This is a genomic window from Blautia marasmi, assembly GCF_900258535.1.
In the GTDB taxonomy this organism is placed as follows: Bacteria; Bacillota; Clostridia; order Lachnospirales; family Lachnospiraceae; genus Blautia; species Blautia hominis.
Map to the genome: position 1 here is coordinate 865,001 of NZ_OIWX01000001.1, position 57,671 is coordinate 922,671.

Consider the following 57,671-nt stretch of genomic DNA (forward strand, 5'->3'; position numbering starts at 1 on the left):
CTCTTCCGGAATACAGATTCTTGGAGTGATCCCCGCCTCCTTTAAAGCCCCATAATACCCCGCTATACTTTCCTCCAGTGCTAGATTCAGATTCACAGACTCTCTTTCTTCATATTGATTGGCCGAAACCACCAAAGAATACCGGAATAATTCTTCTGTAAGCTGTTTCAACGTATCAATCCGCTCCTGGACCACCGCCAGGTATCCCCGTACCTTTTCGGATACCTCCTCCTGCTCAAGCAGTTCCATATACCCACAGATTGCCGTAAGCGGCGTGCGCAGGTCATGGGATATATTGGTAACAGCCTCCTTTAGTTCTTTGTCCCCCTGCAAATACCGTATATGTTCTTTTCGCAGCCTCCGCATCTGCCTGTCAATTTCAGCAGCGAGAAGGCGCATCTTACCATCGGAAATGGTAAGATCAATTCCTACATTTGTATCTCTGCCCAGTCTGGCGTCAATTTCTTGGCATATTTCATCTGCCGCCCTGCGCATTCCCTGGATCTTCATTATTAAAATACCGTTTACCACAAAAAGGACAGCGCATAAAACACCAAGCAGATATACCATAACCTTCTCCTTATTTTAAATCTTTCCTGCTGAAACAAAAAACTCCGATCATATTCGCAGCCGCCGCTATAACGATAGAATAAATCCCAATTGTTCCCGGATGTGTCACAGCCCCCGCTGAAATCTGTATCCCCTGACCTGTAGGAAGAAAATCAAATAAAAACTGATAAATGCTTCTTTGTGATGGACTGGGATACATAGGATTGGGTATTCGCTGTATAGTCTGCGTAACTGTATCACCGACGGTCTCCGACATAGAAACCGCATCGGTAAATTCCGGTTCTCCTAGTTTCATAGTGATATACATAGACAAAAACAGAAGCGCAAATATACCCACCATACTGATGATCGCCACCAATGCCTTATTCTGATTCAGCATAGACAGCATGGTAAAAATGGCTGCGAACGCAGCAATCATGAGCACACCATTGACCATATATATAACTGTCTCCTGCCATTCCATTTCAAAAAATCCAAAGAGAGGGATTCCCGCAATACATGCGGTAAACATATAAGCAAAATTCATAAACACACCTGCTGCTGCACAGGTAATAAAGTTTGACAGATAGATATCTCTTCTGTTACACCCTACCATCAGTTTATTGCGGATGGTTCCATCGCTGTATTCCGTCCCCACAAAGAGACTGCAGAATGCTGCGATCAGCATGCCCATTATAATATGAGAGGCAAAAAATACGGAGTCAAATGTGACACTCATATCATATACTTTCACATTCCGATATTGTCCCACGCTGTCGATCACACCATACAGACCCATTACAAGGATTCCAATCCAAAAATATTTATCCTTTCGCAGGCGCAGAAAGTTTGCACGAAGTAGTTTACTCATGGCTGCCACCTCCGATCAGATTGATGTAATAGCTCTCCAGGCTTTCGTCCCTCTCTGTGATCTTATTCACTGTACATCCCTGTGTTGATAAGGCCTGCACAAGGTCCGTCACACTCCACTCACCAAAGACATCGGCTTCGTGCTCTGAAGCAACGGCATATTCTATATTTCTTTCGTCCAGTACACGGCTGAGGGCCTGTACGTCAGATACCACCATGTGCATCCCCTTCCTGCACGCAGCATCCAGTTCCTTTGCTGTGATTTCCTTTACGATTCTTCCGCTGTCAATAAATCCGTAATGTGTGGCAAGCCGGGAAAGCTCATCCAGAATATGGCTGGAGATCAGCACAGTAATCCTGTATTCCCGGTTCAGCTTCAGAATCAATTCCCTTATTTCGATGATCCCCTGAGGGTCCAGACCATTGATCGGCTCATCCAGCACCAGAAAATCCGGATTGCCCGCAAGCGCTATGGCAATCCCCAGACGCTGACGCATGCCCAGAGAAAAATTCTTTACTTTCTTCTTTCCGGTATCGGAAAGGCCTACCAACTCCAGTAATCCTTTGATTCCATCATAGGATGGCCGTCCAAGGACCACATACTGCTCGCGCAGATTATCCTCCGCTGTCAAATCCTGATAAATAGACGGTGTCTCCACCACTGCTCCCATTCGCCGGCGCACCTTGAGAATGTTGGGGGAAGTATATTTTTCCCCATAGATCGTGTATTCCCCGGAAGTGGGCTTCTGCAGTCCGCAGATCAAACGGATGAGAGTGGTCTTCCCTGCCTGTGTCAAGTAAGAACCAAAAAAAATTCTAAAACACTTAATTAAAAAATCACAATTATATAGCAGTCCGATGTGCCACATAACTCTAACTTTTTAATGGTACACCGCATCAAAATAATGATGCGGCTGTATATTATCTCACCCCTTGTACCATGGGAACACGTAGAACCAGTTTAACCATACCCTGCCTGACACTTTGCAGCACCCTTTCTCACTACTCATGCCTCCGGCGCTACCCGGACCGTGATTCTATATTACGGAGGTATCATTATCATTTTGGCTTTTAAATTATTGGTTAAATAATCCATGAATAAGTGCCGCTCATACCTTTACTTCTTCTATTACGATTCCTAGCATTCACCCATAGGGCAGGTACATTATGGCGTAGCTAATTACTTTTCTTCATGCTCTATCGCATGCCCAAAATGTTTTGTATTCCTAAAGGAAGATTTCAGCAATATGTCATTTATGGCATCTTAAAATCAAAAATCTTCCACCGTGCCGATATTCTATTGTCAAAGTACAATTCCCTGAACTTTTAATTTCAAGTCATCACATCCAATATCTAAAAAGAAAAACTATCAATGTGATATGTACTCATTCTACAGGAATACTCCATTTTTAACCATTGACTGCTAGTCCATAAATAATATAGATTAGCAGATTATCAATAAACATCTTTTCTGATGATTCTGATAATCTGCTAATCTATATTTCACATTCATATGTATAACTGTATTTTCGACCACTCACGATGCCATGTACCAGCGAGATATACCCTCTATTTCCGAAATACTGCTTGTTGAGTTCAACAATGCATATACTCTCTTTGTTATATTTGCTTTATCAACAATACATTTAAAATCTGCTGGAATCAGTGCCTGTTCTCCATCACTCATTGCTTCTTGCGGAAAATCATGTACCTCCACCATAAACCCATCACATCCAGCCATTATCCCACTTAAACACATAGGTTCAATTAATTCTCTTTTTCCTGTACCATGTGATGGATCAACAATTACCGGTAAACAGGATATGTTCTTTATAGCGGCAACAATACTTAAATCCAACGTATTCCTCGTGAAACTTTCACTGGTTTTTACCCCTCTTTCACACAGTATTACCTTATTGTTGCCTTCACTTAAAATATATTCTGCACTTCCCAACCACTCATACAACGAAGTACCTAACCCATTTTTTAAAATTATGGGAAAATCAATTTTTCCTAACTCTTTTAATAGCGGATAACACTGGGAATTTCTAGCTCCCACTTGAATTATATCAACATATTCCATAACACTTTCTATATCTCTCACATCAATCACTTCTGTAACTACTGGTAAGCCTGTAAGTTCGCCTGCCTCGTGTAAGTATTTCAGCCCTTCCTTGCCTAATCCTTGAAATGAGTAGGGAGAAGTCCGCGGTTTAAAAGTCCCACCCCTAATTATATTGCCACCACTCATTTTAACGGCCTTTGCAATACGTATTATTTGTTCTCGTGATTCAACACTACAGGGATCACCTATTTTCAAAAAGTCTTTTCCTATCGTAAGATCCTTAATTCTATATGGAACAAATGTCGCATCTTTATTATTAACTAACTCAAACTTCCCACACCGATAAGGTGTACTGTACCTTGAAAATTCAATATTTCAGCCAATAAAAAGGGCATAAATAACGCTCTTTTGATATAATGGAATTGTCCAGAAACCACTTTACAAAGGAGGATTTATGCCATGTCCATTATATCACAGAAGAACGAGAATGAGGTAGCTATTTTAGATTGCGTTCAGAGATTTTTCTCTTCTTACAAGGTAGGCAGCCTTTTAAAGCAATGCAACGGCACCAAGGAAAAAGGCGTCCCCGCTATTTCGCTCCTCAGATATAAACTCAGTAACGTTTTTACAGGAAGAAGCATGTATATGCAGCAGAGAACCGGATCTTTCAAAGAAGGATTTTCAAAGAACACTTTTTATCGTTTCCTGAATTCTTCAAAAACTAATTGGCTCCGCTTTACTTCTTCTCTGGCATCAGAGATCATCAACGGTGACATCAAAAATCTTACTGATGAAAAGCGTGTCAATGTATTCATAGTCGATGACACTCTCTTTAATCGCACCAGCTGCAAGAAGACTGAACTGGGTTCCAGAGTCTTTGATCACGTTGGAATGAAATTTCGCAAAGGATTCCGTCTGTTAACGCTTGGATGGAGTGATGGCAATACATTTATGCCTGTTAACAGTTGTCTTATCGCATCCTCCAAAGAATCAAATATCATTGGCCCAACGAAAGATTTCGACAAGAGATCTATTGCCGGTAAGCGTAGAAAACTGGCACAGACGAAAGCACCGGAGGTTATGCTTCACCTTCTTGATACAGCCGTTTCAAACGGTATTTCTGCCGATTATGTGCTGTTTGACTGCTGGTTTGCTAATCCGGCCCAGATTACGGCTATCAAGTCCAAAGGGATGGATGTGATTGCAATGATCAAGAAAAGCAGCCGCATTCAATATCAATATGAAGGACAGAAACTGAACATCAAACAGATTTATGCAAAAAACAAGAAGCGTCGCGGCAGATCCAAATATCTTCTTTCTGTCGATGTCATGGTTGGAAAAGAAAATCCAATTCCGGCAAAAATCGTATGTGTCAGGAACAAGGCGAATCGTAAGGATTGGCTTGCTTTTATCTGTACAAATCCAACTCTGTCAGAAGAAGAAATTATCCGTATCTATGGAAAACGCTGGCAGGTGGAGGTGTTTTTCAAAACCTGCAAATCTACACTTAATCTCATTGGCGAATGCCACAGTCTCTCTTACGATGCACTGACGGCACATGTAGCCATTGTGTTTGCCAGATATATGCTTTTGGCATTAGAGCAGCGAAAAAGTGGAGACCAACGAACCTTAGGAGAATTATTCTTCTTTCTGGTAGATGAGATGGCAGACATCACTTTCACACGGTCACTTTGTATCCTGATGGATGCTTTGATGGCAAGTCTTTAGGAGATACTGAAACTGAGCGAAGAACAGCTTGCTGCGTTTACTGCTGATTTTACATCCAGACTGCCGCAATATCTGCAAAATGCACTTGATTCGTGGGCAGCTAAAGCATAAATCGCTATTTTGTTAGCTGAAATATTGAATTTTCAAGGTACGAAGCCCATTTTGGGTATGGGAAGTCTTAGTTAATTATTCTACCATAGACCTGTTTTTTTGTGCTGTCTGCACAACTTGGGGCAGTTCAATTCGGGAGAGGTTATCACTTTATGCTTTATTCTTATTTGACCTGTAAAGCCTGGTCTATGAGTTTTTCAAGTGTCTTTGCTTGATTTTTTTCAGTGATTGCACCAACGATTGGCTCGCCTACAATGTTGCCGTTCTTGTCGACAACATATGTTGTTGGATAAGAGAAAATGCCTGATGTGAACTTGCCTGCATCGCTGTTTGAATCAAACCAAATGTTCTTGTATGTTACACCTTTCTTTGAAAGGATGTCCTTTGCTTCTGAAATTGCTGTCTCGTCACCGTCAATTGTGAATGTGTTGATGCCGACAACCTGACCGCCTTTTTCAGCAAGTTTCTTGTTGAGTGCTTCTAATTCCGGAAGTTCGCCGACACATGGCTTGCAAGTGCTGAACCAGTAGTTAACAACTGTTACATTGTTGCTTTTGAAAAAGTCACTGCTCTTTATATCGTTGCCATCAAGGTCCTTGCCGTCGAATGACGGAAAACTTGTTGCGCCACCGCCGTTTGAAATAACGCCGTTGCTGTCAGCCGGAACGCTGTCACCGTTTGAAGGTGCATTTGCACATTCAGGATATTTTTGCTCCAAGATTGTGAGTTTGCCCTCAATTTCCTTGATTTGTTCTGCACCGGCAACGAGTTTTTTGTATTCCTCATCTGTGAATTGGTCCTTTGCACCCTCAATTGTCTTGAGAAGGAAGTCACCGTAGTTTGTGCCGTCCTCAATCATTGGAGTGTCTTTGTTTGAAGCCATAAATACTTTTTCCCAAAGAGCTGTGTCTGTTGACAAGATTTCGTTTTCTTTTTCCATAAGCTGATTGTGGAGCTTTGAAGCCTCGTCAGCGCTGTTCGGTTCTGTTGCCATCAAGGTTGAAATACTTGAATCTATTGATTGTTTTTCGTCTTTGTTGTTTTTTGATGTTGAGCAAGCAATAAGGCTGATTGCCAATACAGAAACTAATAATACTACTGTTAAGATTTTTGAGAGTTTTGAAAATTTCATAATTATTCCTCCGTTATAATTCCTCTTTTGTTTCGTTTTTGTTTGTTTTGTTTTCAATTTTTGCGTTTTCGTCTACTGTTTTTCTAAACAAGCCAAAGCCGTATTGAAAGCTGATCGCTTCGGTAGGACAGGCACTTATGCACTTTCCACATCGGATACATTCGGTGCTGTTAGGTGTTTTTGTAACATCAACATCCATTTTGCACACCTTTGCACATTTACCGCACGAAACGCATTTGTGCTCGTCTACCTTCATCCCAAACAGCGAAACCTTGTTGAACAGTGCATAGAATGCACCGAGTGGGCAAATCCATTTGCAGAACGGTCTGTAAAACAGCACGCTCAAAACGACTACCGAAATCAGCACAACAAGTTTCCACGAAAACAGTTTTCCCAATGCCGAACGGATACCTTCGTTGACTGCCGAAAGTGGCAACGCACCCTCAAGCACACCTTGCGGACATATATATTTGCAGAAATATGGGTCGCCCATCCCCAAATCATTTACTATGAGCACCGGTAATAAAACAACTGCCAACAGCAGTACTGCATATTTGATATATGTCAGTGGCTTGAGTTTTTTTGTTGAAAACTTTTTGGTCGGGACTTTGTGCAACAAATCCTGTAACCAACCAAACGGACACAAAAATCCGCAGATAAAGCGTCCGAGCAGAACTCCCAACAAAATGAGAAATCCTGTTATATAATAGGAAAACTTATATTTTGACGAGCCGACTACCGCCTGAAATGAGCCGATTGGGCAAGCACCCGATGCGGCAGGACAGGAATAGCAGTTCAGACCCGGCACACAAACGGCCTTGCCTTTGCCTTGATAAATTTCGCCTTTAAAAAAGTTTGGCAGATGAATATTTGTCAGCAGAGTTGCTCCTGCCTGAATCCATCCTCGGAATTTGGCTACTTGGTTTGATGCCGTATATTTTTTCTTATTATGGTTTTTATTCTTTGTTTTCTTTTTATCCAATTCCTACACACTCCAAACAAAGCCTGATTGCCTTGCTCAAAACGGTTTCAGTTTCGCCACGCATTGCGCCGAAGCCGAGCATAATAGCTCCCGAAATAAGCAGTACTGCCTGTGATAAAGCCTTTTTTGCTCTGGTCAATTCAATCACTCCTTTCATTTTCTGGCGTCATTGTAGCACATCGGATATAAAATTTTCGTTAAGAACAGAAATTTAACACAGATTTTATGTTTTTGTGCTATAATCAAAATATACTTTAAAGCAAGGAGAGTTTTTATGCACATTTTAGTTGTTGAAGACGAAAGAATATTGTGCGAAACAATCGCTCGTAGCTTGAAGCGTCTTGCTTATAGCGTTGACTGTTGCTATGACGGAATAACCGCAATGCAAATGCTTGCTGACGATAACTTTGACCTCGTTGTGCTTGATTTGAATTTACCGGGTGCTGACGGCATGACTGTTTTGAGAACACTCAGAAAAACCGACCGTGACACAAAGGTGCTGATTTTGTCTGCCCGTAGTGAAGTGTCTGATAAGGTTGACGGTTTGGATGCAGGTGCAAACGATTATTTGGCAAAGCCGTTCCATTTGGAAGAACTTGCTGCAAGGATTCGCAGTCTTACCCTCCGACAGTTCACTCAAAATGATGTTGTGCTGACCTGCGGTGATGTTTCGTTTGACACAAAATCTCGCAAGGCTATTGTCGGAGGTGAACCTTTGCCGTTGACCCGCAAGGAAACAGGCATACTTGAATATCTTATGGTAAACAGAGGTCGCCCCATAAGTCAGGAAGAATTTATTGAACATGTGTGGGACAATAGCGTTGACAATTTCAGCAATTCGATAAGGGTACATATTTCTGCTTTGAGAAAGAAACTTCGCACTTCTCTTGGATATGACCCGATTCGCAATCGTATCGGTGAGGGCTATGTAATGGGGGAAGAAGAATGAAAAAAATATCTCTTCAATGGCGTATCACTTTGATGACTGCTATACTTATAGGTATAACCTGCGTGTCTATGAATTCCCTTATCGGTTATTCGGGCAGACATTATATGGATTCTATCGGCAGTGGCATTTCTGCTAACAGCGATTCGTATAAAGGTGAGCAGGAATTTTTTGACCCTGAAAGTGCCGACCTTGACCAAGAAGTAACTATTATAGTTAACGGTGCGCAGGAGTCGTTTTCCACTACAAATTGGTGCATAACAGCGGTTGTAACATTGCTTGGCGGTGTTTTGGCATGCTTTGTCAGTGGCAGAGCATTGAAGCCTTTGCACACCTTTGCTTCAAGGGTTGAAAATGTTCAGCCGAATAACTTGCCCGATATGAAGATAACCGATGATGTGCCTGCCGAGTTCAAGCAATTCAGCATTTCTTTTAATCAGATGCTTGACCGACTTGACGAGGGGTTCACGGCACAACGGCAGTTCACCGGCAATGCCGCACACGAATTGCGCACCCCTCTTGCATTGCTTCAGGCACAACTTGAACTTTTTTCTGTTGAGCATCCTGATTTGGATGCCGAAAGTGCCGACTTCCTCAAATTATTGCAGGAACAAACAGAGCGAATGTCGCAGGTTACAAAGACCTTGCTTGAAATGAGCGAGCTTCGAACTGTGCCGTGTAATGACTGCATTGAGCTTGCACCGATGATTGAGGAAATTCTTGCCGACCTTTCTCCTGTGGCAGAGAAAAAAGGGGTCACTCTTGAATGTGACGGCACCGGCACTATGGTGGGCAGTGACACCTTGATTTATCGTTTGATCTTTAATTTGACTGAAAACGCAATCAGGTATAACCGCCCTGACGGAACTGTGCGTGTTTCTGTTTCTCAGGCGGGTGACGATCTTGTTGTCAGGGTTGCCGACACAGGTTGCGGAATACCAGAAAAGTATAAAGAAAGTATTTTTCAGCCGTTCTTCCGTGTGGATAAATCCCGTAGCAGAGAAAATGGCGGTGTGGGTCTTGGACTTTCTTTGGTTTGGGAAATTGCTGATATTCACGGTGGCAAAGTGCAGGCAGAAGAAAGTACAGAAAAGGGAACTGTTATGACAGTTACTTTTCCGTTGAACAGAGAATACAAGGATGATTAGTCCAAAATAGAACGAAATATATACAACAAAGTGGCTTGAATTCAGTATTTGAGCCACTTTGTTATTTATTTTTCACAAATTGGAAAATAATCTTTGATTATATGCTGATTTTGTGATAATACATGAAAAGTGTTTTTCACAGTAATACAACTGCCTACAGGTGGTGTACACTATGGGAAAAGTTAATTATTTACTCAAACTTCCCACACCGATAAGGTGTACTGTACCTTGAAAATTCAATATTTCAGCCAATAAAAAGGGCATAAATAACGCTCTTTTGATATAATGGAATTGTCCAGAAACCACTTTACAAAGGAGGATTTATGCCATGTCCATTATATCACAGAAGAACGAGAATGAGGTAGCTATTTTAGATTGCGTTCAGAGATTTTTCTCTTCTTACAAGGTAGGCAGCCTTTTAAAGCAATGCAACGGCACCAAGGAAAAAGGCGTCCCCGCTATTTCGCTCCTCAGATATAAACTCAGTAACGTTTTTACAGGAAGAAGCATGTATATGCAGCAGAGAACCGGATCTTTCAAAGAAGGATTTTCAAAGAACACTTTTTATCGTTTCCTGAATTCTTCAAAAACTAATTGGCTCCGCTTTACTTCTTCTCTGGCATCAGAGATCATCAACGGTGACATCAAAAATCTTACTGATGAAAAGCGTGTCAATGTATTCATAGTCGTTGACACTCTCTTTAATCGCACCAGCTGCAAGAAGACTGAACTGGGTTCCAGAGTCTTTGATCACGTTGGAATGAAATTTCGCAAAGGATTCCGTCTGTTAACGCTTGGATGGAGTGATGGCAATACATTTATGCCTGTTAACAGTTGTCTTATCGCATCCTCCAAAGAATCAAATATCATTGGCCCAACGAAAGATTTCGACAAGAGATCTATTGCCGGTAAGCGTAGAAAACTGGCACAGACGAAAGCACCGGAGGTTATGCTTCACCTTCTTGATACAGCCGTTTCAAACGGTATTTCTGCCGATTATGTGCTGTTTGACTGCTGGTTTGCTAATCCGGCCCAGATTACGGCTATCAAGTCCAAAGGGATGGATGTGATTGCAATGATCAAGAAAAGCAGCCGCATTCAATATCAATATGAAGGACAGAAACTGAACATCAAACAGATTTATGCAAAAAACAAGAAGCGTCGCGGCAGATCCAAATATCTTCTTTCTGTCGATGTCATGGTTGGAAAAGAAAATCCAATTCCGGCAAAAATCGTATGTGTCAGGAACAAGGCGAATCGTAAGGATTGGCTTGCTTTTATCTGTACAAATCCAACTCTGTCAGAAGAAGAATTATCCGTATCTATGGAAAACGCTGGCAGGTGGAGGTGTTCTTCAAAACCTGCAAATCTACACTTAATCTCATTGGCGAATGCCACAGTCTCTCTTACGATGCACTGACGGCACATGTAGCCATTGTGTTTGCCAGATATATGCTTTTGGCATTAGAGCAGCGAAAAAGTGGAGACCAACGAACCTTAGGAGAATTATTCTTCTTTCTGGTAGATGGGATGGCAGACATCACTTTCACACGGTCACTTTGTATCCTGATGGATGCTTTGATGGCAAGTCTTCAGGAGATACTGAAACTGAGCGAAGAACAGCTTGCTGCGTTTACTGCTGATTTTACATCCAGACTGCCGCAATATCTGCAAAATGCACTTGATTCGTGGGCAGCTAAAGCATAAATCGCTATTTTGTTAGCTGAAATATTGAATTTTCAAAGTACGAAGCCCATTTTGGGTATGGGAAGTCTTAGTNGGTCACTTTGTATCCTGATGGATGCTTTGATGGCAAGTCTTTAGGAGATACTGAAACTGAGCGAAGAACAGCTTGCTGCGTTTACTGCTGATTTTACATCCAGACTGCCGCAATATCTGCAAAATGCACTTGATTCGTGGGCAGCTAAAGCATAAATCGCTATTTTGTTAGCTGAAATATTGAATTTTCAAGGTACGAAGCCCATTTTGGGTATGGGAAGTCTTAGTAACTAATTTTAAGTCATCCATAGAAATCCTCCTAGTATAATATAAATATAATTGCGGGACTTTCACTTCTGTGATAGTCCCGCACTCCATCATTTGGTATTTGCCTGAACCATCTTTTTCACTCCATCAGGGCAAACAGGCTGATAATGCAGAAACAAGCAGGCCGAGTCAGAAATATTCTTTCTGGCCTCATTATATGCTACTTTAGATACTCCATCATAGATTAATTTTTTGATATCCATATTAATACCTCTTCTTTCTTTAGATTTTTAATAGCAATTACACAACATAATCATTTTAATAATAATAGTTATTATGTAAGCGCTCAATAAAATAATGGCTATCCTTTCACAGGATATTCAGGTATAGTTGAAGTGAAATACTCCAACTTCAGTTTTTCGATTTAATCTTGCATCTCTGCTGTATCATGTCAGACCATGGCATCAGCTCTTCTATACCTTCGGGCTCATTTTTGTAGTCCGGCATATAGAGCAGCACCGTCTCCAGATATGCGTAGATGTTTAGATTGTTGAGTTTTGCAGTTTCTACTAAACTGTAAATAATGGAGCTTGCACGGGCGCCTTTTACCGTATCATGGAACAGAAAATTTTTCCGCCCTACCGCATAGGGGCGGGCGATATTTTCTGCGATGTTGTTTGATATGGAGCACCGCCCATCTAACAGGTAGTTCTCCATATATGGCTTCTGGTTTTTCGCATAGGTCACTGCTTTGGCCAGACGGCTTCCGCCAGCCGGGGTCACGGCTTCAAGCCATGGCCAGTAAGCCTCCCATATGGCAGGCTCCGTCTCAAGACGCTTGGCTTTCCGGGTGTCGGCATCCATATCCGCATACTCCTTTTCCAGTTNTTTGGCCAGACGGCTTCCGCCAGCCGGGGTCACGGCTTCAAGCCATGGCCAGTAAGCCTCCCATATGGCAGGCTCCGTCTCAAGACGCTTGGCTTTCCGGGTGTCGGCATCCATATCCGCATACTCCTTTTCCAGTTACAGATTCAACAGTTAATCAGTATAGTCGTGGGTTCTGTAAAAGAATTGCACAATACTGCCATCATTATGGAGGTGGTTATTATTCGGAAGCTCTTTTAGATGAGTTTCTGTCCGTGGCTGAGAAGAAACTGAGTAATCATGAAATCCAGCACCGCCACTACAATGCGACAAAGAGGACAATCCGTTGTCTCAAGGAGTATGCCAAGGGTGGGGAAATTGATTTTTCCATGCACACTAACAGCAGGAAGTACAGGCCAGATAATGGTCATTTGGATATTATTAAGCATGCACTTGATGAGACGAGTCTGCAGGAAGGGTTTAAATACAAGATTGACTGCTGTATGCGGCACTTTTTTGCTTTCATAGAATCTCTTGGACTGCAGGACAGCGAAATTACCGACGGCACGATTCGAACTTTTATCTGCAAGGTTTCTGATACAAATGCTGGAAGTATGGGTTACATTATCTATACTGTCAATCTTATTGCCCAATATCTCCGCAGAAATGGTCTTGCTGATATTCAGGAAGATTTTCATTGTTTCACACCAAAGACAGCCCCCGTCAGACTTATTGCCCCCTATTCACAGGACGAAATACTTTGCATCTTAAACGCAGTTGCTCCGGACAGCATTTCCGCGAAACGGGACCGAGCTATTCTTCTGCTGACATTTAATACTGGGTTCCGTGGAATTGACATAAGGAACCTTCTGCTTTCAGATATCAACTGGAAGAAGAGGGAGGTACGAATCATCCAGAGCAAGACAAAGTATCCTGTGACCATCCCGCTCAGCGGGACTTGCATGAACGCACTTGCTGACTATATTTTAGAAGAACGTCCTGAAACATCGGAGCGGTTTGTTTTTGTCAGGGCACTTTCCCCCCATACACCGTTTCGTGGAACAAGTGCCCTTGATGGAGCGATTGAAGGGCTCTGCCTAAAAGCAGGCATCGTAAAGAAGCCTTACCGTTCTTTCCATAGTTTAAGAAGGGCTTTGGCAACGGAACTGTCTTTGGCAGAAGTTCCGCTGACCTCTGTTTCACAAATGCTTGGCCATCAGAGTATTGATTCCGATGTGCCTTATTTAAGCTTTAACCGTACACAGACCTCCTTGTGCGCCATGGGATTCGACATGATACCAATTACAACTGGCATTTATGCCGGCCTTGTTGATATGGGAAATATATCAACTCATAAAAGTATCCCATGGAAGTTATATGGGCTTATAGCGGCAGGATTTGTGGATATCCCCATAAAAGGGGGTGTTTACGCATGACACAGGAAGATATATTTAAGGATTATCACGATTTTCTTGAACTGAAGAAAGCACTTGGTTTCGATCCAACGCCCTACACATTTTATTTAAAGCCGTTCCTTGAGTATTGTATAGAAATGTATCCTGATGAGAACCGCATTACAAAAGAGATGGTTGATGGCTGGCTGCTGGTACGGCGGTTTCAGACAAATGCAACCCAATCACATGCCATAAGTAACTTGAGGACGTTTTCACGATACATAAATTCGCTTGGCAGACAGGCATATATTCCTTCCGAAGAGTACAGCGTTCCAGTCAGGCACTACCAGCCATATATTTTTTCAGATGATGAACTGTGTGTATTATTTCATTCCATTGACTGCCTGGCTCCCTGCTTTGAGGCTCCAGACAGGGAATTTATAGTACCGGTACTTTTCCGGATGATGTACTGCTGCGGAATGCGCCCATCCGAGCCGCTTCATCTTCTTACGGAAGATATTAATCTGAGAGATGGGGATATTTATATCAGACAATCAAAAATGTCAAAGGACCGCCATATCATTATGTCGGAAGATATGCTTGTACTATGCAGGAAATATGATTCCATGATGGGAGCACGCCAATGGTTTTTCCAGAAGTGGGATGGCGGCCCTTTCCCGACTTATTGGATGACAAATCAGTTCCGTATTTGCTGGCGTAATAGTGGCCTGGAAAAACACGGGAATCCACGCCCATATGATCTGCGCCATTGTTTTGCGGCCCGGACATTAATGCGGTGGGTGGACGAGGGAAGTGACATCATGGCGCTTCTCCCCTATCTGAGCACATACATGGGACACAAGAAATTTAAGCATACACAGTATTATATCCATCTTCTTCCTGAGAGGCTCCGCATCAGTGCCGGGATCAACTGGGGAAAATTAGATGCGGTTTTTGAAGGGGAGGATATTGATGAAAATTAAGGATCCAAAACTTTTCGGAAAAATAAAGGACTTTTTGACCGCATACTTACCTATAATTAGGGCAAGAAGTCTCAATACAGTAACTGCTTATAAGATTTCCCTGAATCTGTATCTTGCATTTCTTCAGGAGGCACAGCAGAAACGGCTTGCAGATATCATGACGGAAGACTTTAACCATGAAAATATCCTAATCTTTCTTGAGTGGCTGAAGACAGACAGGAAGAATACCGTGTCAAGCAGGAATCAACGGCTTGTCCAGATCCGCCAGTTCTGCAGATACCTTATGGGTTCAGATATGGTTTTGTTTTCGGAATATACCAAAATCCAGGAGATCGCCAGGGAGGCGGACCCTAAAAAAGATGAGCTGGAATATCTGACCATAGAACAGACGAAACTGGTGTTGTCACAGCCAGACACACGCAAGAAAACAGGGATGCGAGATAAGTTCTTCCTCTCCCTGCTCTATGACAGTGGCTGTCGGGATCAGGAAATCCTGGATCTTACAGTCGGCGATTTTATAGAAATGAGGGGAACCGCCGAGCTGCATATTATTGGTAAAGGGCAGAAGTACCGGGCAACACCGATTTCAAAGAATGTACAAAAGCTGTTCCATGAGTACTGTATGATATATCACCCAGTGCCAAAGAAAAATGCCTTCCTGTTTTATACTGTCCGCCATGGTGTGGTTTCACAAATGTCCGCAGATAATGTTGCACGTTTTATGAACAAGTATGAGGAACTTGCAAAAGTATTTGACGCAGATATTCCTCATTTACACCCGCATCTATTTCGTCATACGCGTGCCGTCCATCTCTATACAGAAGGGATGCCTCTCCCTTTAGTTTCTGAATGGCTGGGGCACTCACAGATGGAGACCACAACAATCTATGCACGGGCCACGACAGAAATGAAACGAAAGGCATTAGAGAAAATCTCGACTGAAGAGAATACTGTTTTTAACAGGGATGAAGGATTCAAGTATGCTGGTAATGATGAGATTATCAGAAAGCTCTATGGTCTGTCATAAAAACACCGATAAAAGAAGTCAGAAACATTGGGCGAGCAATGCTTCTGAGGAAAATGTCGGAATATTTATTTTGTCGGAATAATCGCAGATAATCCGATATCGGATTATGTGCGATGGTTTTGGCGGTTATAATAAGCTGAAGGATGTCATCCGCTGCGGCTGCCTTGCCCACATGAGACGGTACTGGCATGAGGCACTTCCGGGGAAATCAAAGAGCTCCCCGGCTAGGACTCCGGCAGAGATCGGTTTTGATTACTGCAACCAGTTATTTGAACTGGAAAAGGAGTATGCGGATATGGATGCCGACACCCGGAAAGCCAAGCGTCTTGAGACGGAGCCTGCCATATGGGAGGCTTACTGGCCATGGCTTGAAGCCGTGACCCCGGCTGGCGGAAGCCGTCTGGCCAAAGCAGTGACCTATGCGAAAAACCAGAAGCCATATATGGAGAACTACCTGTTAGATGGGCGGTGCTCCATATCAAACAACATCGCAGAAAATATCGCCCGCCCCTATGCGGTAGGGCGGAAAAATTTTCTGTTCCATGATACGGTAAAAGGCGCCCGTGCAAGCTCCATTATTTACAGTTTAGTAGAAACTGCAAAACTCAACAATCTAAACATCTACGCATATCTGGAGACGGTGCTGCTCTATATGCCGGACTACAAAAATGAGCCCGAAGGTATAGAAGAGCTGATGCCATGGTCTGACATGATACAGCAGAGATGCAAGATTAAATCGAAAAACTGAAGTTGGAGTATTTCACTTCAACTATACCTGAATATCCTGTGAAAGGATAGCCATTATTTTATTGAGCGCTTACTATTAATCTANATGCCATGGTCTGACATGATACAGCAGAGATGCAAGATTAAATCGAAAAACTGAAGTTGGAGTATTTCACTTCAACTATACCTGAATATCCTGTGAAAGGATAGCCATTATTTTATTGAGCGCTTACTATTAATCTATATGTTATGACAACATATCTTTCAGACATGTACTCCGGTAGTCACTCGGCGATATTTTATATCTTTCTTTAAATACTCGGTTAAATGTTCTCTGACTTTCAAATCCACTATCCAGACAAATGTTTGTAATAGAATCACTCGTATTTTCCAAACGCTGGCATGCATAGTTCAGCCTTGCATCGTTAAGATATTGATTAAAGTTTCTATGGAAAGTTTTGGAAAAGAGTCTGGATAAAACATATTTGCTCACCCCCAGATCTTTTGCCATCTCTTCCAGCGAAAACTTCTTCTTAAAATTTGCTGATATATAGGAAACTGTCTGGTAAATAAGATCGTTGCTCCCCACATTACTCTTTTCTACCAAATTTAATTTTCCTATGCAGCGTGCCAACACAATTTGAAGATATGCCTGTGCAACAGTAATATCCGACTGTTCTGTCTCTAAAATCGCATTTATAACCCTATATACCTCCGATTCAACATTTTCCGCTTTGATGATCGGGTATTCAGGAGCCATGGATTGCATGATATCTGCAAATTTGGCAATCGTAAATGGCGATGCAATCAGATAAGTCGCTTTATTTACACCGGGTGTCAGTACCTGATAGTGATGAATAACATCTGGAAATACAAAGCCTATATCTCCTTTATCCATATGATATAGTTCCTGTCCGACACCAAGCTCTAATGCTCCACTTGTTACACAAACAATCTCCAGTGCATTATGAAGATGTGGTTCAATATGTTTTGACTTCCTATTTATTGCTATGATCTCCTCTTTTGTGTCAACATATTTTAACTGCATGAAATACTCCCCTTTGCAACATTTGTCTATATCTTCTTTCGATTTGGCAAGCAATCCTTTTACACCTATCTTATAATCAACTTGTAAATAAGGAAAGGAGGAATTGCAAATGAGCAACCTAAAAAAATATCTGAATGGCCTTTTAGTATTCTACACTGAATATTTTGAGCATCCTTACCATGTATAAATACTAAAAGGACTATTTTGTGAAAACTGAATATTTTCTTAAGGCCATTTCACAAAAATGAAGTGGTCCTTTTTTTATAAACTTTCAATAAATCTTTTGAATGCAGCTTTCCCTTCATCTGTTCTCTTGTAAACGCCTGCATCCTCCAGAACTTTCGCAAACACAATTCCAATTTCTTTCTGTATGATAGAATGAATATTACTATCTGTAATCTTATATTTTGGTATCCATCCCTCTGCCCATTCAGCATGGGTAGCCATTGTTTCATTCTGTCTCAGGTCTTCATGATTCAGAATTGCCTGTTCTAGTTCTGCCATCTCTTTCTTCAATCTGGCAGGTAATACAGCCAGTCCCATAACTTCAATCAGTCCAATATTTTCCTTTTTGATATGGTGATACTCAGCATGCGGATGGAAAAGTCCGAGAGGACAATCAACAGTTGTGATATTATTACGCAAAACCAAATCCAGTTCATACAAATCTCCACGCATCTTTGCAATCGGCGTAATTGTATTGTGTGGAATACCATCCGTCTCACTGAAAATATTAACTTCTGGATCCGAATATCCACGCCACTTCGTTAGGATATGATTTGCAGCCGCTACAATACTATCCATTGCTCTCCCCTGCAAACGGATCACTGACATCGGCCACTTTACAATTCCTGCATGTATATCTGGATATCTATCTAAATCAAATTCCTGTTCATAAGGAGCTTTTGCCATAGCAAAGACATAACTGCCACCTTGAAAATGATCATGACTCAAAATAGATCCTCCTACGATTGGCAGATCTGCATTGGAACCTGCCATATAATGCGGAAACTGCTTAACAAAATCAAGGAGTTTATTAAAAGTTATCTCATTAATCGCCATCGGAATATGATTCTTATTAAATATAATGCAATGTTCATTATAATACACATATGGTGAATACTGCAAATAATACTGTTCTCCACACAGAGTAATTGGTATAATCCTGTGGTTTTGTCTTGCTGGATGTGAGAGGTGACCTGCATACCCTTCGTTTTCCCTGCAGAGCAGGCACGCCGGATATCCAGATTTTTTTGCAGTTCCAGCTTTTGCAATATCCCTTGGATCTTTTTCTGGTTTTGACAAGTTAATTGTAATATCCATCTTGCCAAATTCTGTATCGGTCTCCCACTTTTCATCCTTTATAATCCGAGCTGTGCGGATATAGTTTGTAGCCTGGCTGAAATGATAATAAAATTCAGTTTCTCCTGTCAATTCTAATTTATGTCTGATGCATCTGTTACTTCATCTGCAGCAATTCCTTTTTCTGCTTTCAGTTTTTTATTTGCATCTTCTACATTCATTCTTGAAAGTACAAACATAATCAATACATCAAAGATTAACGGAAGCCAAAGATACATGAACTGCATCATATCAAGTGCAGACTGTGGCTGAGTTGCATTTGTTCCGACATATCCACTGAACTCAAGCATCCATCCAACAACAGCGGTTCCAATACCTCCACCGATTTTTACACCAAGAGAAGTACAAGAGTACATCGTTCCGTCAATTCTCTTTCCCTGCGTAAGATAAGTGTATTCAGAGCAGGATGCGATAACTGCATTCATATCTCCCTGCCATGGTCCCTGACCTAAGGCTGCAAGAGCTGTAAATGCCATCATCAGCGGAACACTGCCCATATATCCGGCAACAACAACAAGTGCTCTACCGATGACTGCTAAGACGTAACCTCTTAAGTTCAGTTTATACATACCTTTCCACTTACCAACTAATGTCGGTGTGAAAATCAGGGCAATGATCAGTGGAATATTTACTGCCCATGCAAATTGTCCAAACAAATTCTTATTTTTCAGTACCCATGTCATGTAATAAATGCCAGCTCCAATCATGGCAGCATATAACTGCTGTAAAATATATGTTCCACAAATCATCATGTAATATTTGTTTTTAACAAGAAGCTTGAATGCCTGTACCATTCCGTACTTTTCATTATCATCCTTTACTTCTCCTTCGTTAAGTTCTTCCTCCGGAAGTTCCTTAACAGAAAGTGCTGAAATCGTATTTACGACAAGACCAATGATTGCATAGATAATAGCAACCGTTCTCCATGCTGCAGCATCTCCACCACATTTATCTACAAATCCAACTGTAATTGCCTGAATCAGAAGACTTGTTGAAAACGCAAAAATAAAACGGTAAGATCCCATCTGCACACGCTCTTTGCTGTTCTTTGTAATCAGTGACGTAAGTGCTGAATAAGCAATATTGTTTGCTGTATAAAACACACCATTTAACAGTGTGTAAGAGATAAAAAACCATGCATATTTAGCCGTTGTTCCCAAGCTGACTGGTACTGCAAAACAGCAGATCAGCGTAATGGCACAACCAATATATCCATATAGCATCCAGGGTTTCGCTTTTCCCATTTTACTGTGTGTTTTGTCAATCATTGATCCAAAAAATATATCCGTAAAACCATCAAATAGTTTTGATACGGCAATCAGGGTACCTACGACACCTGCAGCAAGTCCTACTGAGTCCGTCAAATAAACCATCATAAAAGATGTCAGGAACGCATAGACTACATTACCTGCAATATCGCCTGATCCATATCCAATTTTGTTATACCATTTCAAATACTTTTTTTCTTCCATCGAATTTCTTTGCTCCTCATCTTCATCGCACTTAGAATTTCAAGATGTCTAACAGAGTATGATGTCTAATTCTAGTTTTTTCTCTGTTTTGTCTGATTGCTCTGTATATCCGGACTTTACATAACAATCAGACTCTCTTTCCTTGTTTACGGGTTACATGAAACTTTATTATCCCTTTATATACGGTATCAGTGTAAACTGGAACCGGAATAATACATCATCAAATCGGTACTGCTCCAATACAACTGGACCACAACTGTTAGAACCAATGCCATTTAGTGCATAGTCAACACAAAATACTACACTATCTGATTCTGTCAGTTCATAATTATGCGTTTTCTCCTCAAGTTCTTCCTGCGTATAATAAGAAGCATTGAATGAGAAGGCATTTTCCGCAGAGACCACAATTCCATATCGGCTGTTGTTAAGCTCTACATATTCACAATCATAATGGCTTCCATTTTCCTGTGGGCGAATATAATCCTCATGCAAATCATCTACATTTGCCTGATACAAACCGTGGCTCGCAGCCTGATGTTTGTCACAATAACTTTCCTGTGGTCCCATTCCAAAGTATCTTACAGCTGAAAGTTTTTTATCCAGGAACATCCTCACACCAAATCTCGGAAGATCCGGGAATTCATCGTCTTTTGTTACTGCAATATCTGCATCAATCTTTCCAGCAGCTTCTATTTTCCATGTGATCGTCACATCAAGAATCTTCTGTACTGTCTCTGCCACAACGGAAGCATGGCTTGTAATCTTCACACCATGTTTTCCCTGCACAACCTCTGTCGTATAGGCTCTTGTGTAAGCCTTATCATAGTGGGCTTTCTTCCATTCAGACTTGATGTACATATCGTTATCTGTTGGAGCTCTCCAAATATTTAATTCCATCGGATGGTTCAAGTATTCCCGCCCTGCGAATTTCATCTCTGTAAAGAGTGCAGTACGTTTGTCTATGGTATAAGCAAATTCACGCCCCTTGATATGAATCTGTGTATCATTTTCATTTACCTGTAATTCAGAGTCCACTACTGTTTTTGGTATCCATTTCTCTGCAAGTTTACATTTTGTATCCTCTTTACTTACCTCAATTTCATCAAATCCAAGAATATGGTCTTCATCCAACAGTGGCAATTCCTTTTTCAGATGGTAAATAAATTTTAAATAACATTTTCCACTCTCTGGCACATTGATTTTAAGGTTTATTTTTCCTTCACTGTGTGGTGCTGCTGAAACTTCTGGAAGTTTACCTTTGCTGATTACAAGCCCGTCCTGCGTCAGTTCATAACTGATCTTCACATAATCTTTCAAGTCATCAAAATCCATGTAGTTATGAAGCACCAGTTCTCCGCTTTCTTTGTTATAGGAAATAACTCTTGCCGGGCGATAAACATTCTTGTATTCCAAAAGTCCTGTATGTACCGTTCTGTCCGGATATACTAATCCATCCATACAGAAGTTGCCATCATGAATTTCTTCGCCATGGTCGCCCCCATAAGCATATATAGTCTTTCCATTCTCAGCAGTTCCATGAGCAATCGCATGGTCACACCATTCCCAGACAAAGCCGCCGCACATTTTATCATTATCCTGAATCATCTGGAAGTAATCTTCAAAATCTCCAGGTCCGTTTCCCATGCTGTGACAGTACTCTACCAAAAGGAAGGGTTTGCTTCCATCTTTATCCAGATATTCCTGAATTTCGGAAAGCGCTGGGTACATCCGGCTGTACACATCCAGATTGCTGTAATCATATGTTTCATCATAATTACGGTATCTTGCACTCTCATATTGTGTGATACGGTCTGGATCAAAATTCTTTGTCCATTCCAGTGCTTTTTCAAAGTTGCAGCCATAAGCACTCTCATTTCCCATTGACCACATAACAATACAGAAACGGTTTTTGTCACGTTCCACCATGAGTTTTACGCGATCAACGATTGCCTCTTCCCATACCGGATCATCTGCAATCTTCTCATTCCATCGTTTGAACCGATTGTAATCGGTGTCTTCTTTTCTGTAGATCATAAATGGACCATGAGCTTCAATATCTGCTTCATCTATCACCATGAATCCATACTTGTCACACATTTCATAGAAAAATGGTGCGTTCGGATAGTGGCTGGAACGGATCGCATTAAAATTATGCTGCTTCATTAACGTAAGATCGGTTGTAATCTGTTCCGGATTGATTGTAAATCCAGTAACCGGATCAGAATCATGTCGATTGACACCACGGAATTTAATCTTCTGTCCATTTAAATAAATAACCTGGTCTTTAATCTCTATCTTTCTTAATGCAATGTGATCTACAATTACTTCATTCTCTGTTTCAAGAATCAGTTTATATAGATATGGATTTTCTGTATTCCAAAGTTCCGGACTTGCGATTTCTAATACAGCTGTTCCTTCTTCAGCAATACTTCCTAGTGCTACAACTGCTCCGTTTCTATCTTCAATCGAAATTTTTACATTTAACGGAGAGTAGAATTTCATTTCAATTTCTACTTTCGCAAGCATATCCTCAATTCTTGTTTTAATATGATAATCACTGATTGCCTGTTTTGGGCGTTTCAAAATGTACACATCCCGGAAAATACCACTCATACGGAATTTGTCCTGATCTTCCAAATAGGAACCATCACACCACTTCATGACCAGAACCGCTATGCTGTTCTCTCCGTCCCGAAGGAGGTCGGTGATATCAAACTCACTGGTCATATGAGAAACCTGGCTATACCCTACATAAGAGCCATTGATCCATACATAAAAGCAACTGTCTACTCCTTCAAAATTCAAGAAAGCTTTTGGTGCATTTTCATCTTTGTGATAAACAAAGGTATGTGCATATGTTCCACATGGAATATCCTGTGGTACATACGGTGGATCAAATGGGAACGGATACCTGATGTTTGTATACTGATGTGTGTCATATCCTGCCATCTGCCATACACTCGGAACCTGAATCTCATCAAAATTTTCTGTATCATAATCTTTCTCAAAGAAGGGTTCCTGAACATCATAGATACTGTTAAAATACTGGAACTTCCAAGTTCCGTTCAATAACTGCATTCGGTCTGACTCTTCCCTGTGCTCCACCAGGTTATCCATTCTTCTGGATGCCGGAATATAATAGGCTCTGGCTGGCATTGTGTTTTCGTGCAGTACGCTTAGATTTTCATAATAACGTGGTACGATCATAAATAACTCTCCTCCAATACATATACTTTTTTGTTCTTTGTTTCCCTAAAGCAAACCTTATACTTTACTTTTTTGTTTACGTTCCTTAGTTATGCTATTTATAGCTTATCCTAATCCGCAAAATATGTCTATAAATTGGATTAGACAAAATATGCACTAAATGATACAATGATAAAAAGTGCGAAAAGAGGTGCTGTCCTATGTATTTGAACACCGGTTATTTGAACCACTCACATATGGATTTCAAAGACAAAAGTCGTCCGCTGATTGTAGGTAGCTGTGGTACTTACCGTCTTTCCAGACATCCCAAACTTCCTACCTACCGTCCAAGGGGTCGTCTGGATTATCAGATTATATATATCACTGCTGGTTGTGGGCATTTTCATTTTGATAATGTAAATAACGAAACGATTGTTCCAGCCGGCAACATTGTACTGTACAGACCGAAAGAACTTCAGAAATATGAATATTACGGAGAAGATAAGACAGAAGTATACTGGATTCACTTCACAGGAAGCAATGTGAAAAATATCTTACGTCAATATGGGTTTCCGGATAAAGAACGTGTCTTTCAAGTGGGTACATCTAATGAATATGAACAAATTTTCAAACGTATCATTATCGAGCTCCAACGCTGTCAAGATAATTATGAGGAAATGCTTGTCCTTTTGCTACGTCATCTTCTGATTAGTTTCCACCGGGAACTGACAAGAGAGCACATATTAAAAAATGAATATCTTGATCATGAGATGGATAATGCTGTTACCTTTTTCAGTGAAAACTACAATCAAAATATCAATATTGATGATTATGCTGCCTCACGAGGCATGAGTGTCAGCTGGTTTATCCGAAATTTCAAAAAATATACCGGTTCTACACCAATGCAATTCATTGTGGGAATCCGTATCAACAATGCTCAGATGTTACTTGAAACAACAACTTATTCCATCAATGAGATTTCTAAGATTGTCGGATATGATAACCAGCTTTATTTCAGCCGGCTTTTTCACAAGCTGAAAGGATATTCGCCAAGAGAGTACCGAAAAATAAGAAATAGGTTATGAAATCTATAATGTCATAAATCCAGTTTCCCCTCCAAAAGAGGATGCCACGGAATCATCAAATCAACGGTTCCATGGCATCCTCTTCTCTCTTTTTGCAACCCCTTCCAAAATTGGCGTTTCTGTCAAATATTTTGAATATTCATCTGCCGCAATAAGTTTTGTAGTAAAATTATCAAAATCCGGTGTAATGACAATCAATCCATTTTATCAGATTTCACATCCTCATAAGAAAGTTCCAAAACTCGTTTATGAGAAACTCGTTTTCCAGACTGATATTCTAACAAGTAAACGTATAATGCTTGCCATACTTGCCTTGGCAAGAAACAACAGGCTCTCCCCAGTTGACTGAATAGTCACAATGTAAAATATAAAGTGCTCTTTGCCCCCCGCAGAAGCAAACCATTCCTTACCATGACGATTTGATTTGTGTTGCTTTCCGCTGGAATTAAAGCGTCAGCCTTCTAGATGTCAAAATTTCGAGGCTCAATCACACTCTCTATTTTCTCGCTGTCTACGCTTAGCAACTGCCATTACTGGCAGTCACCCAAGACTCGCTACTGGCGGTTGGTTAGACCTTACCAGGCAGACATTTCACCTGCTAGACTACTCGCCCTTACCTGGGCGCACAATCCCGATTTATCATCCCACTTTATTTCTTCTATCCGACTGTCCATTTCTTGTTTCTCTGCCATTCTTCCTGTTCATCAACGATATCGTAGCTCATATCAAGCATATCTAAAACTTTCGAATCACTGACAGTCCCATCCATTGAAACTGCCAGCCAATGTTTCTGATTCATGTACTTTGCCGGAGCAAAGTGATACATTTCGATATAATTGCTTATCATATCTGACTCTGCCTGAACTTCCATGATTGACATTACAGATTTGTCTGATTGATAAAAAATAGCATAAGGAATGTTGTTTCTTTGGTTTTTAAAGATTATGATCTGCTTTCCATTTTGTGTGATTCTCTCCGGGTTGGCTGGATATTGCTTTTTGATGTATTCGAATATTTCTTGTTGATTCATGAGAGGATCCCTTCTTTTTCACTAGTTCTTTTTTTTATTTTGTCGCAATTTACCCACGATTACAAGAGTAACTTTTCTTTTTTATATTTCCGTCAATTTATCAGTCCATATCCCATTATAGAGCTGTAATCTACTGCATAGTTTCTCTGCCGTACCTGATCACTGGAATTTCCCTCAATCGTGTAAACTCTTCCACCTTCGTATTTTTCTACAATTCCTACGTGGTCCGATGTTCCATCGTGATCCCAATCGAAGAAAATAATCATTCCGGCTGATGGGGTTGTTCCACCGCTCTGCCATTTGTTCTTTCCCTGAAACCAGGTAACACCATCACTGCACAAGGAGAATTTTGGAACATTCCCACTCTCTATCAGACCACTCTGGTCTGCACACCAGCTTACAAAACAGGCACACCATTCTACCCTGCTGTCGAATCCATACCAGCTCCAGAACTTCTGGCCACCGCTGTTTCCGATCTGCCCCATTGCCACCGAGACAATCTGCTGATTTCCAAACAAACCAGCAAACAGGCTGCCACCGGAATAATACCGCATCACATGGGGAACGTATTCGGGATCTCCATAGCTGCTCCATCCATGCGAAGCTGCCTGCTCCTGTGAAAATTGTAAAGCATTGGCTTCTGTGTATCCGCCTCTTTGCAACGCCCATCCTATGTACCCGTTTCCATAGTTATATCCCTGCCATGCAAGTTTTAACTTGTCCATATCCTGTGGGCTGCTACTTCCTGCCTGACTGATACAGTCTGCAAAGGTCTGTACTCCCACCTCTATCGAATAATTCGGATCGGTAATAGAACCGGGGCTGTGTGAAAACCTTATATTATACGGACTTTCCGAACACTGCATCGGGTCTGTTCCTCTTCCCCCGGATTCCTGCATCATAATCGCCTGTATCGCAGACACATATTCTGGAATGCCATATTGGGATGCGTACTGCTGTATCACCGAAGTATAAGCCAGCACCTCATCACTTAGAGATTCGGAGCTTTCCGAACTACTGCTGAAGGCTGCTCCTGCAATGATTCCTGCAATCAGAATAAATACCAGAAGAAATGCACCGCCTCCGGCAGCAATCCATTTTCCCATTTTTTCAAGAGCTACTCCCCCTTTTTGAATCGTTGCTGTAATTCCCTGTACGGATAACTTTGAGCCTTTTCCTTTTACCTGAAGGACTGCTTTTCCACTTTCTGCCGATGCCTGTACTGATTTTCTTGCCATCTGTACTGCTCTTGCTTTCTGCATCGCCTGAAGGCTCTTTTCCACCTGCTGTGTCTGTATGGATGCCTGTGTCTTTATTTTTTCTTGAGACAGACCGGATACTTTTACCACTCTCGGTGCTGCTTTTACCTGCCGTTTACCGTTTTCCTTGGCAAGTGCTGCATGCTCCGGTTTCAGCTTGATCAATTTCTTTCCGCTTTCTGCCCCCTGCTCCATTGCTTCTTCAGCGGCTTTTGCTTCTTCCTGTCTGCTTTTTCTTTCCTTTATCTTCCTGTAGGTCACTCCGGCAAGTTTTTTCCCACCTCGATATGTGGTTTTCCCTATGGTTTTTCCTGCCACACTCGCCGCCCTGTACTGTACGGATTCTATTTTTTCAGTACCATACTGTGTCGGGGAGTCTGACTGCCCACTGCTTTTTTCATGTAGGTCCCTTGGCTTTTCTTTTGCTTCCAGTACAGCCGAGCGAACCAGTTCTTTCGGAAGTCGGGCAGCCGGATTTCGAATCTTCGGATTCTTATCCCTTACCCGTTCCTTGATATCTCTCATCCGGTCACCCTCTTTCCGTATCTCTTATCTCATCGGGAAACATCCCGATGTTTCTTTTTTTCCTGCTGTTTCTGTAACTGCTCCACCTGTCTGATTGCTTCATTTACCAGTGGATGCTCGTTGTAATATGGCACAAGCTCCAAATCACCCCTGTCTTTTGATGACAACGGCAATGGATATTCCATATCTGAATAAATAGAGTCCGGATCATGGATAGAAAACTCAATAGCCGGACACATATTGGCAGATGTTCTACAATACTTCTGGTACTTTTTATATGCCTCTTCCAGCGTTTTGCATTTTGTATATTCTCCAAAGTCATGGAACTCCCCACACTCTGCAGCATAAAAAGTGATCGTTACTTCTTCTTTTTTCTTCATTATGATTCTCCCGGTTTTGTTGTCATGAGTTTATAAAGGTCTGTATTCTTTGGAAACGTATTCTCAAACGGAACGATATTCCCGGAACATCGGATCAGACCACTGCCGACTGCTACGTTGGTAATATACGACAATTGATTCTCAGAAATATTCAAAAGAGCTGCTTATAAAAGTAACCATGGACATATCATTGAATTAGTAATCACCGATACAGAATGTTATTTACACGATATACAGCGTGGAATCTTTTATTCGTTTATAAAAGATTCCTCAAAACCTTATTTAAGAGATGGAATGCTTCCGCCATATACTATATATTAAAATAACCAATGCACTATTAATTCAAATAAAGTGCATTGGCTATTTATTATCTCTTATGTCTCTAAGAATCTCAAAAATATCCTTATCGGACTTTTCCACGTCCTCTACAAATATTTTGTTAATGAACTCCTGATATTGGTCATCGCGGATTATATTCTGATGTTGCTTTATCAGTTCTATAAACAAATTACAAAAACCATGCTTTAAAACAATAAAGGTAATTTCATAAAATTCATCAGCATTAATACTGTCCTGGCTTATTATCATTTGATATGCCTCGTTGTCTATTCTACTTAATTCTATCAATTCATTTAACCAGAGCAATGCTTCCTTCATCAAGTAATTCGATAACAGCATAATTCTTGTTGTCGAGCAAACTTACTCCCGACTCCTCCTTTCAAATGCCTAAACTCGCAAACTGGTATAAAATAATTATATAGCTTTACACCCTTGCTGACAATCCCCAAAATATAGCTATTGCATAACGTGTTTTTGATGTTAGCATAAATACAGATAACTAGGGCATACCTATTAGTCGCTCATTTTCAAATGGCAAAAGCGGCCGAAAACGTAGAACCGATAACAGTGAGAAATAAACTCACAAGTTGTCGGTTCTACGTTCTCAGGTGCTTAGGCAGTAATATTTAGTCCACATATATAGTTTTATTCACTAATTTGGAAGTAATTAACCTGCATTTCTCATACGCAACCTATTAATTTCGTCCTGAAATTTAAAAACGACTTCAATATTATGGTCCTTATCTACCAACACTTTTTCAATGAAGGCATCAGCCAACTCCGGAGACAACGCCTCCTCATTTTTGAATTCATCGACCAATCGGGCAAAGTCTGAATAGAATATGGTATTTGCCTCATCATATCTTTGCATCCCTTCTTCCACGTTTTTAATTCTCGCCTCCAGAGGAGCAATCTGTTGCGATAATTCCTGCTTTTTCGTTAAATACTCTTCTCTGCTAACGTCTCCTGCTTTGAATTCCCCGTATAGATTCATTTTCTTCAACCTTATTTCTTCAACTCTCTCTTGCAAGCGTTCCACGGCTGTTTGAGAATCTGCTATATTACAATTCAAAAACTTTGTAATTCTGTTTTTACTTTCGATAAATAATCTCATATTGAATTTTATAGCCTCCAACACAGCCTTTTCTAACTCCGCCGTTTTAATAGGCGTGAAAACACAATCCGACAATGGATTTTCACGCTTTTCCAAGCAAATATATAGATCACATATTTCACTTTGCCTCCTCCTGCTCAACGCTCTGCCACAATATGCACAACAAACATTTTTATATAATGCCGATATTCTATGCGGCCGCCTATTTTTATCGCTTCTTTTTGAGGCTCTTTCATCAAGCCAATCATTTACCCGGTCAAACTGTTCTTTCTTGAATATGCCCTGCTGTCTATCTGGAACCAAAATTTGATTCGCCTTATTCACTGCCCGCGTTCCTTTTGTCCCCAACACACAAGCCTCTTCCTTATGACGTACTGAATATCCCAAATAAGCTTTATTCCTTGCAATCTTTTTCAGTGTTGTTTTATTCCAGATAGAACTGGTCTTACATAATTTGGCATTGTATTTTTTAGCCAAATAAACGCTCGGCGGATCAATTCCTTTTTCAGCCAGGAACTTAATTATAAACTTATAAGTTTTTTTCTGGTCTAATAGATCCATTATTATTTGTAGTACATATGCCGCCTCCCAATCCACCTCATATTCACGGTCAGCTGTATACCGATATCCATAAAGAGGTACTGGGCCGTTATGCTTTCCTTGAAGAGCCTCCTCCATCTTAATTCTCTTCTGGGTGGTAGACGCCTGAATTGGAACTAACCCATTAATCAAATTCTTGAATTTGGCTTCAAAATCTATACCGTATTGATAATCTTTGCTGTCATAATCATCATTAATCGCAATATAGCGTACTTCCAAAAAAGGAAATATCTTTTCTAAATAATTGACGGTATCTATGGTGTCCCTGCCAAGTCTGGAGAAATCCTTCGTTGCTATTACGATCATATTTCCATATAAAGAACGGACTCTGCTCATCATATTCTGAAAATTAGGCCGGTTAAAATTACTGCCAGTGTAGCCATCATCAATAAATTCTTCTACTTGATAATCATGAAATTCACTGTGTTCATCCTTGAATCGGTTAAGCAATCTTCTTTGGTTTGTAATGCTGCAGCTTTCATCGTCTCCATCTTCCCTGGAAAGACGTTCATAAAAAAACAGAAATTTTTTCTTCATCCTCACACCGCCTTTGCAATCAAATCCATGCTGAATATATCTTCAAATTTGAAGATAACTTCCATGGAGGTTTTGTCTATAATTTTGATTTCCAAAATCAATTCATCAATAATCTCCGCTGTCACGCAGAGATTTCCCTGCTTGTCCATCAATGCAGAAAGCCATTTGTTCTTTAAAGAATATCTCCTGACCATATCATTTGACTCTATAATCAAACTCCCTTTTAGCGCCCTCAGTTCATCAACCTTCTCCATATTCTGCCTTTTAAATTCTATGTACTCTCTTTTATCCAGAATCTGGTCCACATAATCTTCGTATAATTGTTGCTGCCTCACTAAAAGGCTCTGGATTTCCCGGTCAATGTCAGCAATCTGATTCTGGTATTCCCGTTTCAATTTAGTTATAAAAGAGTCCTTTTTATATGCTTTTTTCTCCTTCATTGCTATACTGACCCACTTATCTAAGAGGACCGTAACAGCTTTTAATACTGCTTTTTCATTGATAAATTTGTTCTTGCAATGATTAGGTGCTACATCATGTCCAGGACAATGATATTCAATACCGATCCCCTGCTTTGTATGATACCTGCTTTGTGACATATGCCTTCCGCAAACTCCACATACGAGCTTCCCTGCGAATAATCCATATCTCTTATCAATTTCTCTGGTAAAGCTATTCACCCAGATTTTCTGTGCGTTCTTTTGGGCCCTGTCATAAATTGCCTGCTTTATGATACGGGGTAGAGCATCCTCTTCTATATTCCATTCCTGCCGCGGCACTTTTTTTAATTTTTTTCCTTTATAATAGCTTTGTTCTGTTTTATGGGTAACCAAACAGCCAATATAAACGGGGTTCTGAATGATACTAGAAATGAAATTGCCCAGCCACAGATACTTTTCCGGGTTCTTTTCTACCTTTTCTGCTTTTCCATGTTTTATCAAGTGATAGGCTTTCGGTGAGGGAATATTCTCCCTATTCAATATTTTGGCAATCTTATAGTATGAATATCCTTCCAGCACAAACATGTTAAATATACGGACAACAACAGAGGCAGCTTCCGGGTCAATCACGAGTATTTTACTATTGGCTTTTGAACGCTCAAATCCATATGGCGGCCTCGCTCCCCAGAACTCCCCATTACCTCTGGCCAGTTCATGGGCCTGGGTAAGTTTTTTGGAAGAGATACGGGCGTAATATTCATTTGCCAGATGTTTAATCACATAAACCATTCGTTCTTTGCTGCATTGTGGATCTGCACTGTCATATCCATCATCTATGCTGATGAAACGAACATCTAATTCCGGGAATACTACATCTAACAGCTCCAGCGCTTCCAAATAGTTTCTTCCAAATCTGCTAAAATCCTTAACGATTACAGCATTGATTTTTCCAGACTTAATATCTTTAAGCAGTTCAGAAAAGCCCGGACGATTAAATGTAGTGCCCGAAACACCATTATCGCAGTATTCACCGGTCAGAATACTTCCTGACAGATTCCTGCTTATAAATTCCCTGTTTCTCTGCAGCTGATGACTGATGGAATCATCGTTTTTAATTTTATTGCTTCTAACCGATAAGCGTGCATAAGATCCAAATCTGTATTCTCTAAGTGAGAAAATAACTTGTTCTTCAACCAGATTCCTTCTGCTTTTTCTAGCCACACATGACACCGCCTTCCCCTATTCTTTCCAGGAATGTTTCCATTTTCTGGTTAGGTAATTCTGTGCAAATCTGTCTGATTTTTGCTATGACCTTTCTAAATTCATCTTCAAACCAAAACGTAATTTCCAGATTTCCCTTTTCGGAGACTTGAATACTCTTTATACAACTAACTACCAGCCTCCGGTCAAGTTCCTTCACCTGACCGAATTGCAAAAAATGATCAATCCATGCATTCTTGCCGCAGATATTCCGAAATATATTATCATTTTCCCCCTTTTGCTGCTCAATCAGCTTTTCCAGTTCAGTACAACGGCTTGAATACTGTTTTTTCAGCTGAAGGTATTCCTCTCTTGTCAGCAGCTCGTCCTGATAGTCACCGTATAATGAGGCAGCTAATTTCATATTCCTCTGGTAATCCTTTTTTAACATTTCCATTCGAGAGCTTTCCTTCTGTACCCTGCGGTCCGAAAATGGTATTGTATCAACATATGACAAGATTGATTTTAAATCAGTAAGAACAGAAATATGGTATTGTATCAGCAGAAGAATGTTTTTTTTCAACTTTGATTCTGAAACCCTGTGAGGCGAACATGTCCTGCTATTCTCCCTGTTGGTAGAGCACACATAATATCCATATTCCTTACCACCTGCTTTCGTGGATTTGCGTACAAGTGATTGATGGCAGTCTATACATTCCAGTAGCCCAGAAAAAAGGTATACGGTTTCCTGACCAGGTGCTGTCCGCGTATCACGCTCTAACAAGTGATTGATAATCATAAAATCAATCCAGCTCACAAGGGGAGGCATTGCCCCCTCTACGACAGCCCACTCCTCTTCGCTTTTGTAGATTATTTTCTTTACTTTAAAGTTCGGAGTAGTGGTTTTTCCTTGTATCAGTATTCCCAGGTAAGCGGTATTATTAAGAATTCTTCCTACAGCTACGGCAGTCCAATGGCTACGTTCATATTTTTTAAATGTTGTCCTGTACCGGACACCCTGTGATACTTTATAGTCTGCCGGCGGCAAAATACCAAGGCTGTCAAGCCGTGTTGCGATGGCGTCCTGACTTAAACCACAGAGTTTCCAGCGAAAGATATCCCGCACCACCTCCGATGCGATAGGGTCAAGAATCAACCTGTGATGATCCTTTGGATCTTTTTGATAGCCATAATACGCGTATGCCCCGACAAAAAGTCCCTGCTCACGCATAGCCTTTAATGTGTTTCGGATACTGATACTTGTATTTGCCGGATAGCTTTCATTTAACAGACTTTTAATGGGTAATGTTAGAAAATCCTCTTTGCAGGATTCGGCTTCACTGTCATAGTTATCATCAATCGCAATAAAACGGACGCCCCACTCCGGGAATCTACGCTGTACATACCGCAATACTTCCGTAAAATCTCTGCCCAAACGACTCAGATCTTTTACGATAATACAGTCAATCTCCCCACTTTTAATCAGATTCAGGATTTTCTTGAAACCGGGGCGATTGAAGTTTGTACCAGTATACCCATCATCGACTGCTTCACCGATGATTTGGATTTCCTGTTGTCCGCCACAATAACGCTGTACTATGACTCTTTGATTTTTAATGCTGTCGCTTTCAATCTGATCGCCATCCTCCACGGATAAGCGCAGATAAGCATAAGCACGATAGATATGATTTTTACGCATAAAAACAGCTCCTAACCACTTATTAGTTAGCGCATGAACCCTGGGTCATACATCAAATAAGTAGCAGGAACCTGCTTAAATGTTTAGTTCTATTCCGCTTTTATTTTACCATGATTCATTCCAGTTGTCCACACCTATCTAACCATTTATCACCTTCTTTTTTTCTCTTTTGCGAATCTCAATCAACACTCTGCTTTTTCTATCAAATTTTCAATTATGTCGGATAAGGTTCTGCCCGTGCTTGAATAAGATACCTTTATCTTCATGTCCCCCACGCGGAACAGGTAGGGATTTACTCCCTCGTCCAGTATTTTTCTAATTCTCTTCTCACATGGTAAAGAGGTATCTATTTTTACACTATTCAAATCCACCAGCGTATCAATATCAACCTCATCCAACTTTATCTGTTGGAAAGCATCCAGCTCTTCAATCGTAAGCATTTCTCTATACCTCCCGGGACAATGATTTTCTTTACATCTTCTTAACGATACTTCACAAACGCCAAAAGTGTCATACTCAATACAGACATTATGAAATGGTTGTATCTATCATCTCCCGGTTCCATCACGAAGGGTAAATCCGGCTTTATTCATGTTTTCTTTAATACAAGCAGCAGTCTCCAGTAAAAAACTCGCTTCTCTCCCTGAACAGCCTTTTATGATATTTATAAAGGCCAATATGTACTGTTCCTTCGTGTCACCGATATCTGAAGATTCTATCAATACAGGGTATACGTTCAATGCCTCCAATACATTCAAGTAGGATTCCATACTTAAATTTCTCAAACCGTTTTCAACTTTACTCATATGATTTGCAGACACCCCTGCCCGTTCTGCAAGCTTCTCTATTGTATATCCTCTTTCTTCTCTTAAAGTACGAATGTTTTGAGCAATATTAAAATTGTTAACCATCTTCGTACCATACTCCTTTTTAAGTTTGAATGTATTTTACATGATGATTTCCTGTTTGAGAACGGACTGTAAAGACCAATATCATCCAATTCTAGCGTATAATTTGCCATTTCAGATTTTCCGACATAAATCCAGAAAAAAAGAACTGCCTGTAGATGGCAGCTCTCTTACAAAACATATTCTATTTTCAACTAATGCAGTAAAATTATACTCACGCAACTTTATCATCATCGTCATTATTTGAAAGGGCTATTTTGCTTAAACTGCCTTTCATCGACTCAATTGTGTCTAAGTAAAACTGAAGTTCCGGCTCCGGGCATTCCTTTAAGATACATAAGAAACGTAACAATAGTTCTATACTCCTTTCCGTCCCATCTGCTTCAGATACCAAAACAGGAACAACCTTTAAGGCTTCCAATATTTTTATATATGTTTTCATACCGATTGTCCTGGTTCCAGATTCTACCTTACTCAGATGGCTATGTGATATTCCGGCCAATTCGGCCAGGGTTTCCTGGGTCAGACCTCTTTCTTCGCGTGCCCTTCTAATGTTCTCTGTTATTGAACAAGTATAATCCTTCATATGTTTGTCTCCTGTTTACCGTTTATCAAGTGTCCCCATACTACGATTTTACATCGCAATACACGATCCAAGTTATTACCTATCATTTTTTCACTTTCATCATTGGTAATGGCAAAATATCATCAGATTAAACTTTGCGGCTTCCACCCTCTCTTTCCAACCTTAAAGATTATATCAATACAACAGCATCTTAAAAAATAGCAATAAAGCTCCTGCCACTGCGAACAGAAGTCAGATTTACCCTCGTAATCCCATGCACATTGATTTTAAATGCTGCTATCACGCCACCGGCAGCTCTCTATAATCAGCGCTACTCCTCTCACTCAACGGTTTACCATAAAAATATGTGCTATTATAGGGCATATCTTTTTCTATGTCAACATTTTTTAAATTAATAGACATTTTTTTCTCGATTTCTCAAACTATATCCCCATAGAAAAACAAGAGACATATCAAAAAACAGAGATGCCTCTTGTCCAACTTTAACTTTCTGTTTCCATCTTTTCTAAGTTTAAGTAAGCGTCCAAAATACAAAGCATCACTCGCTTTTTTTCTGGCGTTAATTGATATATACGTTCCAGCAATTCCTTATCAGCATTATCCTCCGTATATCCAAACAGATAATTGGGGGATGTACCTAAAACATCACATATAATGAATAAAAGCGAAACACTGGGAAGCTTATTACCAGCTTCCAACTGCCTGATATATCCATGGTTTACATGACACCTTTCAGCCAATTCCTGGTATGACAATTTACATTCTTTTCTTTTACCTCTCAACTTAGCACCGAACTCTTTTTGGTTCACGTCACACCTCACCATCTATATGCATACTTCCATCAGCTACTTTTGTTATCTTATAGTATAATTCTACTTTTCCGTTCGCAACAGTCCACCAAAATATGACACATGTTATATCTTAGTTTCATTGTAGATAAAAAAATTGTCTATTTCAGGGAACATTTGTCGATTAGTTTTACTAGACATCCATGGGAACAGATGTTATCTTATAGATACAATAATAAACTTTAAGATAACTTTTGGAGGAAAATACCATGAGGCTAGCTTCAAAATTTTTAACAACACTAGAAGGTAATTTCGATTCTTCCCAGGTCGAGAAGGCATTCTTTGAAACAAATCAACTTTTTCTATCGCAATGTGATGTAAGTGATGAAGATATCTCTGATTTACTGGACGTTTGCAAAGAATTCTTACCTTTATCCTATCTTACTGAAGACAAACAGTATGAGCAACTTTGGGCCCGGCTTGAACCTGCATACTATCAGCATATAAAAGAATGGGAACAATTCACCCCGGCTATAGCGCGCCATCCAAAAAAGCGTAAGCTAAAACGGCGCTGTATTGCTTCTCTTGTTAGTATTCTTTTTATTATTTCTTTTGTATTGCTTATTATACACCGTCCAGTTTCCAAATCCGAATGCTGGATTTGTTCAGGTAAACTCCAATCGTATATCTCGTATGAGTCTGCATTTGGTGTAATAAACTTAAACTCACGATCCGTTAGTACCATTCCAAACGGAAACTGGGAGGAAGATCATAGTGTCACAATCAACTCTTCCGAGAATGGAACTATAATCATAACCTCACCCATTACCTCCAAGAGTTATCGTGCAGATATATATATGCAGGCTGACTCTCAGCCAGACGAATCTCTTATATCAAAATATCTATGCACGGATTGTGTAAAGATATGCAGTGAGAACAAATACGATCTACTTCTCATGGACGCATCAGGTACTCCTTTTCCTATATCTGATAGTCTGGATCTTGCTTTACCACCATATACAGTTACTGCGTCTTCCAAAAGTACAGAAGGTATCAGCATTACCTTTGAGAAAACGAAATAGAATACGAACTTTTTACATAAGATACATACACAAAAGAAAACGCCACATGAACATAGTGAAGTGTTCATGCGGCGTTTGCAAAAGCAATAATTTACATCATTTTGTCCGGACAACCACTGCCTGTATCTCCTCACCCTTTTTCTTTTCTTCATAAGTTATATAAGCGTCCAGCATACATATCATTGCGTTTTTTTGTTCCGGACTAAGCTTATACAGGCAATTTAATAGTTGCTTATCATCTCCATCTTCCGCATATTCCAAGAGGTAATTGGGGGACGTTTCCAGCTCATCACACAGGCTCAATAACAATGGCATACTGGGAACCTTTTTACCGCTTTCCAATTGCCGGATATAGCCGTCATGTACATGACATAAATCAGCCAATTGCTGGCTTGTTAATCCACACTGTTTACGTTTTTCTCTGATTTTCCTACCTAATCTTTTGGTATTCATTTAATCCCACCATTCACTAATAGTTACATTTGTTATAATCCAGTATACATTCCGATTTTCCAAATATACAGACCACCAATTTATTACATATATTAACTTTCGGTTATACGCAGTAATAAAAGAACAATCTGAAAGGAGCACAGCCATATAATCGCTGTGCCCCTTTCAGATTGTCCTTTATGTTTTAGCACTGGGCCAGTAGCACAAACTATCAGCACTGTTTTCAGCGGATTTAATTGTTACATTCCGCTGCCTGCCCAAAATTCCACATATCTGTATGCATTACTGTCTATTATGGTTCCATAATCTCCCAGTGTATAACCATAGAGACGCAGGGCACATGTCCTTCTGGCGTCTATCAGGTCATAATTGTAACTATTTGCAGAAAAAGGGGGTTTTGAATTAACGCCTGCAAGATAGCTGGTATATACTTGATTAATTCCGCTATACGCCCAATATCCCGCATTATTTGTAACAGTTGCATTCAGATGAACGGTTGCTCCTGCAACTTTTTTTTCTCTATCTACTGTATATGTGCTCCGTAAACCTGCCGGCATCTCTGTTGAACAAATTCCACTGCCGCTTTCTTCTATGATCTCATTATGCAAGTCCCTGATTCGTGCATCCGCCTCTTTCTTTGCTCTGTCATTCTCAATTATTTCCGCCCGCAAAGTCTTCTCAAACTCTTCTGGTGTCACGTTTATTTCATCAGCATCATTTAATGCTGATACACCATCCTCCGGTGTTAAAAACCTAACATCAGTAGAATATTCCCTATTCAGCTTATCAAGCACTTCCTGATATGGATTCACGTTCTGTTGCTCTGCTGCCATAACCGGCAAGGAAAAAGAAAATACTGCCAGCATTGACAAAATAATTAGACTTCCTCTCTTCAATTTATTCATAGCTTCCTCCTTTTGCGCTATTGATATATGTTTACATGCTACTATATTCGGTACAACTGCTACAAACGTTACTTTTCTCTACATGGTGCATCCATAATGCGTATATGAATACGTCCATCCGCTGTTCATCTTTAATATAGTATTACAGCATTTACACCAAGTAGCATTTGCCGTATAAACATCACATCTCGTTCCTGTATGTACATGTTGCCAGACAGTATCTGTTACATGATTGCACGGTATATGAGTGCAGCCAGCTCTGCTTTTTGCATCAATATTGATTAAGTTCCCGTTGCCATCATAAATATTCCCTTCCTGCTCCTGTTGAAGTTCTGTCTTATTTGCCACGGTTGTCTCTGCCGCTAATACCTGCATTGACCCCATTATTAAAAGACAGAACACTAATAAAAATGCTCCAATTCTTTTTTTATACATAGTTACGCTCCTTTCTAAGTTATATGTTATTTGCAGCAATTATACCCAATAATCAATCGAACCTAACACTACACTCGTTTCCCTTAACCCGGAATTCAATATGAAGTTTTTCTTCGAGCACATTATCTGGATTATATATATATATATCAAATTTACACAGTCTCACTTCACCATTAAATATTTGAGATTCCATCCGCTCTGTATCCCGGTTATAAATATTACCTGCAGTCTGTATATCCGGAATCCAATATATGTTATTTTCTTCCTGATAAATGGTAAATAGGGGCTGGTTTTCCTCTGCAGGTACGCATTTAAAGGCATATTTATCCGGCAACGTAACTTCGAAAATATACCCCCTCCCCACAGGCGTATTCTGTAGTTGCAGCAGAACTTCTTTCTTGCTGTCTAACAGGACTGGACCAGATGTCCCGTCAGACATTGCCGCATAAACTGTCAATTCAAAATTATTTTCTTTGTTAGTTAATGGTATTATTAATAACAAAGCCATTACAATGATGCCGCAAATGGATACCTTCATGGTTTTTTTAACCATCATTATTCTTTTATTTCTTTGATCCCATTTATCCTTGCAGCCTTTAAGAATTCTGATCCTGGTATCACTTGAGATGCTGATGCCTTCCACAACTTCTTTAATTCTTTTTTCGTCCACTCGTTATTCCTCTCCTAATTCTTTTTTTAACAAATTTCGTCCTCGTTCTAATCTCTTTTTTACCGTAGATTCTGTAAGTCTTAAAATTTTACCGACCTCCTTGCAGCTATATCCTTCGATATAGTACAATAATACAACCTCTTTATATTTATCAGGTAAGCCTACCAGACTGGTAATAAGCACCTCGTCTTCTTTTTGATGGCCACTTATTTCTATTGAATCTATATCTATTGCTGGATGCAAACTGTGAAAACGTATTTTATTTTTACAAACATTTATGCATACTTTTAAAACCCAGGCTTTTTCATGTTCCCGTTCACGAAAAACAGGTGCCTTTGTCATATACTTGATAAATGTGTCCTGAACTGCATCTTCTGCATCGTATTCATTTTTAAGCATTATTAGGGCCACCCTATATAACTTATCCCAATAAGTTTCAAAGGCAGTTTCAATTTGTTTTACATCCACCAGTATTTCTCCATCTCTTCTCTTGTCAAATTATCTACCTTTACTTATAACACACATCAGATTATTAAATGGTGACATTTAAAGTTAATAATTTACAATAAAAATGGTGGGGATGCCAATACGGACCGTCCCCACCATTTTTTATAAAATCAACTATTCCTCTGTAACACCGCTGATATCTTGAATCGCCTTTATCGCATCTTCAACAGATACGCCGGATTCCTCAACCACCTGCAGAAAAAGAGCTTTTTCCTCTTCCTTTAATTGTGCCAGGCGCTCCTCACATTTTGCCTGTTCAGCCTTATTGGCTACGATTTTCTGTGCAAGCGTTTTTCTACCTCTTCCTGCCATTTATATATCCTCCTCACATATTTTGTGAAAAGTATACCATTTTCTGTTATCCATGTCTACCTTCAATCTCACGCGTCAGCAATTCTCTGGAATTTCTGGGACATACATGCCCTTCTTCTCACAGACTGTTAAAGTGGAAAGACAATAAAATCCACTGCAACTTTCGTTCAGTTTCTTACTATACTATTATCTATCGTACTTTATCTTGTTTTTGATACATAGGCATCAAAGCTTCCTTTACCAATCTTCTATAATTATCCACTTCTTGATGAGTTGCCCCTCCCATAGTAAACCGCGCCTGTTCTATCCCATAAACACTTCGTGTAGCCATTCGGTAAAAATACATGCTATCCAAAGTAGCCCCCAACAAATTCATTTCCATAATATCCCCATCCCGCATACTGCTTTTTCGGAATGTTGCCTGGCTCATATCCATTTTTTCTATTGAAAGCCCGGTGAACAAAGTTCCATATACCGTTGCTCCATGCAGACTCAATTCATCCGTTCTGATATTTACAAACACTCCGTCAGAAACCACACACTCATTGAGGATAAGTGTTTCCACAGCAATATCTTTAAACCTGCATTCGGAAAATCGTGTATTTCTTATTTCTATATTTTCTGGCAGCTTTGTTATCACTACCCCATCCACATAAACGTCAGATAGACAACCTTCTGGGAATCCCTCCTGTATCAGTGCCTCATATCTGGTTTGATTGATTACTTTTTTGTTATCCACCACTTATTCCTCCATATTCCATCTTCTTATTCTAAATCATTTCTGCGCATTATCGGATTTTCTTTTCTCCTGGCCGGATAATATCTGGAATCTGTAGTTTTAATCGCTCCGCAAACTCCATTGCGCTAACAAACTCCGTCTTTTCATAGTCTACAAGTTTTTCTGGCAGATTATAAATTTCTGTATCAGCATAATAATATAATCCCCGCAAGGTTCCAGTATCATATCCGAAATCCTCCGGCTTATATTCCGCCATACTTTGCAGACAATTCAATGGCCAGCATTCAACCTTTTCATCCTCATCATCTGCAAAAATATAGTCTTTGCCGTCCTGATCAAGCCGCAGAAAATAGATTATATCCTCTGATAAGGCAGAGATAATAAGAGAGTGGCAGCCATCATCCTCAAAACCATAAATTTCTCCTGATATCATCTTATTTATCGAGATATCCTCTATCAATTCCATTTGTTGGACAATATTCTGGATAGTCTTTAGCATTTCGTAATCTTCAGATATAGATTTTGAAAATATCTCACCCAATTCCGCACTACCAAGGTCGTTTCCAATTATTTTTCCATTGTAATCAATGTTGCCTGCGTTTGGTTCTTCAATTGCACCGCCAGATTTCCGGTAAGGCAGAGTATAAAACCAGCGCCCTTCTTTTATGGTTTCTCCATATATGACTGCACCAGCAAATTCGTGTTCAAATGACACCGCCACTTCCCGGCATCTTCCTTTCAATGTCCAGCCTACATGTTCCATGTTTATTTCTATGCTCACCACCTCCTATTGATAGATTAATGTCTGTTCTTCGACTTGAATATCACGATCTGTCTGGATAACCTCACACGCCCGTCCTTCAATCTCTTCCCAGCTCAACCCGGTAAAATTATGAATGCAGGTAATTAGGGAACTTCCCTGTTCCATGTACAGATACTCCTTTGTACCGGCATCAAAAAACATATAAAAATCAAAATCCGGTTCAAAGCTGTCGTCCTCATCATCTTCATATTTTTCATACCAGACACCGCTATGTATTTGCAAGCCAAGTTCCTGGATAACCAAGTGTTTTTTGTCCAGCCAGACCTGATGTTCCTCATCCGTTTCAAAAAGGAAGTTCTCGCCATCCCATTCTTCCTCTTCCAATTCCTCCAGACGGCCTATTGTAGTATTGATTTTCTTCTCCATAAGTCACCTCGCTTTTTCCTTTGCAGAGCGCAGTTTTTCCCTATTCTGCTCAAACTGGCTCATAATATCTCCCTGCAGCCTGTCATGAAAATCCTTTGTCACTGGATAGCAGATATCCTGATATTCCGCCTTTCCTTCAACCATGCGTCGCTGGGAAGGCATAGCCACAAAGTTATTTCCTGCAAAGGATCGTTTGACAGAAATCTGATTAACTACAAATACATCACCAATCACAAGTCTGGCATATGCCTTAGTGGTATTGGACAAATCTCTGTTGTTTACTACCTGAACATAATAGTCAAAATCTTCCTCCCCATAAGTGAGGTCAACTTCGTTTTTCCCTCCCATACGTTCCTGGTACGCCTCCAGAATTTCTCCCCTTAATGCGGTACTGAAATCCGTAGTTTTTGGAAAAAACACATCACTGTATATCGGCTTATTCTGTTCATCTTTTTCCCCCGTTGGATACTGCGGCATACTCACATAAAGATTCCCTGATCTTCCCTCCCTGATAGTGATACCGGTTACTTTAAATCTGTCACCGAACGTTACCGCAGCAAATGCCCTCAGTTTTTTATCTTTCTCTGTTGATACCTCATAAATATTTACTGTATATTTCATAATTTAGTCTCCTTCTACTTTTTTAATGAATTCTATCTGGACATCGCCGGTTCCGGGAGTTCCTCTGTTACCACCAGTTCTTCTCCCTCATCTTTTATCTCCAGCTCGTTATTGATTTCCTGCTGGCGGATTAGTTTTTGTTTCAACTCCGATTCATAGGGGAATTCTTTATTAAACTCCCTTTTAGATTCCTCCATATTTCTTTTGTACTCTTCCAGTTTTTCTTTATGTGCGGCAACTCTCTTTTCCAAACTCCCCAACAGGTTCTCCATACGGACCATATTTCCGGAAGCACTGCTGCTCATATCTGCCGAATAAGTCAGTTCCCCACTCAGCTTTATGATACAGTCAGAATACTTTTTTTCTACCACTACATCAAACCCCTTATAGCTGCCCACCGTCCTGCTTTCCATACTTTCAAGGGAATGTGCCATCTCTAAGATAACGCTGCCCGCCGCCTCACGTTCATCATATCTAAGGCCGTTCAGAGTAACGAAAAAGTCCGGCTCCATACAGAGTGCCTGGTCACGTTTCCTGATATCTTTTTCCATAGCATACAATCGGTTCTCAGTCTTCTTAATCAATTCTGGATATTTGAAAAGGAAATTATCCTGATGGACATAGCGCTGGCTCTCATAGCTTGCCTTCAAGACCTGCAGACGCGAAACTTCCGTGTCTACCTCGGTTTTTTCCATAATCATAGGATTCCCAGACGCAATTGCCTTGATTTCCGCAAAGGATAAAATGGTTTCGTCTACGTCCTGACATTCCCTTTCAACCGTTTTGTCTGTCATTATCTGGCTGATAAACCTCTGCTTATTTTCTACAATCCCCCAGAGGTAACTGTCAAATGTCTTTTTCGTGATATAGCGGTATATATTGACTTCTTCATTATCATTTCCCTGGCGTATGATACGCCCTTCCCTCTGCTCAATATCAGTCGGTCATTTTTTGCGGACAGTTCATACATGCTATCCTTTTCTGTTCTCTGCTCCTGCGTTTGCTCTCGTTTGATTTCTCCCTCCGTATCTTCTTGGCACAAGCAGGACAATACCTTGATGCACCAGAGCCCGGGACATATTCAACGCCGCACACCGTACAATTTTTAGCGGGCATTGCTGCCCACCGTTTTGTAGGTATGATATGTAATTCATCGACAAAGCCGATGAATTTATAGTAAATCTTGATTTCCTGCTTCACTGTTCCGTCTGCCATCTTCTCACGCTCCGAAACAAGTATCTTGTCTATGAGTGCGTTTATAACTGTTGCATCCAGTTCTTTTAAGCCTTGATAATTTCGGATAAGGGCGAGGAAGTCACGGATTCCCCGTGATTTCTCGTAGCTTTCATTAAGAGTTTCCGTCACCTCTTTCAGCCTTGCTTCAATTTCAAGCTGCTCTTTCTGGTATTTCCCCGACATCATCTCAAAATTCCGCTCGGTAATACGCTCCATGACCTTATCCTCGTAGAGAGAGGAAAACAGCCTGTCCAGTTCCGCAAGGCGTTTGTTCAGCTTCTTACGTTCTTTCTCTAATGCTTTCGCCCTGCTCTGGTCTGTTTCCGTGAGCCGCTTTTCTATGGCCCTGACCGCCTTTTCATCATTCACTGCCATATCCGCAAAACAGTTGATGTCGGCAAGAACGGCATTGAATAAATCCCTTGCTTCTATATTGTGGGCACTACACTCGCTTCTTCCGTTTCTTGCATAATTATTACATGAATACTGTACACAGTCGATAATCTCTGGGCGTTTCCTCCTGTGTACGTTCATTGCCCGCAGAGCACATCCGCAGTCCACACACTTGATAACGCCTGCAAAAATATTTACAAATCCTCCCTTGTTCTGTGGAAGCCTACGACTTGTAATAAGCTGTTGGACAATATCAAATTCCTCCTGCGTGACTATTCCCTCATGGGTATTGGGTATCACTTCCCATTCTTCGGGCAGCTTAGAGGGGCGTTTCTTGCTTTTCATATTGGCGGCAATCCGTTTGTAGCCTACAAGATTTCCCGCATATATCGGGCTTCTTAAAATGCTCCTCACGCTGTTCCCACTCCAAATATAGCGTTTGTCCTCGTTCCCCTCAAAATGACGTTCAAAGCCTGTTTCGCCACGCTCCGCCGCATAAGCGGCAGGGCGTAGGATATGCTGTTTATTAAGATGTCTGCAAATTTTGGCAACTCCATTCCCTTTTAATGCAAGGTCGAATATCTCTTTTACAACATGTGCCACTTTATCATCTATCAGCAGATGGTTGTGGTCGGCAGGGTCTTTGATATAGCCATAAGGGGCGGTAGTTCCCATGAATTTCCCCTGTTGAAACCTCGCCCGATATGCCGATTTTATCTTAACAGATATGTCAGCGGCATACATTTCGTTTAAAATGTTGCGGAAAGGCGTGATGTCCATAGCAGATTTATTCAAGGTATCTACGCCGTCATTGACCGCTATATACCTCACGTTATGCTCTGGGAAGAAAACTTCCAGATATAACCCACAATCAAGATAGTTTCTCCCCAGACGGGATAAATCTTTCGTAATCACGCAGTTTATCAGACCGCTTTCAATGTCTTTTATCATATTCTGGAAACTTGGTCTTTGGAAATTTGTACCAGAATAACCATCGTCCACATACGTTTTTGCTATGTGCCATCCCTGCTTTTTCACATAATCCGTGAGGATGGATTTCTGTGTCGCAATGCTCGCACTCTCGTTATCCGTACCATCGTCTTTAGATAAGCGGCAATAAATGCCGACTAAATAGATTTTCTTTTCTTCTTTGATTCCTGCCATACTGTAAAACCTCCGTATCTGTCCTATCTGTTTTCATGTCCCATTGCGTACATTCTAAGCGGACAGCCCCTCATTGTCGAAGGTGTCGCCCTCGGCAATCTTCTTCCGAATATCCTCGGAGATAATCGGGACAAACGCTTCTGTAACGGTCTGTGTGCCGACATATTCACGGCTGATTATCATCTGCACTGGTGCTTTTGGCACGATACGCTTTCTCTTTTTATCTGCTTTCTTATCCTCGCCCATACTTAAATCTTCCTTTCCAGACAGGGCAGGGAAGAGTTTGGAAATGTCCCCGCCCTGCCAATCAGATACCATTAATCCTCGCTGTTTAATTCTTTCTGTAATGCTTTAAGGAGTGCCGCCGCTTCATCAGCGTTCAGCGTGATTCCCTTGCCGCACTTTTCACGGTTCGGGGAAAAGCTGCGGATGTCATACTTCGGCTCTTTCCCATTCCATGAAATGAGATTGATTTCCTTTGTGTAGCCACTGTCGCCCGTAGACAATACTGCGATTTCCTTTACGATTTCATACTGGATTTCTCTCATTCTCCATACCTCAACTCTCTGTATTTACTTCCCGAAAAAAGAAGATTAGCGGCTGTCACGGTTGCGTTTCCTCTGCAACTCACGCTCCAAAAGTTTGATGATGGTTTCCTCCATCTGCTTCGGCGTTGTGTTCTTCGGAAAGTATTTTTTCAGCTTGCTTGTGTTGATTTTCAAGGTTTCTTTCTGGTTGCCCTTTTCCTCCGTCATAATCGCAAATATCGTATCCATGTCAAGCCGCCCGCTCTGGCTTAACTGTTTCATCCGCTGTGCCTGTGAGAGTGAGGGCGTTGCTTCTTCGCTCTCCATCGTGGCAAAGAGGTTTTCCTGCTCGTCTTTCTTCAAGAAGGACAGTTCCACCGCAGGCGTGAGGGCGATTTTCCCCTCGTCCACCATCTGCAAAATCGGCGGTATCAGTTCCGTCAGGCGGATAAAACGCTGCACGGTCATCCTGCCCACGCCGAAGCCCTGTGCCACCTTGTCGTCCGTCCGCAACTTCGTCACAACTTGTGACGAGGTTAAGTCTGTGCGGAAACCCTGCCGCTTCATGGCTTCGGATTTCATCTTGTAAGCAAACGCCCGCTCCGATGGCAGGATATTCTCACGCTGCAAATTGCTGTCTACAAGGGTGATGATGGCTCGGTCACGGTCTAAGGGCAGGACAAACGCAGGCACGGTATTTATCCCTGCAAGTTCAGAAGCACGGACACGCCGCTGTCCTGCAATCACTTCATAACCGTCCCCGTCCTCTTTCGGGCGTGTGATTATCGGCGTGACAATGCCAAATTCCTTGATGCTTTCCGCTAACTCTGACAGTGTTTCATCTTCTGCCACATGAAACGGATTGTCGGGGAACGGGTACAAGTCTTTGGTCTTTAACACCTTAAAATCCTGTTTCTTCATTCACATATCTACCTTTCTTTCGCTCTGCTTCTATGATTTTTCTGCAATTCTTCCAACACTTCGGGCGGTATTTTTGACAGCAGCCGCCCCATCTGCTCGTTGGTTCTCTGCAATTCAAATATCTTCTGATTCGCTTTCTGCACCTTTAGTTCCTGCTCGTACTTTTCATCACGCATACGCCCCGCATAGTCTGATTCCTGCCCAATTCTCTCTTTCAAACTGTCGATATACGCCTGCTGTTTCCCGATTTCCTTAGAGAATTTCTCCACGTCTGGCAGCCATGCAGAGAGTAAATCTAACGCTTTATCCCTTTTCTTCCCTGCGTTAAAGGCGTTGATGTCGGATAGGGCAGACACGATTTCTTCATACTGTTTATCAAGCCTGCCGCCTAATTTATAGAGCCATGTGGGGACGTGTTTCCGCTTGGTTTCCATTGAGGACTGCCCCCGTTCAAGCTGATTCCACCGTGAGGACATCCGCTCATGGTAGGCGGTCTGCCACTCGGATAATGATTTCTGGTTGCCTAAGATAGCTTTCGCTGACAGCTTATTGTCTGGCGTAATCGGCACAAAGCAGAGGTGCATATGGGGCGTTCTCTCGTCCATATGGACGACAGCGGAGAGGATATTCTGCTTTCCAACACGCTCCGAAATGAAGTCAAGAGCCGTCTGGAAATACGCTTTTTGTTCTTCGGGCGGTAACTGGTTCATAAATTCTGGTGAAGCTGTGATGAGCGTTTCCACCATCATCACGCTGTCTTTCCTTGTCCTGCACCCCGCTTCGGCTACCATGCGGTTAATCTCTTTCTTGTAGGTGTACTTTGGTGGTGCTATGAGATGGTAATTGTTTTTAGAGCGTTCCATATCTATATCTGGGTTGCTTTTGTAGGCTTCTTTCTTCCGCTCGTTGTGGCGTTCACAAGCCGCAACGCCGCCCGCTTTTCGTTTCTGGAAACGCAGGATTGCATAAGGCATAGGCGGATTCCTCCTTTCTTTCGGCGGGTGACCGTCCTTTGGGGTGACAGCGGTGACGGTGGTGACAGCAGTTTTGGGATACCCCCTGCCGACTGCCGCAACTGTCACCCTCACCCCCTGCATGACGGTCATGTCGATGATGACGGTGTTTTTGGGATACCCCCCTCGCAAGAGCCGTCACCGTCATGCCGCCATTCTTTTATCCGAAGCCGTAAGGCGTAGGATAGCAGGGCACAGCCCTGCCTTAAGGGAGTCCAGAGGGAACGTCTGGCACACGACTTTGCAGGGCAAAGTGTAGTGTGTTACACCCTGTAAACGCAGTCGGAAAAATCGGAATGATTTTTCTGACCGCAGGGGTGGTTTTACACGACCGAAAAGGGCGAGTAAATCTCACGCCTGCATTTTGCGTTTACGGGGTGTTCTCCCGTAGGGATGACAGCGGCAGGGTATCCTAAAATCACTGTCACCACCGTCACTGCTGTCACCCGCAGGGCAGAGCCGCCAGCTTTACATGGCTTTAAGCGTCAATGACAGTAACAGGGGGGTATCCTAATATCGCTGTCACCACCATCACCGCTGTCACCCGCCCTCCTTGCAAGGGCAATCCGCCTGCCGTCTTTCCTGCGGCTGTACTGGTAGCAGATACGGTTCTCGCTTAAAAATGTGGTGCGGTATTCATTCAGCCATTTCGTAATCACCGTGGGTATGGTTTCCGTTTCCCCCATAGCGGCTAACAGTTCCGTTGCCGTGCCTATCCATTCTTCCTTATCCCTCATAAAATCCACCAACCGAAAAAGGACATCTGGTATCGTTTCTTTCGCAAGCTGCTCCTGCGTTTTCCGCTCCACAAGCTCCCAACGGCAATCACGGAAACGCAGCGTGTATTCCTGATAAGGCGTGTCCCTGCCCGTCACATACAGCTTGGCGGTGTCAGACGCACGTTTCTCCTTTTCCAGAACAAAGGTAGCGTCCGCACTCCCCGTTAATCCTGTCGTCCCAGACACCTTGTTGAACACGTCGCTGTCATTCTGCTTTCGGATGTGGTGTACGACAATGACCGCCAGAGAGTGCCTGTCGGCAAAGTCTTTGATGAGGGAGATGTCCCCATAGTCGCTTGCATAGGCATTGTCTTTTGAAGCTGTACGGACTTTCTGCAAGGTATCAATGACAATGAGCCTGCTGTCTGGGTAATCTTTCAGATAATCTTCAAGCTGCACGATAAGACCGTCTGACAGCTTGCAGCTTGCCACGGCAAAGTGGAGCCGCCCGCTTGCTTCGTCCGTCAAACGAAATAACCTGTCCTGTATGCGGCAGAACGTGTCCTCAAGGCAGAGGTAAAGCACATCGCCCTCCATTGTCGGCATATCCCATAAAGGGATTCCCTGCGACACGCATAAGCATAGCTTCAGCATGAGCCAGCTTTTGCCTATCTTCTGTGAGCCGCAGAACAGCGATAAGCCTGTCGGGATAAGGCTGTCCACCACAAAGGATGGTTTCTCAAGCGGTTCATAAAGGAGCGTTTCGGCGTTGACTGTCTGTAACTTCTGCATGGCTTTCCTCCTTTCGGGCGGTGTCTTTGTTTTCGTTGCACATAGGCGTTGACCTCCTTAAAAATAGATTTACTCCCACGGAAAAAAGTGAGAGTATGTAATGCCGCCAATCCCACACAAATAAAAAACAGATTTCTTTTTCGGGCGGTGTCGGTCACGGTTGGAGATATTTCTTCAATTTCCGCCTTTACTTTCTCCTTTGCAATCGCAACAGATTTCTGTATTGCCGAAGCGGTGCAATGCTCCATAGCGGCGATTTGGTAAAAATTGAACTCATACTCGTAGTAGAGCAGGAAACGCCGCCTTTGTATCTCTGGAAGGCTCCCAACCGCCTTATAGAGCGTTTCATTCCGTTCTTCCTCAACCATGCGTTCATCAAGGCTCTTAGGCACACGCAACGCCCGTCTGTAAAGGGTTTCGTCCCATACCTCGTTAAACTCCCTGTGCCGCTCGTCCCATTAGAAAAGATTCCTGTTCCTGCGCTCCATCTGCCGAAACTCCATAAAGAACTGTTCCGACACTTCCAACTCGTGGGATTTGCCCTGCCCGTCCTTAAAGCTGATAAAATACCTTGTGCCGCTTTCCGTGGATTCCTCCCGAAGCGTGTATGCCTTAACCCTGTATGCCATCCTGTTGTCCTCCTGCAAAAAATGAGTGAGGGGATTTCCATCCCTCACCCAGTAGCCCGCAGGATGGCAGGCTGTTTTAGAAGCTATAAAATTTTCCGCAGCTTCTTCCGCAGATGGTCTAACCTCGCATAGATGGCACCAGTCGTCAAATGCACAAGCGGGGCAATCTCCTTTGTGGAATACCCCTGCATTTTCAGCAGGACGATTTTCAAGGTACGCCCGTCCACCGTGACTAATACTTGATAGAGATTTTCGCTCTCAATCTCTTCCAGTAACTCCGCAACCGTACCCACTTCCGCCTGCCGCTCCCTGCCTGCCATGTCCTCAAGATATTCCGCAACGTCATTCGTCCATCGGTAAAACCGCCTGTTGGAATTGAAGTCTGCCCTGTCCGCCATGCGTATCTGCTCAATGGTCGCTTCATCAACGCCGCACTCACGCAGCAGCTTTTCCTCCGCTTCTTTCCAGATACGCCATTTCCTGTCCTCCCGTCCGTGGTTGTATGCCATTCTTACTTCCTCCAATCAGAATTGATTGAGAGGGCAGAGAAAAGCCCCCTCATCTTCCCAAAGGAAAAAACAAGGGGGCTGAACGCCTTAAATTTTAATTTTCTATTATCTTTCTTAGTTTTATTAGGATTCTGGCTTTGCGTTTGTTTACAACGCTCTGGGTTATGCCCAACCTCGCCCCGACTTCACGCTCGGAAAGTCCGTCAAAAAAGATTGCCTGTATCAGCTCCTGTTCACTATCCGACAGCAAAGGCAGGGCGGCTTTCAGCCTGTCCACCATGACCGCATTGACAACGGTTTCTGCAATGTCCACCGCTTCATCAGTGATAAAGTCCAGAGGATTCCCCTCGCTGTCCGTAAATCCGTCGAGAGATAGCAGTCTATTCTTTGTATCTAATTTTTGCAGATAACGCCACCGTTCCTTGTCACGGTAGAAGTCTGTGTATTGCTCCCTCACGACTTCAAGCAGACAGCCTTGAATGGGGATAAACAGCTTGTCCATATAGGTCTGGTCGGATTCCCTGCAACGGCAGAACTCCGTGTAGGATAATTCCACATAGCCGCCACTTTCTCTGATATATACCTTTCTTGGTGCATATTTCACCATAAATACCTCCCATCTGAATTTTTGAAATGTAAAAAATCCAGATGGAGAGGCGGAGAACGACACCGCATATCAGAAACAGCCCTACGGCACTTTCCAACAAAAATCGACAAAAGAAAAACCGCAAAGGCTCTGTGACCTTTACGGTTATAGGAAATAGTAATTCTATTGTATGGAGATTGTACTTCTACTTTCAAGGTGAGAAGTACCGTTGCACTGGCAGAAATTTTTTTAACTGGTTTCCTGCCGTTCTCTGATATGCTATGTATTGATAAATTTTGCTTCGTATGAGCAGATAGATAACTGCCCGAAAAAAGGACATAAAAAAATCCCTCCAAATTTAAAAACAAATTCAGAGGGTAATTTAGGGTATAACAAAATAACCCACCCGAATATCGTTTTTTTTATTTGGTGAGTTTGTTCTTTCAAATACGAAACAAAAAGAGCCGATGATTCGTGAATTGTTCCACAATTTCATCGGCTCTGCGTCTTAAGCGTCTGGCTCTTTGATGACAGTTATCTTCAAGTTGTCAACTTTAATCAATCTTTCTTGTCTGCATTTTGGACAATAAAGGGGATAATTCTCCAAAACAGTGTCCTTCCTAATTTTATTACGGGTTTTGCTCCCACAAACAGGACACAATATCCATTCGCATTTCATCATAATTAGTCTCTAATCCTTTCAAATCTCATTTTATATGACTTTTGCAAGCTGTTAAGCTAACTTGTGGAACATATGCCGAACCTTATCTATACGGCTATTCGGGCGGCGGGGTTGGCAAATAAATTTACCAATAGCTGGCTGGTATCCTTTTAACTCTGTCAAGCAGACTCCCTGCCCATTTGTGAAATAAGTTAAATCGTTCCTGTATTCTTGAATACATCTAGCAGGGATTTCTCCTTTCAGAATGACCTCGTCATTCTTTATCTGAGTACTTACAATATCTGCACAATACCTTGGAGCATCATGATACGCCCGTGAGAGATATTCCTGCGGTGCATAAATTTCAAAGTGGAGATATGGCTCTAATAGTTCTGTCCCTGCTTTTTTTAAAGCCTGCTCCAATACGATAGGGGAAAGCAGCCGAAAGTCTGCGGGGGTACTTACAGGACTATAATACAATCCATATTCAAAACAGATTTTACAGTCTGTCACTTTCCATCCATACAGCCCCTGCTCGCAGCCATAAAGAACCCCCTCCATAACCGCATTTTGGAACGATTGATTTAAATATCCAAGTGAAACTCTGCTTTCATACTGCACTCCGCTTCCAATAGGGAGCGGCTCTATGGACAACCCGACAGAAGCCCAGAAAGGATTTGGCGGGACTTCTATGTGGATGGTATATTCTGCTTTTCTAAGCGGTCTTTCCATATATATAACAGTAGGCTCTTTTATTTCTGCCTCCACATGATATTTTTCCTCAAGGATGGCACAAATGACTTCCATCTGCACATTCCCCAAAAAAGAAAGTATAATCTCATGCGTTGTAGTATCCACATAATATTTTAAAAGAGGGTCGCCATCTGAAATTTCTGTAAGTGCCCCAAGCAATATTTCCCGCTGTTCAGATTTCTTTACTGCAATCGTTGTTTGGAGCATAGGGAGAGGATTTTCAATAAATTTTCTCTGCGGCAACAGTATTTCGTTCCCCAAAATACTGTTTAGCTGCAAAACATCATTTGGTAAAATTACAATATCACCAGAGCAGGCTGTATCGGATGAATATAATTCACCGTTTGTCGGAACACACATCTCTGTGATTTTTATTTTCTCTTTTTCAGATATTCTAATAACATCCCTCAAATGCAATGTTCCGCTATATATACGCACATAAACAAAACGCCGCCTTTTCTCTGAATATTCAATCTTAAAAACCTGCCCGCATAGTTCAGATTGACCTTCAGGCGTTGATGAATAAAATTTACTGGCAATTACTTCTATAAGCTGCCGAATCCCCAGATTGTTTTTAGCGCTTCCGTGATAAACGGGAAATAACGTTCCGTTTTGGAATCTCCTGTTTTCTTCCTGTTCCAGTTCTGACATTTTAAACGGTTTCCCTGACATATATTTCTCTAATAGTTCATCGTTTCCCATAATTACCGCATCCCACTGTTCCATATCGTCATTGTCCGTTACATTTATATGGGGATGCTGCCCAACCTTTTGCTTCACTATAATTTCCGAAGAAAGCTTTGCTTTCATTTCCCGATATACCATTGGCAAATCAATCCCCTCTTGGTCAATTTTATTGATGAAAAAAATTGTCGGAATCTTCATTATCTGTAGTGCATGAAACAGTATACGGGTCTGTGCCTGTATGCCATCCTTTGCAGAAACTAATAATACTGCTCCGTCTAATACGGATAAAGAACGGTATACTTCCGCCAAAAAATCCATATGGCCTGGCGTATCTATAATGTTGACTTTTACATCCTCCCACTGAAAAGATGTCACTGCTGTCTGGATAGTGATTCCCCTTTGACGCTCCAAATTCATTGTATCTGTCCTTGTTGTGCCTTCATCTACGCTCCCTAGTTCTGCAATTGCACCACTGGTATACAATAAACTTTCCGTTAATGTTGTCTTTCCTGCGTCAACGTGAGCCAGAATGCCTAAGTTAATTATTTTCATGTGATTTTCCTCCTATCAACACCCAAAAAAGGGCATAAAAATACCCAGTGATAAATACTCCTATCACTGGGTAAATAACTCCAATAGCCCCAAAACACTTATATGTTTTCGGGCATATAAAATTACATGATAAAAGTATTCTTAAACTGGGTACAAAAAACTAAGCCCCATATTAAAAGTGAAACGGGACTGCTACTTTTTGTTCCCACTATCAAATTGACAGTTTATTTAAGAATACCTTGCCGCATATTTATTAACTCCTTGTATAATACTGAATCTAATTATATTCCTTAACCCTTTATTTGTCAAGCTGACAAACTAAAGCAGAAAAAGCGGCAGGATTTCCCCCTGCCACTAATCATCTGTTTATGCAAAAATAATTTCCTTTTCCACAATCTCCCTCGCACAAGCCCTTATGTTATTGAGGCATCCTGTCCATTCTAAGGCGTTTTCTGCCTTTAGCTGTTCCGTTATGCCCTGTGCCTGTTTCATACCCTCTATGAGCCTTTCAAAGCGTTCCTGTGCCTGTCTGTTGATGTCGGCAAGGTAGGCGTTTAGCCTGCCGCTTGTAAGAAGATTGGTGTATGTAACTTTACGGTACTGTTTTAGATAATCTAAATGCCGTTGCCCCCAGATGCCTATTGCCTGTTCTTCTTCGGCGGGTACAGTTAAGCACGGTATCAAATAATCCCCTTGCCTTTCGTATTTGCCGCCCAGTTCCTCAAATAATGATTTTGCCATTGTCTGTTACCTCCACATTCTTTTTTATTTTGAATGTCCGCAAAATCCGTCCTACATCCGAAGGTTTCCACGGGCAATCAATGTGATGAGCCGCGACAAGGCGTTTTTGGATATTGGTTCCTGTTCCCATCATGGACGTGCTTCCCAGGAGGATTCGTTTCCTGCCGCTCCTCATGTCTGCAAATAATTCCTCTTTCTGCTTATCACTATGGGCATCATGAATAAATGCAATTTCATCTTCTGGTATTCCTTTCCTGATCAACTCCTGTTTCAGAAAGTCATATACATTAAATTTCTTGTTTCCTGTGGGCGTGCCAATATCGCAAAAGACAGCTTGTGTCCCCTTAAACTCCTGGGAACCAATGTATTCCTGATAAATATTCTCTGCCGCCTGAAAGAGTTTGCCGTCACCATCTACTTCCGCATCTGGGTCAATCAGCCGGGGATCGGTGCCGAGCAACCTTGCTTCGTTGGTGATCTTGAGCATGTTATCGACCGTTGGATCTACATTCCCTGCTCGTATTGCTTCCGCGCGTTTAGCCAGTTCCTGCATCATGTACTCAACACTCTCAGACGCCACGCTCTCCACAATTTTGTATTTCCCACCTTTTAACTTAGGTACATTCAGGTTCAGCATTGAAGGCAATTGGATATCAGCCACCTCCCGGAACATATTCATAAGCTCCGGCAGATTACAGAATTTATTGAACCGGCTCCGCATTCGGTATCCGCCCTCTGGTGACATTTCAAGTGAAGTGGTAACTTCGCCAAAATTGGCCGCCCAACTGTCAAAATGGTCAATCCCCTTCTCATGTAGTTTCTGTGACTGCAGATACAACTGCATGACATACATTTCACACATGGTATTGGAGATAGGCGTCCCGGTTGCAAGGATAACATTTCTTCCTCCGGTCAGTTCCTGGATATACTGGATCTTTTGGAACATATCCATAGCCCGCTGGGAACCATTGGTGGAAATACCTGCCACATTACGGATTTTTGAAAAGATAGACAGGTTTTTAAACACATGCGCTTCATCTACAAACAATGCATCTATCCCTAACTGTTCAAAATCCAGAACATCATCCTTTTTTGCATCATTTCTCAGACTTAAAATTTGGGATTCCAGATTTTTCCGTTGACGCTCCATATCTTTTATCCCCCATTTAGCCCCCTGCTCCTCCTTCATCTCCGCAATGGCCCCCGAAATTCGTTCCACCTGATTTTCAAGAATTTTCGCACGCCTTTCCGCAGACAGGGGAATCCTCTCAAATTGAGAGTGTCCCAAAATCACGGCATCATAATTATTTGCAGCAATCCTACACGTCAGCTTTCTTCTATTTTCACTTTTAAAATCTTCTTTCGATGTCACAAGTAGATTGGCACTGGGATATAAGTGCAGGAATTCTGCCGCCATCTGCCCCACAAGATGATTCGGTACGACAATCATTGCTTTATGCATCAGCTTCAGCCGTTTCAACTCCATACAGATAGCTGCAATTTCATAGGTTTTTCCAGCCCCAACCGCATGGGCCAGCAAAGTGCTTCCATGCAGTGCCCGGTCTACAACATTCCGTTGATGGTCCCGCATATTTATTTCCGGATTCATACCGGGGAACGATAAATAAGAACCGTCATAAACCCGCAGACGGTTATCATTGAAGTTCTGATTGTAAAAATCCACATATTTTTTTCTACGCTGCGGATCTTTCCATATCCACTCCTTAAAAGCATCTTTTATGAGGGTTGCCTTTTCCCTTGCCAGAGTTGTTTCTTTCTGATTTACTACATACCGTTCACTGTCCCCAACTTCAATCTTATCTTTGACGGTAATTACATTCTGGTTCAGTAACGCCTCTATGATGGAATATGCATCAATCCTTTTTGTTCCATATGTCTGGCTTGCCGCCACAGAAGAATAGTCGCTGGATTTATTAGTAACCTTGTAAGACATAGTATATCGGTTTAACTGTACCTTGATTGCATAAGTCCCGTCTCTGTACTGATCCGGCGTATTCAGCGTCTCATAGATAAATGCCTCATAATCTTCCTGATCAATCCAAGAGGTTCCCAACTTTACGCCGATTTCCGTTGCCGTCAAATCTTCCGGCTGCACCGCTTTCAGGGCTTCTACATTTGCCAAATAGACGGGATTATCTTTTGCATACACTTCTGCAGCCTTTAGTTTATTCCGAACCGGACCGCTCAAATACTCACTTGCCGTTTCCCATCCCTGATTAGGATTCCCATCAGCCGCTTTGACTGGGTTTAAGAATACCTGCCCTTTTAATTCCTGCAGGAGCCGTTCCCGTTCTACCGGATAGACACTCAGCATATAGGGGATATGTACCTTCCCATATTCCGCCAGGCTGACTTTCAACGCGTCCATGGCTGTATCCACCTTCTCAACTATGGAAACTGGCGCAATAGTCTGTTTATAAAAGATATCCGCCTTCTTTATATTCTTGTTTTCATCTTCCGTTTCCAGGCTGCATAACAGATAGTAGTCATTGTCCTCCCGGAATGCTAACTTGTTGGCACGGCTGGACAGATATCCATACTTCTTTACATAAGAATCATAAATCTTATTTAGCTTTTCCTGTGCCTCAACAAGTTGATCTGTACTGCACCCATGTGTCTGAATATCAATCAGGTATCTGACCGACTGCCGGATAGCATGCATTCCAAGGATACGATTCCGTTGCGTCTCGTTTCCCGACCATCTCACCATGATATCATTATCCCGGTAATAGATTTCTCCCTCTATGACTGTATATGTGTTATTTGCCACATCTAAGAGGGCCGG

Annotated in this window: 53 protein-coding genes and 4 pseudogenes (2 of these 57 running past the window's edge); 10 read left to right on the plus strand and 47 right to left on the minus strand. The window is 41.6% G+C overall.

Annotation, left to right across the window (positions count from 1 at the left end):
• From C6P39_RS03720 to aroF, 4 genes are all read right to left on the minus strand, one after another.
• Positions 1 to 570, minus strand: the 5' portion of a protein-coding gene (locus C6P39_RS03720; protein WP_104802866.1) for a sensor histidine kinase. Its footprint begins 321 nt before the window's first position; the window shows 570 of its 891 coding nt (coding positions 1–570); it begins with the start codon at positions 568 to 570; its stop codon lies off the left edge, out of view.
• A 10-nt stretch (positions 571 to 580) separates the two neighbouring features.
• Positions 581 to 1,420 carry an ABC transporter permease subunit gene (locus C6P39_RS03725; protein WP_104802867.1) on the minus strand — a complete coding sequence of 280 codons (840 nt, stop codon included), beginning with the start codon at positions 1,418 to 1,420 and terminating at the stop codon, positions 581 to 583.
• Complete coding sequence (locus tag C6P39_RS03730; RefSeq protein ID WP_242986893.1) at positions 1,413 to 2,216, minus strand: ATP-binding cassette domain-containing protein; 804 nt, start codon at positions 2,214 to 2,216, stop codon at positions 1,413 to 1,415. Before C6P39_RS03730 ends, C6P39_RS03725 begins: the two co-directional genes overlap by 8 nt.
• A gap of 740 nt (positions 2,217 to 2,956) precedes the next feature.
• Positions 2,957 to 3,856: a 3-deoxy-7-phosphoheptulonate synthase gene (gene aroF / locus C6P39_RS03735; RefSeq protein WP_104802868.1), complete on the minus strand. Its 900-nt coding sequence runs from the start codon at positions 3,854 to 3,856 to the stop codon at positions 2,957 to 2,959.
• 87 nt (positions 3,857 to 3,943) lie between these two features.
• On the opposite strand from aroF, the pseudogene C6P39_RS03740 reads away from it, so the two are divergent.
• A pseudogene (locus tag C6P39_RS03740) lies at positions 3,944 to 5,323 on the plus strand (IS4 family transposase).
• A gap of 163 nt (positions 5,324 to 5,486) precedes the next feature.
• Here C6P39_RS03740 and C6P39_RS03745 read toward each other — a convergent pair.
• From C6P39_RS03745 to C6P39_RS28410, 3 genes are read right to left on the minus strand one after another with little or no spacing between them, the layout of a single operon-like run.
• Positions 5,487 to 6,455, minus strand: a complete 969-nt coding sequence (locus C6P39_RS03745; protein ID WP_104802869.1) for a TlpA family protein disulfide reductase — start codon at positions 6,453 to 6,455, stop codon at positions 5,487 to 5,489.
• Positions 6,456 to 6,468: 13 nt separating this feature from the next.
• Positions 6,469 to 7,437, minus strand: coding sequence for a 4Fe-4S binding protein (locus C6P39_RS03750; RefSeq protein ID WP_104802870.1), 969 nt, complete (start codon positions 7,435 to 7,437; stop codon positions 6,469 to 6,471).
• Entirely contained in the window at positions 7,430 to 7,594 is a 165-nt protein-coding gene (locus tag C6P39_RS28410; protein ID WP_104802871.1) for a CD1871A family CXXC motif-containing protein, read from the minus strand. The genes C6P39_RS03750 and C6P39_RS28410 overlap by 8 nt, the downstream gene beginning before the upstream one ends.
• 117 nt (positions 7,595 to 7,711) lie before the next feature.
• On the opposite strand from C6P39_RS28410, the gene C6P39_RS03760 reads away from it, so the two are divergent.
• From C6P39_RS03760 to C6P39_RS03770, 3 genes and pseudogenes are all read left to right on the plus strand, one after another.
• A complete protein-coding gene (locus C6P39_RS03760; protein ID WP_104802872.1) occupies positions 7,712 to 8,386 on the plus strand; it encodes a response regulator transcription factor in 675 nt (224 codons plus the stop codon).
• Positions 8,383 to 9,531, plus strand: a complete 1,149-nt coding sequence (locus C6P39_RS03765) for a HAMP domain-containing sensor histidine kinase (RefSeq protein ID WP_104802873.1) — start codon at positions 8,383 to 8,385, stop codon at positions 9,529 to 9,531. Before C6P39_RS03760 ends, C6P39_RS03765 begins: the two co-directional genes overlap by 4 nt.
• Positions 9,532 to 9,859: 328 nt before the next feature.
• Positions 9,860 to 11,238: pseudogene (locus C6P39_RS03770) on the plus strand (IS4 family transposase).
• Between the two features lie 389 nt (positions 11,239 to 11,627).
• Here C6P39_RS03770 and C6P39_RS03775 read toward each other — a convergent pair.
• Positions 11,628 to 11,780 carry a cyclic lactone autoinducer peptide gene (locus C6P39_RS03775; RefSeq protein WP_104802874.1) on the minus strand — a complete coding sequence of 51 codons (153 nt, stop codon included), beginning with the start codon at positions 11,778 to 11,780 and terminating at the stop codon, positions 11,628 to 11,630.
• Between the two features lie 148 nt (positions 11,781 to 11,928).
• Positions 11,929 to 12,519, minus strand: coding sequence for an IS66 family transposase (locus C6P39_RS03780; protein WP_104802875.1), 591 nt, complete (start codon positions 12,517 to 12,519; stop codon positions 11,929 to 11,931).
• 137 nt (positions 12,520 to 12,656) lie between these two features.
• On the opposite strand from C6P39_RS03780, the gene C6P39_RS03785 reads away from it, so the two are divergent.
• From C6P39_RS03785 to C6P39_RS03800, 4 genes are all read left to right on the plus strand, one after another.
• A complete protein-coding gene (locus C6P39_RS03785; RefSeq protein WP_158661453.1) occupies positions 12,657 to 13,817 on the plus strand; it encodes a tyrosine-type recombinase/integrase in 1,161 nt (386 codons plus the stop codon).
• Positions 13,814 to 14,758, plus strand: a complete 945-nt coding sequence (locus tag C6P39_RS03790; protein ID WP_158661454.1) for a tyrosine-type recombinase/integrase — start codon at positions 13,814 to 13,816, stop codon at positions 14,756 to 14,758. The genes C6P39_RS03785 and C6P39_RS03790 overlap by 4 nt, the downstream gene beginning before the upstream one ends.
• Positions 14,748 to 15,785 (plus strand): tyrosine-type recombinase/integrase, encoded by a 1,038-nt coding sequence (locus C6P39_RS03795; RefSeq protein ID WP_158661455.1) that lies wholly within the window; start codon positions 14,748 to 14,750, stop codon positions 15,783 to 15,785. The genes C6P39_RS03790 and C6P39_RS03795 overlap by 11 nt, the downstream gene beginning before the upstream one ends.
• Before the next feature lie 106 nt (positions 15,786 to 15,891).
• Entirely contained in the window at positions 15,892 to 16,533 is a 642-nt protein-coding gene (locus C6P39_RS03800; RefSeq protein WP_104802879.1) for an IS66 family transposase, read from the plus strand.
• A 225-nt stretch (positions 16,534 to 16,758) separates the two neighbouring features.
• Here C6P39_RS03800 and C6P39_RS03805 read toward each other — a convergent pair whose 3' ends face one another.
• The 4 genes from C6P39_RS03805 to C6P39_RS03820 all read right to left on the minus strand — a co-directional run bounded on the left by C6P39_RS03805 (position 16,759) and on the right by C6P39_RS03820 (position 23,600).
• The gene (locus C6P39_RS03805) at positions 16,759 to 17,559 is read right to left on the minus strand and encodes a helix-turn-helix transcriptional regulator (protein ID WP_104802880.1); all 801 of its coding nucleotides are present in this window, start codon (positions 17,557 to 17,559) and stop codon (positions 16,759 to 16,761) included.
• A gap of 261 nt (positions 17,560 to 17,820) precedes the next feature.
• The gene (locus tag C6P39_RS03810) at positions 17,821 to 18,993 is read right to left on the minus strand and encodes a UDP-glucose--hexose-1-phosphate uridylyltransferase (protein WP_003506518.1); all 1,173 of its coding nucleotides are present in this window, start codon (positions 18,991 to 18,993) and stop codon (positions 17,821 to 17,823) included.
• Between the two features lie 2 nt (positions 18,994 to 18,995).
• Entirely contained in the window at positions 18,996 to 20,393 is a 1,398-nt protein-coding gene (locus C6P39_RS03815; RefSeq protein ID WP_003506520.1) for an MFS transporter, read from the minus strand.
• Between the two features lie 168 nt (positions 20,394 to 20,561).
• Entirely contained in the window at positions 20,562 to 23,600 is a 3,039-nt protein-coding gene (locus tag C6P39_RS03820; RefSeq protein WP_003506521.1) for a glycoside hydrolase family 2 TIM barrel-domain containing protein, read from the minus strand.
• A 200-nt stretch (positions 23,601 to 23,800) separates the two neighbouring features.
• Between C6P39_RS03820 and C6P39_RS03825 the strand changes: the two genes are divergently transcribed.
• A complete protein-coding gene (locus tag C6P39_RS03825) occupies positions 23,801 to 24,664 on the plus strand; it encodes an AraC family transcriptional regulator (protein ID WP_104802881.1) in 864 nt (287 codons plus the stop codon).
• A 658-nt stretch (positions 24,665 to 25,322) separates the two neighbouring features.
• Here the strand turns inward: C6P39_RS03825 and C6P39_RS03835 are convergent.
• The 10 genes from C6P39_RS03835 to C6P39_RS03885 form a co-directional block, all read right to left on the minus strand.
• On the minus strand, positions 25,323 to 25,694 hold the full coding sequence (locus C6P39_RS03835) for an MmcQ/YjbR family DNA-binding protein (protein WP_104802882.1): 372 nt from the start codon (positions 25,692 to 25,694) through the stop codon (positions 25,323 to 25,325).
• Between the two features lie 92 nt (positions 25,695 to 25,786).
• Entirely contained in the window at positions 25,787 to 27,478 is a 1,692-nt protein-coding gene (locus C6P39_RS03840) for a lysozyme family protein (RefSeq protein WP_104802883.1), read from the minus strand.
• Between the two features lie 29 nt (positions 27,479 to 27,507).
• On the minus strand, positions 27,508 to 27,858 hold the full coding sequence (locus C6P39_RS03845) for a hypothetical protein (RefSeq protein ID WP_073106543.1): 351 nt from the start codon (positions 27,856 to 27,858) through the stop codon (positions 27,508 to 27,510).
• A gap of 1,006 nt (positions 27,859 to 28,864) precedes the next feature.
• The gene (locus tag C6P39_RS03855; RefSeq protein WP_104802885.1) at positions 28,865 to 30,448 is read right to left on the minus strand and encodes a recombinase family protein; all 1,584 of its coding nucleotides are present in this window, start codon (positions 30,446 to 30,448) and stop codon (positions 28,865 to 28,867) included.
• Between the two features lie 2 nt (positions 30,449 to 30,450).
• Positions 30,451 to 32,109 (minus strand): recombinase family protein, encoded by a 1,659-nt coding sequence (locus tag C6P39_RS03860; RefSeq protein ID WP_242986902.1) that lies wholly within the window; start codon positions 32,107 to 32,109, stop codon positions 30,451 to 30,453.
• Complete coding sequence (locus C6P39_RS03865) at positions 32,102 to 33,787, minus strand: recombinase family protein (RefSeq protein ID WP_104802886.1); 1,686 nt, start codon at positions 33,785 to 33,787, stop codon at positions 32,102 to 32,104. Before C6P39_RS03865 ends, C6P39_RS03860 begins: the two co-directional genes overlap by 8 nt.
• 182 nt (positions 33,788 to 33,969) lie before the next feature.
• Positions 33,970 to 34,227, minus strand: coding sequence for a DUF6870 family protein (locus C6P39_RS03870; RefSeq protein WP_104802887.1), 258 nt, complete (start codon positions 34,225 to 34,227; stop codon positions 33,970 to 33,972).
• A gap of 108 nt (positions 34,228 to 34,335) precedes the next feature.
• Entirely contained in the window at positions 34,336 to 34,698 is a 363-nt protein-coding gene (locus C6P39_RS03875; RefSeq protein WP_006567761.1) for a helix-turn-helix domain-containing protein, read from the minus strand.
• A 211-nt stretch (positions 34,699 to 34,909) separates the two neighbouring features.
• Positions 34,910 to 35,281, minus strand: coding sequence for a helix-turn-helix domain-containing protein (locus tag C6P39_RS03880; RefSeq protein ID WP_104802888.1), 372 nt, complete (start codon positions 35,279 to 35,281; stop codon positions 34,910 to 34,912).
• A gap of 482 nt (positions 35,282 to 35,763) precedes the next feature.
• Entirely contained in the window at positions 35,764 to 36,090 is a 327-nt protein-coding gene (locus tag C6P39_RS03885; RefSeq protein WP_242986903.1) for a helix-turn-helix domain-containing protein, read from the minus strand.
• 248 nt (positions 36,091 to 36,338) lie between these two features.
• Between C6P39_RS03885 and C6P39_RS03890 the strand changes: the two genes are divergently transcribed.
• On the plus strand, positions 36,339 to 37,151 hold the full coding sequence (locus tag C6P39_RS03890) for a hypothetical protein (RefSeq protein WP_104802890.1): 813 nt from the start codon (positions 36,339 to 36,341) through the stop codon (positions 37,149 to 37,151).
• A gap of 96 nt (positions 37,152 to 37,247) precedes the next feature.
• On the opposite strand, the gene C6P39_RS03895 is transcribed toward C6P39_RS03890, so the two are convergent.
• From C6P39_RS03895 to C6P39_RS04020, 24 genes and pseudogenes are all read right to left on the minus strand, one after another.
• Positions 37,248 to 37,604, minus strand: a complete 357-nt coding sequence (locus tag C6P39_RS03895; RefSeq protein ID WP_104802891.1) for a helix-turn-helix domain-containing protein — start codon at positions 37,602 to 37,604, stop codon at positions 37,248 to 37,250.
• A gap of 239 nt (positions 37,605 to 37,843) precedes the next feature.
• Positions 37,844 to 38,509, minus strand: a complete 666-nt coding sequence (locus tag C6P39_RS03900) for a hypothetical protein (RefSeq protein ID WP_104802892.1) — start codon at positions 38,507 to 38,509, stop codon at positions 37,844 to 37,846.
• 78 nt (positions 38,510 to 38,587) lie between these two features.
• Positions 38,588 to 38,944, minus strand: a complete 357-nt coding sequence (locus C6P39_RS03905) for a hypothetical protein (RefSeq protein ID WP_104802893.1) — start codon at positions 38,942 to 38,944, stop codon at positions 38,588 to 38,590.
• A 52-nt stretch (positions 38,945 to 38,996) separates the two neighbouring features.
• The gene (locus tag C6P39_RS03910; RefSeq protein WP_104802894.1) at positions 38,997 to 39,614 is read right to left on the minus strand and encodes a hypothetical protein; all 618 of its coding nucleotides are present in this window, start codon (positions 39,612 to 39,614) and stop codon (positions 38,997 to 38,999) included.
• A 3-nt stretch (positions 39,615 to 39,617) separates the two neighbouring features.
• The gene (locus C6P39_RS03915) at positions 39,618 to 40,082 is read right to left on the minus strand and encodes an RNA polymerase sigma factor (protein ID WP_158661456.1); all 465 of its coding nucleotides are present in this window, start codon (positions 40,080 to 40,082) and stop codon (positions 39,618 to 39,620) included.
• 153 nt (positions 40,083 to 40,235) lie between these two features.
• A complete protein-coding gene (locus C6P39_RS03920) occupies positions 40,236 to 40,433 on the minus strand; it encodes a hypothetical protein (protein ID WP_104802896.1) in 198 nt (65 codons plus the stop codon).
• Between the two features lie 190 nt (positions 40,434 to 40,623).
• Positions 40,624 to 41,172: a pentapeptide repeat-containing protein gene (locus C6P39_RS03925; RefSeq protein ID WP_104802897.1), complete on the minus strand. Its 549-nt coding sequence runs from the start codon at positions 41,170 to 41,172 to the stop codon at positions 40,624 to 40,626.
• Between the two features lie 49 nt (positions 41,173 to 41,221).
• A complete protein-coding gene (locus tag C6P39_RS03930) occupies positions 41,222 to 41,953 on the minus strand; it encodes a hypothetical protein (protein ID WP_158661457.1) in 732 nt (243 codons plus the stop codon).
• A 6-nt stretch (positions 41,954 to 41,959) separates the two neighbouring features.
• Positions 41,960 to 42,361: a hypothetical protein gene (locus C6P39_RS03935; protein WP_006567770.1), complete on the minus strand. Its 402-nt coding sequence runs from the start codon at positions 42,359 to 42,361 to the stop codon at positions 41,960 to 41,962.
• 3 nt (positions 42,362 to 42,364) lie between these two features.
• Positions 42,365 to 42,982, minus strand: a complete 618-nt coding sequence (locus C6P39_RS03940) for a septation protein SpoVG family protein (RefSeq protein WP_006567771.1) — start codon at positions 42,980 to 42,982, stop codon at positions 42,365 to 42,367.
• Positions 42,983 to 43,014: 32 nt separating this feature from the next.
• A complete protein-coding gene (locus tag C6P39_RS03945) occupies positions 43,015 to 43,677 on the minus strand; it encodes a hypothetical protein (protein ID WP_155858395.1) in 663 nt (220 codons plus the stop codon).
• A 241-nt stretch (positions 43,678 to 43,918) separates the two neighbouring features.
• Positions 43,919 to 45,775, minus strand: coding sequence for a recombinase family protein (locus tag C6P39_RS03950; RefSeq protein ID WP_001820670.1), 1,857 nt, complete (start codon positions 45,773 to 45,775; stop codon positions 43,919 to 43,921).
• 54 nt (positions 45,776 to 45,829) lie between these two features.
• Positions 45,830 to 46,021 carry a hypothetical protein gene (locus C6P39_RS03955; RefSeq protein ID WP_001820669.1) on the minus strand — a complete coding sequence of 64 codons (192 nt, stop codon included), beginning with the start codon at positions 46,019 to 46,021 and terminating at the stop codon, positions 45,830 to 45,832.
• A gap of 71 nt (positions 46,022 to 46,092) precedes the next feature.
• Positions 46,093 to 46,323, minus strand: coding sequence for a YdbC family protein (locus C6P39_RS03960; protein WP_001206986.1), 231 nt, complete (start codon positions 46,321 to 46,323; stop codon positions 46,093 to 46,095).
• Between the two features lie 45 nt (positions 46,324 to 46,368).
• On the minus strand, positions 46,369 to 47,223 hold the full coding sequence (locus C6P39_RS03965) for a ParB/RepB/Spo0J family partition protein (RefSeq protein ID WP_000743700.1): 855 nt from the start codon (positions 47,221 to 47,223) through the stop codon (positions 46,369 to 46,371).
• 8 nt (positions 47,224 to 47,231) lie between these two features.
• The gene (gene mobV / locus C6P39_RS03970) at positions 47,232 to 48,197 is read right to left on the minus strand and encodes a MobV family relaxase (protein ID WP_001820668.1); all 966 of its coding nucleotides are present in this window, start codon (positions 48,195 to 48,197) and stop codon (positions 47,232 to 47,234) included.
• 517 nt (positions 48,198 to 48,714) lie between these two features.
• Positions 48,715 to 49,747: pseudogene (locus C6P39_RS03975) on the minus strand (AAA family ATPase).
• Positions 49,748 to 49,901: 154 nt separating this feature from the next.
• A pseudogene (locus C6P39_RS27400) lies at positions 49,902 to 50,376 on the minus strand (RNA polymerase sigma factor).
• An 83-nt stretch (positions 50,377 to 50,459) separates the two neighbouring features.
• Positions 50,460 to 50,885, minus strand: a complete 426-nt coding sequence (locus tag C6P39_RS03985) for an RNA polymerase sigma factor (protein ID WP_000323895.1) — start codon at positions 50,883 to 50,885, stop codon at positions 50,460 to 50,462.
• 94 nt (positions 50,886 to 50,979) lie between these two features.
• Positions 50,980 to 51,489 carry a sigma-70 family RNA polymerase sigma factor gene (locus C6P39_RS03990; protein ID WP_105116765.1) on the minus strand — a complete coding sequence of 170 codons (510 nt, stop codon included), beginning with the start codon at positions 51,487 to 51,489 and terminating at the stop codon, positions 50,980 to 50,982.
• A gap of 490 nt (positions 51,490 to 51,979) precedes the next feature.
• Positions 51,980 to 52,153 carry a cysteine-rich KTR domain-containing protein gene (locus C6P39_RS04005; protein ID WP_002779755.1) on the minus strand — a complete coding sequence of 58 codons (174 nt, stop codon included), beginning with the start codon at positions 52,151 to 52,153 and terminating at the stop codon, positions 51,980 to 51,982.
• Positions 52,154 to 52,204: 51 nt separating this feature from the next.
• Positions 52,205 to 54,124 (minus strand): tetracycline resistance ribosomal protection protein Tet(O), encoded by a 1,920-nt coding sequence (tet(O), locus tag C6P39_RS04010; protein ID WP_000691758.1) that lies wholly within the window; start codon positions 54,122 to 54,124, stop codon positions 52,205 to 52,207.
• Between the two features lie 366 nt (positions 54,125 to 54,490).
• Positions 54,491 to 54,865 (minus strand): TnpV protein, encoded by a 375-nt coding sequence (locus C6P39_RS04015; RefSeq protein WP_001129922.1) that lies wholly within the window; start codon positions 54,863 to 54,865, stop codon positions 54,491 to 54,493.
• On the minus strand, positions 54,846 to 57,671 hold the 3' portion of the coding sequence (locus C6P39_RS04020) for a DEAD/DEAH box helicase family protein (RefSeq protein ID WP_242986905.1). 2,424 nt of this gene lie beyond the right edge of the window; 2,826 of the gene's 5,250 nt are visible here — the last part of the coding sequence; its start codon lies off the right edge, out of view; its stop codon occupies positions 54,846 to 54,848. Before C6P39_RS04020 ends, C6P39_RS04015 begins: the two co-directional genes overlap by 20 nt.

What these genes read in the sequence shown, in the direction of transcription:
- C6P39_RS03725 (WP_104802867.1), bottom strand. Translation starts at nt 1,420, where the DNA reads ATGAGTAAACTACTTCGTGCAAACTTTCTGCGCCTGCGAAAGGATAAA.
- C6P39_RS03745 (WP_104802869.1), bottom strand. Translation starts at nt 6,455, where the DNA reads ATGAAATTTTCAAAACTCTCAAAAATCTTAACAGTAGTATTATTAGTT.
- C6P39_RS28410 (WP_104802871.1), bottom strand. Translation starts at nt 7,594, where the DNA reads ATGAAAGGAGTGATTGAATTGACCAGAGCAAAAAAGGCTTTATCACAG.
- C6P39_RS03760 (WP_104802872.1), top strand. Translation starts at nt 7,712, where the DNA reads ATGCACATTTTAGTTGTTGAAGACGAAAGAATATTGTGCGAAACAATC.
- C6P39_RS03765 (WP_104802873.1), top strand. Translation starts at nt 8,383, where the DNA reads ATGAAAAAAATATCTCTTCAATGGCGTATCACTTTGATGACTGCTATA.
- C6P39_RS03775 (WP_104802874.1), bottom strand. Translation starts at nt 11,780, where the DNA reads ATGGATATCAAAAAATTAATCTATGATGGAGTATCTAAAGTAGCATAT.
- C6P39_RS03790 (WP_158661454.1), top strand. Translation starts at nt 13,814, where the DNA reads ATGACACAGGAAGATATATTTAAGGATTATCACGATTTTCTTGAACTG.
- C6P39_RS03795 (WP_158661455.1), top strand. Translation starts at nt 14,748, where the DNA reads ATGAAAATTAAGGATCCAAAACTTTTCGGAAAAATAAAGGACTTTTTG.
- C6P39_RS03800 (WP_104802879.1), top strand. Translation starts at nt 15,892, where the DNA reads ATGTGCGATGGTTTTGGCGGTTATAATAAGCTGAAGGATGTCATCCGC.
- C6P39_RS03805 (WP_104802880.1), bottom strand. Translation starts at nt 17,559, where the DNA reads ATGCAGTTAAAATATGTTGACACAAAAGAGGAGATCATAGCAATAAAT.
- C6P39_RS03815 (WP_003506520.1), bottom strand. Translation starts at nt 20,393, where the DNA reads ATGGAAGAAAAAAAGTATTTGAAATGGTATAACAAAATTGGATATGGA.
- C6P39_RS03820 (WP_003506521.1), bottom strand. Translation starts at nt 23,600, where the DNA reads ATGATCGTACCACGTTATTATGAAAATCTAAGCGTACTGCACGAAAAC.
- C6P39_RS03825 (WP_104802881.1), top strand. Translation starts at nt 23,801, where the DNA reads ATGTATTTGAACACCGGTTATTTGAACCACTCACATATGGATTTCAAA.
- C6P39_RS03835 (WP_104802882.1), bottom strand. Translation starts at nt 25,694, where the DNA reads ATGAATCAACAAGAAATATTCGAATACATCAAAAAGCAATATCCAGCC.
- C6P39_RS03840 (WP_104802883.1), bottom strand. Translation starts at nt 27,478, where the DNA reads ATGAGAGATATCAAGGAACGGGTAAGGGATAAGAATCCGAAGATTCGA.
- C6P39_RS03845 (WP_073106543.1), bottom strand. Translation starts at nt 27,858, where the DNA reads ATGAAGAAAAAAGAAGAAGTAACGATCACTTTTTATGCTGCAGAGTGT.
- C6P39_RS03855 (WP_104802885.1), bottom strand. Translation starts at nt 30,448, where the DNA reads ATGAAGAAAAAATTTCTGTTTTTTTATGAACGTCTTTCCAGGGAAGAT.
- C6P39_RS03865 (WP_104802886.1), bottom strand. Translation starts at nt 33,787, where the DNA reads ATGCGTAAAAATCATATCTATCGTGCTTATGCTTATCTGCGCTTATCC.
- C6P39_RS03870 (WP_104802887.1), bottom strand. Translation starts at nt 34,227, where the DNA reads ATGCTTACGATTGAAGAGCTGGATGCTTTCCAACAGATAAAGTTGGAT.
- C6P39_RS03875 (WP_006567761.1), bottom strand. Translation starts at nt 34,698, where the DNA reads ATGGTTAACAATTTTAATATTGCTCAAAACATTCGTACTTTAAGAGAA.
- C6P39_RS03880 (WP_104802888.1), bottom strand. Translation starts at nt 35,281, where the DNA reads ATGAAGGATTATACTTGTTCAATAACAGAGAACATTAGAAGGGCACGC.
- C6P39_RS03890 (WP_104802890.1), top strand. Translation starts at nt 36,339, where the DNA reads ATGAGGCTAGCTTCAAAATTTTTAACAACACTAGAAGGTAATTTCGAT.
- C6P39_RS03895 (WP_104802891.1), bottom strand. Translation starts at nt 37,604, where the DNA reads ATGAATACCAAAAGATTAGGTAGGAAAATCAGAGAAAAACGTAAACAG.
- C6P39_RS03900 (WP_104802892.1), bottom strand. Translation starts at nt 38,509, where the DNA reads ATGAATAAATTGAAGAGAGGAAGTCTAATTATTTTGTCAATGCTGGCA.
- C6P39_RS03905 (WP_104802893.1), bottom strand. Translation starts at nt 38,944, where the DNA reads ATGTATAAAAAAAGAATTGGAGCATTTTTATTAGTGTTCTGTCTTTTA.
- C6P39_RS03920 (WP_104802896.1), bottom strand. Translation starts at nt 40,433, where the DNA reads ATGGCAGGAAGAGGTAGAAAAACGCTTGCACAGAAAATCGTAGCCAAT.
- C6P39_RS03935 (WP_006567770.1), bottom strand. Translation starts at nt 42,361, where the DNA reads ATGGAGAAGAAAATCAATACTACAATAGGCCGTCTGGAGGAATTGGAA.
- C6P39_RS03940 (WP_006567771.1), bottom strand. Translation starts at nt 42,982, where the DNA reads ATGAAATATACAGTAAATATTTATGAGGTATCAACAGAGAAAGATAAA.
- C6P39_RS03945 (WP_155858395.1), bottom strand. Translation starts at nt 43,677, where the DNA reads ATGGAAAAAACCGAGGTAGACACGGAAGTTTCGCGTCTGCAGGTCTTG.
- C6P39_RS03950 (WP_001820670.1), bottom strand. Translation starts at nt 45,775, where the DNA reads ATGGCAGGAATCAAAGAAGAAAAGAAAATCTATTTAGTCGGCATTTAT.
- C6P39_RS03955 (WP_001820669.1), bottom strand. Translation starts at nt 46,021, where the DNA reads ATGGGCGAGGATAAGAAAGCAGATAAAAAGAGAAAGCGTATCGTGCCA.
- C6P39_RS03960 (WP_001206986.1), bottom strand. Translation starts at nt 46,323, where the DNA reads ATGAGAGAAATCCAGTATGAAATCGTAAAGGAAATCGCAGTATTGTCT.
- C6P39_RS03965 (WP_000743700.1), bottom strand. Translation starts at nt 47,223, where the DNA reads ATGAAGAAACAGGATTTTAAGGTGTTAAAGACCAAAGACTTGTACCCG.
- mobV (WP_001820668.1), bottom strand. Translation starts at nt 48,197, where the DNA reads ATGCCTTATGCAATCCTGCGTTTCCAGAAACGAAAAGCGGGCGGCGTT.
- C6P39_RS03985 (WP_000323895.1), bottom strand. Translation starts at nt 50,885, where the DNA reads ATGGCATACAACCACGGACGGGAGGACAGGAAATGGCGTATCTGGAAA.
- C6P39_RS04005 (WP_002779755.1), bottom strand. Translation starts at nt 52,153, where the DNA reads ATGATGAAATGCGAATGGATATTGTGTCCTGTTTGTGGGAGCAAAACC.
- C6P39_RS04015 (WP_001129922.1), bottom strand. Translation starts at nt 54,865, where the DNA reads ATGGCAAAATCATTATTTGAGGAACTGGGCGGCAAATACGAAAGGCAA.